Here is a 55666-nt window from a genome sequence, read left to right on the forward strand (position 1 = left end):
ACCCACAAGCTGGCTGGTGAATCGTACGTCGACAAGATCCTGATTCTCGATACCGCAAAAGGGGGAGTCGCTACTGCCTGGATGCTTCACGAGATGAAGGCACGGAATATGGCGCCCATGGCCATCGTTCTTAACACCGTGAATACGATTTTGGCCCAAGGTGCAGCCATGGCAGGAATGACCATGCTCGCCGGTTTCGATGTCGACGTAACCAAGGCCGTCGAAAATGAGTCGATGGTTGAATTGGATCCGGAAACAGGGAGTCTGCGAGTACTGGGCTAATTAATCTGCGGAAAGTCAGCTAACGGTTTTACTGCTGACCGAGTAATACTGCATCGCGAAAGGCGAGATTGGCCGATTATGTAGATCGCTCGATTATGTGGACTGTCGCAGGTTGCATGTTTCGGAAGCCAAGCGTAGCGTGGCTTTTCGGCGATTGAGGTTGGCAAGCTCGACATAATTTCTGCGGCGATCTGAAGTAGTGGTTCCACATCAGGAGACCGCTATGAAACCCACCGCTTTTCACCGGGCCATGCCAAAGACTCAGTCATCTGCATTGCTCCCGGCACACATTTCTGGCGAGCGAGTTGTGCCGCTACGACGCACATCTGCGCGAGGTACGAGGGCTGGCGGCGACCACGCGGTAAGCGCCCGGGGAAGTCATCTATGCCCGGGCGCTTACGTACGACTGCTCCGCACCAGGGACCCGCCACTTGGCCACTAAGAGGATGGGCGTCTCTTTTGGGCACGAAGCGGGTATTGATCTGGAATTGATGATCGTCCGCAAAGGCCGAAGGGGACGTATCCGCTGAATGAATCCCACCGGCAGCAATACTCCACGTATCTGACCAACACAGCAACGAAGCCTGAGCGGCAGCAGTGGATCGAGTGCCAACTACCAGAGGCTCGGCTTAGTTCGCCCCTATCTGAAATCCAGCACAAGAAATCGACGCCGAATAGTGGCTATTGCTGTTACGGCTTCAGGAGGAACACTCATTGGAAGGTCTTCGTCGGCTTGGCGGTTATCACCCGACAATCGAACGAAACAATCCATCCCCCGGCGGACTTCACTACTTCTTGCTTAGCCCCTTCCGGACATTCTCCAGATCCTGATCACTGATATTGCCAGCGTCGTAAAGCCACATCAGCGTCTTGAGCGGTTTGGGAATATTCCGTCCGCTTTCATACCTCGATCCACCCGACTGGGTTACGCCAAATCGAGACCAGAATTCAGATTGATTTAGACCGGACGTGCGGCGAGCAGCCGCCACGTCAGCGAGAAGTTTGGATTTCTTCATACACGCCCCTGTATTGATCCCAACATTTATTGAGGCGGCACCGGTACAAGTTGCACCAGCACCGCATCGCTCAAGAAGGCAGCAACAAACTACTTTTTCTTCGCCGCTTTCTTTCCAGCCACGGCAGCTTTGAAACCGGCACCCGCTGTGAAACGAGGCACCGTGGTAGCTGCAATCTTGAGTTCATTGCCGGTCTGAGGATTGCGCCCTGTGCGGGCTGCACGCTTTGAGGGCTTGAATGTGCCGAATCCGATCAAGGTGGCGGTATCGCCCTTGGATACCGCTGTAACAATGGCAGCAATGACTGCATCCAGCGCACTCGCGGCAGCCGCCTTGGACAGGTCCGCTTCCTTGGCAACGATTTCGACAAGTTCAGTCTTATTCATAGAGTCTCCGTAATCAGGTTTTAGAAAAAAGGATGGTACCGCCGAACAATCCCCATCGATGCAAGGAACATGAATGCCGGCTGCAAATCCAGGGAATTCCTTGTTCAGCATCAGAAGGACTACTACTTTGATATGCGCGCATTGAGCAGTGCCTTGATTCGGAAAAGCTCCCAGAAGGCCGGATGCATCTTTCTATCCCCAGCCTCCCATTGCTGCCATGCTCGGCACGCAGAATGCACCATTAACGCCGCTTGTGATTGAGATATTCCAAGTAGCATGCGGGCCGCTCGAATCTCAGTGGGTGTGGGATAACCAGTAGCAGCCATCGTAGTAATCAGGAATGATATCGCTTTTACTATACGCGCATTGCGCGTATAGTAAAAGTTAGATGAATGGCGTATTGGAGTACCCAATGGAAAGAATGGTTCTTGTATCTGTGCTGCTGGTCGTACCAGGGATGACCCTGATCTATCTGGCTGCCCGATTGATGGCTGTCGCCGTGAAGCTGTTTCGAACGGGGCATGTCGTCGAGTCGCTTCTGCTCCTCGTTGCAGCGCTTGTGGCCGCCACTTTGGTAGCGATGTTTGGCAACGAAAAATCCATCCTGGTCGCCGCCCTGCTCTCCTGGGTTTTTCTGGCAGTCGCATTTATTCGCTTTGTACTGCGTAATGGCGAGAATGATCCCAGGCAGCAATCGTATTTCTCCGATCCACCACATGATCAGGATCCGAACTCACTGAACTTCTCTGGCGTGGGCCCCGGCTTCCAGGGCTTTGGGATGTACGCAGGCGGCGTCCGTATCGCTCAGGACCCCCTCGACGACGACTGATTCCCTCCTGCCTCTTTGCAATCATTTTCTTGGTGATGGTGAGCTAGTCTGCGAAAACAGATCCAGTGCTTTTTCTGCTTGATCGGCAACCCAGCCCGCTCCCTCAGAAGCACTTCCTTCCGCCTGGCGTACAGACTGTTTAGCCTTTCCTTCCAGCCACGCCATGTCAGCGTGCGAGGGTTGGACGCCGGCCCGATTATTGCTGCCTATGGTCGCTAAGCCTTGGGCTAGTTCGGGATCCTTTTGCGAAGCCTCTCTCAACTTGCCCGCGTAATCCTGAACACTGGCTGACCCGGCACCAGATCCGTAGGTATTCAAGAGCACGGTTCCCGTCCCTCGTTGGCGCTCCTGATACAACTGATTCGCCATGACAGTAATCCCGCTTTCAAGCGACACCTGCGATTCCTTCCGCTTGACTTGTTCAGACGCAGCGTTAAACGATTCGGCGTATGTCTTCGCTGCTGGTGACAGATCCGGCATGGATCGTGGATTCTGATATTGCTGTCGTTCTACGTGCCTGCTGTTTGCCCGCCCCTGTGATGCAACCGCATCGTTTCCTTTGCTATCCAGTGCAGCGAGCGCCGTTTGGCCTTCGGCTCGAACAGTGTCCTGGGATATAGGTGGCTCAACCCCTTCCGCAGCCAGACGAGACTTGGCAAGACGGTCCCTGGTCTCCAAGGCAACATCTTCGCGAAAGCCCTGATTCGAATTCCACTCGCGCTGAAACGCAGCCAGGCGCTCCGGCGTGACTTCAGAGCCCTTCCCAAAGAGCATTTCATAGCCAGACTTCGCCATGATCAGGGATTCATCCACGGAAACATTGGAGCGGTTCTCATTTCCCGCCTGGCGACGACTGCCAGCCTCTTGCTGCTCCGTCAGTGAGGCGAGCTCCTTACTGTCGAATGACTTGGCTTTGTCGAGGGTAGCGGCTGCACGTTCCGCTGCTTGTCTTACGCCTTGATCAGAGGTTGATCCAGCAACACGAAGCAGACCACGCTTGGCTACCTCGGCGGCCTGCCTTAACTCGTCCTGTGTTGCAGTCTTGAGCGTTTGATCGGCCGACTCGTCATAGCGCTGCCCGGTCTTGACGCCTCCTGCCACACGGGCCGATACTCCGGAGGCCTTTTCCGCAAGTGCCATTGCCAGCTGCCCCGCTCTTCCAGGATCCTTTGAGGCCTGTCCCTCTCCAGGCTTGCTTTGACCACTACCACCTGCGGTCAGGACGGAATCCATGGACGCGCCTTCGTGATTGGTCAGACCTTTTTTGGCTGAAAAGTCTCGCCCCGTGGAAACCGCGTTGCCGGCACCTGAAGTCACGCCAGCACTGGTGTCTCCGCCAATCTCCGAATTCAATGCCTTCGATAACTGCCGTTGAAACACGGCACTTTGATCCTGGGTGAGTTTCGCAGTTTTCGAATCCCCTATTGTGCTGGCTTTGCCCGTAGAGGCTTGCGTACCCTCACCGGAGTATTGGACATCCGACGCTGAGCGTCCTAACCCAGATTGTGCGATGGCGCCCATCAGCGACGATCCTGCTGCGGAGACATTCGTTACTTCGTCGATCGTAAATCGGCCATCACGATTCCTGTCGAATCCGGTCATCGTCATGTTGCCGCTTTTTACGGTCACGGCATCCCCCGTGCGCTCCATCGAGCCAAAGCTGTCCGCCGAGGCCATTTTGCCCGCGCCTGCTGCAAGTGAGGGCTGCGTGGAATGCTGCAAGGCGGAGTAATTGCCGTGCTGAACATTGCCAAGTGACGCATTCCCCATGTTCATGTTGCCTTGCGCCAGGGCGGCGGCGGCCTTTTCTGCGTCACGTGGCGCGAAGGACGCGCCGACCGATCTCAGCCCGGCATCGCCCCACTTGATGAGCGCCGCGGCAATCGCCGGAATCGACAACACCAGCATTCCGGCAATGGCCTGATCGCTGACCACGGAGTTGTTGAGATAGCTGTAGGACTCCAGAGACATCCCCCCGCCATTGGTCGCGCTGGTCAGTGCCTTTTGCGCCTGTACATTCATGAGGAAATTCATGATCGCGTAGAGCGGTGGCCACAACTGGATCCAGAGCAGGCTGCCGGCGTACATCTTGAGCACCGATCCACCATGGTGACCGGCAACGAGCGTCAGCAACAGAATGATCGGGAAGACCGCGTACTGCACCAGCTCGATGGCGTTTCGGGCTTTTGGCATGGTGCCCTCGGCCAGCTTTGCCATCGCCTTGTAGGCGTCACCGGTCTGGCGCACGGCCTGTGCCTGTGCCAGATTGGTCGCGGCGCTGGCGGCATCACCGATCTGTGCCGGAATGGTGTATTGGGCGTCAATCACGGCGTTTGAGACGATGGACTGCTTGATGGTATCGGTCGCCGTCGCCGATAGCCCGAGAAGATAATTGGTGCTCGTCGCAAGCGACCCCGAGATCGCCGTATTGGCCAGGGCGGAGGGCATTCCCGGATACATCCGATTGCCCAGCAGGCCCAGTTGATTGGCGGCCTCGGCGTTCAGCTGGATGGTGAGCGTCGTATAGGCGGCAGTGCACCCCACCGTTTGCATGATGGTCGGATCCGCCGTGTCCCGTAGGGTCACCAGCCGGGAGGGATTGGTCAATCCGTTGAGCGTGCCCCAGATGTCGTTCGTCTTCATGAGGTCGTTCATGCGGGTATACCCCGAGGCAAGCTCGGGCGTGATGCACTCGCGGTAAAACTCGTAGAAATTGCTGGTCAGAATCGGCTGGCCACTCTTGATGGCCAGTCGCTCCTGAAGAACCCGGTGCCCGAACAGTGTTCCGCTGGTACGAAACTGCAGGTCACCGGGAAGCGCAAAGACGGTCTCGAATGACCCGGTCAGCCAGTCGCCAATCTTGCTGGTCGAATGCGCGAATGCGGCCAGACCAATCGGGACATTGGCCACCACCTGGGCGGGCGTGGTTCCCGTGCGATCGACGACGATGACGTTGGTCTTCGGGACCAGCAGCATGCCGTTGAAGAGGGCCAACATGATGACCCACTTCCAGAAGTCCTCCATGCGCCCCTTGCCGGCGAGGACGACCAGCGCCAGCGAGAGAATGCCGACCAGCGCCACGGTGCGCAGAAGGCCCAGGTAGTCGCCGCTCCCCATGAGGGCGGCGACGGCGTTGAACGTGGCCGTCAGTTCCTCGATATTCCAGTAGGCATAGACCTCGAAATTCATCGGTGTGAGTGCGTCGTTCTATCGGCCTATCGATTGAACGCCATCATCGACTGAAAGACGTTGGTCGGCAGCCCGGCTTTCAGCGACTGATCGAGCCACTGGATGCTGCGTTGCATCTGGGCCACCTGCACCCCCTTCTGATATTCGGCGACCAGCATTTCGCGACCTTCCTGCTCGATCTCGGTGACCCGCATCAGAATCGACTTCGCGGCTTCCGCCACGTCCGCGTTTCCCTTGCCCATCTCGTTCTGGATGGCTTCCCTCAGCGTCTTGGCCAGGTTGGTGAAATAGGAGTGGGCAATATCGACGGCCACGAGCTGGGTATGGTTTTCCACAACGAAGTCACCGCCGGGCATGTTGGCGGCCAGCGACAGCATCTTCCATACCGGCAGGCTGGACGCCCCGATCAGGGCGACATCCAGGGTGCCTTGCCCGCCCGCGCTGCGCGACTCCACCTTCTGTTTCATCGCGACGATCTTGTCGCGAACGAACTTCGCAAATGAACTTGCCGTGATGCCGTCCTCGACGTACGCAGGATTCCTGCATTCCGCGTAGTCATCGCAGATCAGTCCGGATAGCGTTGCCGTCGCCGCGGATCCATCGCCCACAAATTGCCTGAAGGTGATCTTTGCGCCGGGCTTGTACAACCACTTGGCTTTCTGGTCCGTGCTCGAACCCGATTCGTCGTCACCGGGCGGAACAATGATGATCGTTCCCGTCATGCTCATCATCAGTTGCCGGGTTTCGTCATCGACACCATTAACCCGAAGCAGCGCCCGCCACACGACATTCCCGGGATCAAAGGTTTCCCTGTTGCGCGAGTCGGCACTGATGGCGGCCTGGCGCGTCTGTCTGGCCTTTGAGCGGTCCTTCCAGGCATCCCAGGACTCGAACACATCGGAATAGAGATTCAATGACGCACCGACGACCTTGCCCTCTTTCTCCTGCGTCTTGTCGGTCAGCGTGCTGCCAATCGCGGCGACCACCCCTTCGGCGGCCTGGCAGGAATTGATGTTGAGGTTGTTCACCTTGGAGATCTGATCCTGGAGGTACTGGATCAGATCGGCCAGATCGGGCGAGATCGACTTGACGGCCATCATGAAGGCATAGCCGACGGCATTGTTGGCGATGTTGCGCATCAGGGCCGTCAGTTGCTCCTTGTTGATGAAGGAGAAGGAGCCGGCAAACAGGTCGATCCCGCCACACCCCGCCTTGAAGGCTGGAGGGGCTACGGTGGCAAGCTGATAATTCTTGACGGGGGTGCGCATGTACAGGCTGCCTCCCGAGTACAGATTCATGGTCTGTCCCTGGTAGGCCGCCACACCGGTCACGTTGCCGTAGGCGCCGATGTCGTTGAACCATGTCTGCATGCTGGATTGCACGCTGGCCTGTACCGTCAAAGGTATCGTCAGTGCCAAGGTTGCGGCGATTATGCGTTTTCTGAGCATGGCACCCCCTCAATACAACTCGCCTGGCCGGGTCTGGGTCAGGATATAAATTCGCTCGACAATGTCCTGCACGGACAGCACGCCGGAACCCAGCGGAATCAGGCGGTGATCCTTGATGTTGCCGAGCGCAACGTAGGGAACCTGTTTGACATCGAGCACCCTGGCCATGCCGTTATCCCGCGCCGGACTCGGGAAGTCAGGCAAGACGCCTCCATCCAGACTGATTGGAAATACGGTGATGCCGTAGGTATCCGCCAGCAACTTGAGGGCCGGCGCCATCCGGTGGCAGTACGGACAATCCGACCGGAATACGAAGAACACGCCCCATTCCCTGGCGATCTCCTTCATGGAGGCGCGTTCCTTTTGCGTCCGCTCCACGTCTCTGACCTGGATGGCCGCGTTATTGACCGGATTGCGCAGCTGGTAATTGAGGTCCGGGTTCGCCCAGATGACGCGCCGCCAGACATCCGAGAACACCGAGGCCCGATCCATCAGGGCTTCCTGCGCCGTAATGTAGGCCTTGAGGTTTTCCGGAGAAGGCTGCATCAGGGCCAGCGCCCGTTTGGCTTCCAGCGCCTTGCGCAGGCGCTCAAGCTCCTCAAGCGCGGCTTCTTCGCTGGTTTTGGCCTTTGCACCGGGTTTTGTCGGGTCGGGTGTTACCTCAGGCTCAATATCGCAATACCAGTGGAACTTGGCCTCCTCACAGGCCCAGATCGACGGATAGTCCATGCCACCACTGATCACGGTTGCCGACGAAGAACTCGCCAGAAGGGATCCAGTCATCATGATGGCCAGCCATTCCTTGCGCATCTGCACGGACCTAGTTCTGGCCCAGAATCTGTCGAACCCGGTCCGTGGCATCGGGAATTCCCGATTCACCGGAATCTGGCAGGCGGACAATGGCTGCCGTGTTCAGGACCGCACATTGGCATTCCCGTGCCGCGCTGCTCAAAGCCTCATCAACACGCTTTCCGTAGTCTGTCGCCGCCTTGAAAATCGCCTTTTGTTCTTCCTCGGTCATGCCCGGCTTGAGCCGCGCACTGAGCGTCTTCTTCTGTTCCTCGTAGAGACTGCCGACATCGACCCGCACCATGCGTGGAGCGGGATGCGAACGAACCCACATCAGTCCGATGGCACATGACACCAGGACGGACAGGAGGCCCGTGACAAGCAATCGGACAAGGTTGAGATTCATGCGGCCCCCCTGCGCTCGATGATGGTCTCAATCGCCTCCGTGACGGGGATGCCCTGATCGGTGAGCGTCTTGATGGCCTGATAGTCCTCGGCTTGCGTCGAGTACAACAGCATGGAGAAAGGATCGAGAATCAGGCGTCCAACGCCGGAGCCCATCGGGCCATGCACGAAGATCTCCGAATAGTGGCCATGCTCCGTGCTGACCGAAGACAATTGCCGTTTCATCCACTCGTCCACATGGAGCTTTCCTTCCTTGCCGAGCCGATCGATGCTTTCAGGTTTTTGCCTGAGAAGGAACAGCCAGTCGGCATTGGTGATGGCCGCACGCGTCGCCTCGTTCTTGTAATAGTCATCCACGGATTGCGTGATGGTGCCGAACGCACCGCCATATTTGCGTGCTCGCCGGTAGCCAGCCTCGATGAAGTTGGCACTGGATCCGCTGCCCATCAGATCCCAGGCCTCGTCGATGATGACCAGCTTGCGTTTTGAGCGATCGAGATACATCTCCTGGGTGATCCGGTACATCATCAACTGCATGACGACCGCCTGGAGATCCTTCTTTGCCTTGAGTTCCTCCAGCTCAAGCACGACCAGGTTCTTGCGAAACTGGATGTTGGCCTCTCCCTCGAAGTAGCTCGCGTAGATGCCGTACTTTGTATAGGGCTCCAGTGCAGTTGCCAGTCGGGACAGGTCACGCTCGACCTCGCCTTCGTCACTCAGCCGTCCCGTGCGCAGCAGGTCATAGACATCCGTGATCGTCGCGGATTTTTCCTTCTGATCCCATACACGCTTGATCGCGGCGGCCAGGGCGGAGTAGCTGTAGTTATCCAGCGGGCCACGGGGACTGGCCATCTGGGCCACCAGGGGCAGCAGCATTTCCATGTCGTTGTTGATATCGACGACCATGGAAAACGGATTGAGACAGATCGTGTTGGTTCGCTCATCGGAGAACTCGATGAACTCCCCGTCCAGAAGCTCGGACAGATTGCGGTAAGAGCGGCCGACGTCAATGATCCAGACCTTGGTCCCGGTACCCAGATAGCGAAAGGCCATTTCGTTCACGAAGACCGACTTGCCGGACCCGGACAACGCGGCGACGGCGAAGTTGTAGTTACCGCCCGTGTTGTCGAAGAGGTCGAAGCTCATGATTTGCCCGCGACGACCGAACAGGGTCATGACCGGGGTCGCGGTGCCCTTCCATTCCGCCATCAGGGGCGAGGTCATCACCGCGTTGTCGGCGGTCTTGGTGCCGGCACGGCCGAACAACTGGAGATCCTTTTGCAATGCCGGGGTCAGGGTGCACGGCATCGACGCCACGAAGGCCTGATGCTGCAGATAGACATCCTTGGCCAGATCGAAACCGCGCGCCCGCCAGACGGCACGGACGGCATGTTCGGTCCGGGATACGTCCTCGATTCGCGAGAGCAGGACGATCTGGTGGTACATCTGGACCACGTTGCGGCCGTTGTCGAAGGCGCGCAGCACCATGTCCCAGTCGCGCTTGCGATCCTGAAGGTCCGGCTGGAAATGGGCCATGTAGGAGCCGGCGGCCTGCGTCGCTCGCGCTGCCTTCATCAGTGCCTTGCTTCTGGCCGACTCGTAATCCAGGGTGATGGCCCCCATGGTGATGAGGAACGGACACGGTATCGCGAGGGCCATCTGGTAGTAGTCCCCAATCATCGAGCCCATGTTGCCCATCCGGAAATACTTCGGGTACTGCCGCACGGAAAAGCATTGCATCGCCGTCTCGGCACCCCCCGCCTTGCGATACTTGATGAAGGAATCGGCGACGGCGGAGGCAATTTCAGGATTCGACACTTGACTGCGAAGGGAGCGCGAACTGTCGTACTCGATGTGTCTCTCTTCAGGCTGGCCAAGCACCCGCTCGTGGTCAAAGAAATCCGCGACAAAGTTCAGCAGGCTTTCCGGCCCCCAGTCCCAGCCCGGCATGTGGGCTGAGCGCAAGGTGGCGTGGGTACTCTCCTTGATCCGGATCGCCTCCTCCACATCGGCGGGACTCTCCGGATCCAGCGGTGTGCTGATGGCAATGAGGCAGCGGTAGTCGCGAAGCAGATAGACGTGATGCGAGAAGAGCGATTTGGCCACGCCCTTCAAATAGTGATCGATCCGGCGCCGGCCAAGGACTCGATATATGTTCCGGTTGCGACGGGTCTCCCATTCTGATCCGGCGGGCTCCTCATCCACCGGGAGCATGTTGGCCTGCTCTCGCAGCGACGGCAGAATATGCGGACTGGCGTACAGCGAGATCTGGATGCCCGTACCCGGTGGACAGGACATGAACAGACTGGCCAGCACCCGTTCCATTTCTTCATTGGATCCGGTTTGCGGGACAGTCTCGATGCAAAAGCCCATGGAATGTGTGGACCTGGCGCCGAATGTGCCCTGATCGAGCACAAACATCCCCTCGTCTGCCATCCACCCCAGGTAAGGCAGGATGCCGGTGAGTCTTGGGAGCGTGGCGATGCGATCCAGCAGGCTTCGCTGAACCGCATCGGCGGGCTCGAAGCGCTCACCATAGAAGACCGATTTGAGGGCTTGCAGCACGCTCACTCGCGGTCCTCCGCCGGTGTGCCCGTACCGCCCGTGCCGCCCGGACCGATGGCCTGATTTCCCAGAAGGGAGGGTCCGCCCAACGACCGGGACGGCTTTTGCGATGGGGTGAGCGGCTTTTGCAGGGCTTGCCCGCCGGGACCGGCCTTGATGAATGTGGGCCGATAGCGGTCAACGATGTGTCGCTGACTGTGCTCGATCACCCACCGGCCTGCGTTGGCGACGACGTAAATGTAGGACTGATCGTGCAGGTCGCCTTCGGTGTCCTCCCAGGGGGCGATCCAGATGCGCAAGACCTTGGCTTGCGTCCGAAGCGGGTCGCCGGATGACGCCACCTGGCCAGTTATCGTGCCGTCTGGACTTTCTGTTGACGGCGACCGAACCGCCGGGTCACCCTTCCCGTCCTTGCGCAGCCCCGGAAGATTGTTGGCAACCGCATTGGCATAAACCCCGGACAGCGAGGAACAGGTAACGCCATCGGGCGCCTTGCATGAAAACTTGCTCTCGCCATCCATTCCCGTCAGGGATCCGGCACAGCCGCCCAGCGCCAGGGCGAGAACGGATACGATCAGGCAGACCGAACGCATGATCAATCCCCCTTGAGTCTGGGCGTCACAGCGGCTTTTATCGGTGCCACCTTGCCCGCCAGTCGCCGCTCGATTTCTGCGGCGGAGGCCGCACCCGGTATCAGACTTCCGTCCTGCAGGATGAGGGTGGGAGTGCCGTTGATGCCGAGACTGCCCGCCAGCTGGTTGATGCGCTCGATCGGCGTGGCGCACTTGGGGCCATTGGGCAGCTTGCCCATGGTCATGAACTCCGACCACGCCTTCGCGCGGTTGGATGCGCACCAGATGCGTTCAGACTTCCCCTTGGCTTCTGGATGCAGACTCTCAAGGGGATACAGGAAGGTATAGACCGTGACGTTGTCGAGTTTGGCGAGTTCGCCTTCAAACCCCTTGCAATAGGGACAGTCCGGATCAGAGAACACCGCCAGCTTGCGGCTGCCATCCCCGCGTACGGTCTTGATCGCATCCTGCACCGGCAACTGAGAAAAATCGATGCGATTGATATCGCTCAGTCGCTGCGCGGTCAGATCCTTTTGCTCCTTCATGTCGAACAGGTGACCGAAGACAAAGTAGCGCCCCGTCGGGTCCGTGAAGGCCACGTTTCTTCCCATGGTGACTTCATAGAGGCCCGAGACCTCCGAGGGACGAACGGCGGTGATCCGGGTCGAGGGGTAAAGCTCTTTCAGGCGCGCTTCCATTTCAGCCTCGCTGGCGGGGGTGGCAGCACTGACCACACGCGCCGCGGAAAGGAGAACCAGGGCCATGACCAGGGGGACATACATCGATTTACGCATTTGCTTTTACTCCGAGGGATTCAGGGACTTTTTCATGATCTGGCGCCCTCGCTTCCAGAGTTCCGTGTAGGTGTCTTCATCGGCGCTCGCGGCCATGCCCAGCGCCACGCCCTTGGTCAGGACCACGTCGACGACCCGGCCGGCATCGACTTCGATGATCGGGAACATCTTCTCGGCGAGCGTGATGTAATACTGGGAGAGCCGATCCAGTGCCTTGCCAACGCCGGTGCCGATACCCGCCTGGATCTGCTTTCCGGGCTCGACAGTCCCCACGGAGCCCAGGGCGCTGGTGCTGTAGCTGGTTGCGCCTTGCTGGAATCCCTGGCCGATGCCGGCGATGATTCCGGTCATCAAGGCATTGGCCAGCACCTGTCCCTGCTTGCTGACCAGCCTCCCCCGCAGTCCGGCTTTCCCGTCCTCGCCGACGACGTAGCCCTTGATCGTGGCGTCCACCACTTCGCCGTTATTGAGCACACAGGAGAGCGATTCAAGCCGCAGATACGCCCGTTCGGAACTGATGTCGCCGTATCCCGAACCGAGCATGAAACACTCCCTGACTTTGGCCCGATAGCGATTGGGAAGAAAGGCGTTGTCCTGCACCCGCAGCAGGATCGGCCAGGGATTGTTTTGCGCCTGCCCTCCCGTGGGCGCATCCAGTCCACCCATCAGCGCCACCCGCATGAAGGAGCCCGAGGGGATGTAGGTCTTGCCCTGTCTTGCATCGGCCGGCCCTTGCGGTGCTACCGGAATCGCGTCACTGACTTCGAACGACGCAATTCCAGGCTCTCGTGGAATGGTGGGAGGCGGCAACGGCGGGAGGGGTGCTACCGGTGTCCCGGACGGCAATGGTGCCGGGCCCTGGACTGGCCCCTGGGGAGCGCCGGAAGGGCCGGGGCCCGGGAGCATTGGCGGCAAGGGCGGCAGCACGCTGGCCTGACGGGTCGAGGGTTGCGGTGCAGACTGCTTTTGCTCAACCTCACCCATCTTCTGCTTCAAGCCCTGAATGACGTTATCCATCTCCTTCATCTGCTGCGACGATTGCGCCATCCAGACATCGCGTGGATCCACCTGCGCGCCCGGCGTGACAATGTTTCTGCTGGCCTTGTCGAGTCGGGTCGATTGAGGCATCGGGGCGGGCTGGTTGTCCCATATCGCGATGCTGCCAAAGACCAGGCCGATGAATCCTGCGCCTAGGCCGCCGAGTACCAGATACTGTCGGACCTTGGGCGACAAGCCCTTCAGATAGGACGTGAGGCCGCCGCTGGCGGCAGCCGGATCACTCACCGGGGTTCTCCGAGATCACGAAAACCTCAGTGGTTTCACCGGGAGACAGCTGGGGTTTGGCAATCGAAATGGCGATGACCTGGCGCCGGTAGAGTTCCCGCTCGTCGAGCACCATCGCGTTGGCGGACGTGTTGGTGAGAAGGTACTTCTCGCCTTTGACCGGACCGTCGATGACCCTGGTCAGGACGAACAGGGCTTCTGTCCAGAGAGGCACGATCTCGTTCGCCACCCTCGCCTCCATCTCCGCTTCGGTGTCCGATTGAAGGGAAAGCAGGACACGCTTGATCAGCTGATTTCTGGCGACATCCTTGCCCGACGTAAGAGCGCTGCCGGGGACTGATCGCCCCTTGAGGATGATGGAATCTGACGGGCCATCCGTCACCGCCAACAGCAGCTTCCAGGTTCGGCCGTTCTCATCGGACACGAAGATGCTGAGGGTCGGCTTGTCCGTGGTCGGCTTGAGATAGGCGGTACCGGCTTCCTTGTCAGCCGTGACCGCGAACTCACCTTCCGCCCCGAAGATCCGGCGAACGCGATGTCCCTCGATCCGAATCAGGGTCGGTTCGGATCGAGATACTCTGGCGCTCAAGGTGTCGTCCGGTTTTCCGACGAGCACCTGAGCCGCACTGGCCGGCAGGCTAGCGGCCAGCAGCGCTGTCAAAAGGATTTTGTTCACTGGTTTCCTTGAACTCGGATACATAGAGCCTTCCATTCATGTGCTTGAAACCGACGAGATAGGTGGCCTGGCGCTCCCCGGCCTTTTTGTCCGACGCCCAGGTAAACAGAGTCCCCGACAGGGCAACCCGAAGCGTTTTATCGTCCAGCGTGATGTTGCGAACCGAGAATTGCGTGGCGGTGTTGTTCTTCTTCAGGAAATCCGCGCGAGCACCCATTTCCATTTGCAGTCGTCCAAACTCGGACGGCGCCGCATACTTCAGGAACAGGCTGTTCTGGTAAGTTGAAACGGCCGGGGTAATGTTGAGGGCAAGTCCGGCATACCAGTAGGCCATGTCTTCGAGGTACTCCCGGGAGACGGCGTTGCCGGATACCCAGAAGCTGCGCTTGATCTCGGGCGGAACGAGGACGGTTTTTTCATTGCCGACCAGTTTCAGCACGACGCCGGCGACGACCAGAATCACCAGGAGCAATCCCGCCAGAAGAATCCGCATGAACCGGATTTCCTGTGTGGCATTCGCCTGCTCGGACAGGTAATTTCGAAATAGCATCGTGATTCGTCGCCTAGCCCAGGAAGTAGCGTTGGTCAGACGGTGGAGTGGCTCGCAACTTTAGGAACAGCCCGCTGGGAAACCACCAGTAGAGGGCGTGAGCGGCGAACTTCGGGTGCTTGCCTGCCTTCATGCGACCGTACTGCCAGGCCGCCAGTGCGCCCAGGGCGATGCCCATGAGCATCGAGCCGGAGATCACCCCCATGCTGATCAGCATGATGGCGATCACCGCCTGATCCATTTCCCACCACAGGAAGCGCTCCTGCGCATCCAGGGACTTCGGGATGTAGCCGTTTTCGTCGTTACCCACGCAGGATGCCCAGACTCAGACCGTTGCCGTCAGGATGCCGGTGATGATCGTCGGCGTGTATTGCAGGAATATCGCAAAGCCAGCGCCCGACAGGATTGGAACCGGATTGACGCGGGCAATCGAAAGGATCGCGCCAAGACCGACGGCCGCGACCGCTACCGCCCGCCCGAAATAGCCGGTGACCACGTCGTTGACCCACGTATAGAGGGCCTGGAATTCAGTTCCGGTAGTGCCGGCGACGGCACCTCCGGCCAGCAGAGAGAGGGCAATGGCGACTACTGCATAACGCTGATTACGATTCACTTTTAACTCCTTTGGTATGGTCGATGACAGATTTGATAAGCCAGCCCAGCCCGATGCCGAGCGCGATACCGCCGATATGGGCCTCGAATCCCTTATCGAGCAGCGAGCCAGGCAGGAAGGAACCGAGGGCCATGAAGGCACTGGCAATGAGGTAATCTCGGATGGATTCTTTGGATCGGGGAATCACTTTCTTACTCCTTTTGGGTAGATGAAAAATGTAGATCGACGCGCCGGTTGATCGCTCGCGACTCGTCCGTTTGGTTGGTGATGGCGTAGCAACACTTTCCCTGGGACCGAATCTCAATCGGGCTCTTGACGCCCAGTCGCTTGAGATACGCGGCGACAACCTCTGCGCGCCTCTTGGCCAGGCGATCGTTGAATGCTTGCGACCCGATGTCGTCCGTTCGTCCCTCAACGAGGATCGAGTCACCCGGTTGAATCAGGGCGACCGCTTTCTTGATCTCCATTTCGGCCAGTTCAGACAAGGTCGCACTGGCGAATTGAAACGTCACCGAAATCGGATTGAGCGTTCTCGCCACCTGGACGGGTTTTGGTGGTTCTCTGAATACCGGCTCGGCGGTGGGAGGTGCCGCGACAAGAAGGACTGTCTTCGACGTTGGCTTGGGACACTTCCCCTGGTCGCAGATGCGCCAATCCGAGCGATCCCAGGTCAGCGACAGTCGCCTTGGAACTTCCGTGCTGATGGATTTCTCGTTTGCGCAACCAGACAGGAGCGACAGGACAATCAAGGAAGCGACGGGAAGCAGGGTCAAAGTGCGCTCTCCCGTTTCATGGCTTCTGAAACCTTCCTTGCATACCTGTCGCGCTTCTCCGCTGATGTCGCGTTGTAGGCGCCGATGGCGCTCCAGGAGTAACCAATGCGATGGACGTTCTGCGCCAGGATCCACGCCCCGACAAAGGTGTTGGTGCAGGGTTCCCACAGGCGCTCGCGCGAAATTCCGAAATGCGACAGTTTTGGCAGCCAACGGCTGTTGATCTGCATGTGCCCCATGTCGAAACTGCCATCCCTGTTCCGATTCAGGGCGTTTGGATTGCCTCCTGACTCCACCCTGGAAATTGCCTTGAGCAAGGCCGATGGCATCTGATAACGCGAGGCTGCCTCCTCAAAGCAGGCGGCATGACCCGGTGTTGGGAGGGATGCGAAAACGGAAAGGAGAGGAAGCCACGCAAGTTTGTGCATGGCATGGATACTATGAATTCAGATGTGGGAAACCGGTGTCAAAAGCAAACAGAAGTGCACCGTTTCAATATTCCGTGACCAAGAACTGCCCTTCGGACGACGTGCTGCCGATGAATTCATCGGCATCCGAAGTCCAGAGTCCGCCACATGGATGTGGGCTTGCGCTATTCTTCGATCCTCACAATTACCTTGATGCGCAATGTCCGGATCTGATTCCAAACCGCGTGACCCGCACCATGCCGTTCTGATTTCACTGAGATCGATGTTTCCAGTATTTCAGGAGTGCCATCCCCTGGCGATAGGCATTCACAAGGCCGTATTGGAACGGCTTCCCTGCATCAATCCTCAGCAACTTCGTTTGACGATGAGGATGCATACCTCATCGGCGCGCTACTTGAAGGCGCTCACGAATGGCGAAACCCGGTTCGACCTCGATGGAAATGTGGCCGGTCCGGTGACCCCGGAGCAAAAGCAGCAAGCGCTGGACACCCTGCGTGAGCGCTTCAGAAAGGGTGCCGAGCAACATAAAGCACGGCTGTTGGCGCGGCAGCAGGAGCAGCAACGACGGGAAAAACTCGTCAAGCTTGCGGAAAAGTTCAATGTTCGATAAGTCATGGCGTGTTGAATGCCCAATGGACTCAGAGACTATTAGGGACGTTTCCGATGGCAGTTGAACGCGATAGCAGCTAATCGACCGGTTACCTCCGGCTTCATGGTCAGGTTACGCTTATGCCTTTGCTTGCTCAACCAAAGGGGCGTGGAACAGACATCACTTGAATCTGCGATACCGTAACCGTGACCTGCCTGATTTTTATCATCCATAATAAAAGCATGGACATCCGCACTGACCCACCACTCCGCCACAAATTCACCGTTGAAGTTGATGGCAAGACTCACAAGGGCACCTACTGGGTAGCAGGGAAGATACACACTGTCTCTACTGGCTTGGGTGGCAAGAGCAAGCAGGTTGGCACGATGGAGCCTGAAGCCCTGGCAAAGCAACTGCTGCTTGAGATGGTGAAGGCTGGTAAGGTGTGATTCGCTGCCACCAAATCGAGTCATGACAGAGCAAAAGATCTCCTTCTATGCTAGCAGCTCACTGATAGCGGCGGAAGTAGCTCTCATCAGTTTCCTGAACTATGCAGCAGGAAAATATCTTCCTGGCGAGATAGGGAGGTACATCTCATTGGATGTGCTGTTCTGCCTGCCCATCATCCAAACGGCCCGTATGGCAGCAATTCATCTCGCTGCACGCAATTCCGATACACAGACCTCCACCTTTGTCGGGATAGCATTGGCACTTGCATGGAGCGGGACCGAGGCGGCTGTCATCTGGCCAGAGTTCCCATTGCATGCACTCCTATTGAACTCATTTACCCGCAGCGTCGTCTTTACGGTGTTGGGCCGGGTAATGCTCAAGTTGTGGCGCGAGAGTGAATACGCCCATAAGGATGTGCTGACTGGTTTAGCGAATCGCCTGGAGCTTTTAGAACGGCTGGAAATCGAACAGGTCCGCAGTGAGCGTTCCGGCAGTCCCTATTCGTTGTTGTACATTGATATCGACCAGTTCAAGTGTCTGAATGACAGCCATGGACATCACGTCGGTGACGAGGCCCTTAAGCTCATAGCGGACATACTGAGGGCGAGCTCCAGAGCAGTTGACGTTGCTGCCCGTATTGGAGGGGATGAGTTTCTGTTGTTGCTCCCCGATACAGACAAGCAGTCTTGCGATGTTCTGATCAAGCGGATCGAGGACTTGTCCAAGCAAGCTTTTGAGGAACGAGCCTGGCAGATATCGGTATCAATCGGCCAAGCCACCAAGATTGGCAAGAATCAAACGGCGGATGGAATGATCCAAATGGCCGATGCGAACATGTACGAAGCCAAAAGGATGAAGCAGCCGATGATGAATGGCACATAAGCCAGTGATTCGCTTACCCGAGGCCGTATCTTCTATGCGAGAGATGGAGGAGACCTCACGATTGACGCACCAGACAAGATGTACTCAACATACCCGGCAGATCGGCGATCAGACGTCCCTTCTGCTTGCCGAAGGACATGACGCGTGTGACCAGCAACTCAAGGTCTTCAGGACGCATCCGGATCAGTTGTCCCTGGTCCTTACTTCACCGCCTCGGCCAGATCCTTGTCCGTCACCTTCCCCGAACGATGAAGCCATAGCAGAATAGCCAACGGCTTCGGAATATTGCGACCGGATTCGTAGCGGGATCCGCCTGACTGGGTGACGCCGTACCGCGTCCAGAAATCCTTCTGATTGAGGTTCTCTTTCTTGCGGGTAATCGAGATGTCGGAAAAATCGAGCTTTTTCTTGCGGGCCATGATGAACTCCTTTGATGGTGTTGGTGAAGTCGCTATGCTAACCCAATACTATTGGGGACGGAATTATTGGCGCTTGTCGATCACGAAATCGGAATACTCTACCCATCGGCGGCTGCCAGCCTACGGCAGCGTTCATGGCAGAGTATTGTCTTCCTGAGCAACGCGCAGCTCGCAGGCCGGAACGAAGCAACGACTCCAACACAGGCAAGACCACATTTCCATTCAATCCCGCTTCACAGACCCTGCCGACCGTCGGCCCAGTCGCGAAATCATTCAGAGCCTCTTTTGCAGGTTGCTCGCCCACAGCCAGAGCGAGAACGCCATGAAGCCAATCACCGCCGGTGCCACAAAGATCGGCGCCGGAACCGGAAGACACAACCAGACGACCATCGCCACGGTGATCAGGCGAAAGAAGTGAATGCCGATCTTGTGTCGAATCGGGCTTTGGGAGACGAAAGAGTGCTTGCGAATCTCCCGAATCAAGAGTCCGTCGGCCGCTGCCGCCAGGATCAACGGAATCCCGATCAGTCCCCACATCAGAAGCGCATAGGCCCGATACACAATCAGACTGGCCCATAACAAGGTGACATAGATCCTGCCCGTCAGCCAACTATCGATCTGGCTGTTCCCGAGACCACCGGCTGCACGTTCCCCTTGCCTGGCGACCTGGTTGAGTACGTCCACCGCCTCAGTTCCAATCCAGCGATGGGTGCTGTCTCCTGCCCACAGGGCCATTTTCTCCTGCTCGGTCCGCCAGGACGACTCAAGCACCTTTTCCGGAATCAGTGCCCAGAAGACGAGAACGCCCACCATCAGGATGATGGTCACAAAGGCGCCCCACTCTCCCTGTTTTCTAACCGGTCTCACGTATCACCTCAAGATCGGGATACGTCCCTTGATCGTCCGCCCCCCGGACAATCGAGCAAAGAAATGAAGTGGAGGTAACTCACTCAGGATGGCCGGCGGAATGAGGTCCGCTTCCTCCTCGGTAGCCTGTTCCTGATAGGACGCGGTGTATTCATCATGGATTCTGGAATCGACGTTATGGCCATAGCGAATCATCATCACTCTGGCCTTGATCTTTGGTATCCCATCGGCGATGTACTTCTGTGTTTCGGCATCGAGGACGCGCAGGGCAATCTTGTTGTTGGTGTTGGCAAGTACCTGCCGGGCCTTGTTCTCGTCGCCCAAGCGACTGGCAAAGTCAGCAAACGTCTGGGTGGCGATCGTCACGCGAAACAAAGCACCGCCACCCTTGTTCATCAACTGAATGGTCGGCTGATTGATGACCTCCGCTGCCTCGTCAATAAACAGGTTCACGGGCTTGAGGGTGTTGATGCCGTAGTTGTAGCGGTCGCCTGCCACGGCGGCGAGATCCGCCAAGAGAACGGAGCCTATGGCGCTGCCGACTGTCGCATCGGCCAGCGAATCCAGGCCGACGTAGAGCACCTTTTCGGTCCGAATGGCACGCGCCATGTCCGTAACGTGCCGCTCGTGCCCGGAATCAAGATTGGGTGATAGAAGCTCCGTGAGCGGGTCGCTAGTCAGCATGGAGAGGATCGGGATCAGCGAGGCCACCATCTTCTGAAAGTGCTCGCGGTTGTGCTCGTAGGTCGAGATCAAGCCATCCAGATCGACTGACTGCGTGTCATGGATGACGACTTGCTTGTAGAAACTGATGTAGGCGAGCAGCTGGTTCCCTCTGTATTGCTTGATGAAGCTACTGATCCGGGACTCCCAGTCCGGGACGTGATGCTTGAAATGGAGCCGCAGCGCCTTGAGCAGAAGATCGTCCGGCCCGCCCTCGATATACCGACGCAACTGGACGAGGTTCGGCCGAATCCCCGTGGCAATCAGCCCATTCACGATATCGTTGAGAACCTTCCAGCCGAATGCCGTGAAGGGATCTGCCCCGGTTTCGGAAGGAATCAGGGCAGCGATACGGCTGGCCAGTTCAGTCTTCCGGTTCCAGTTGCGAAGAGGATCGATGCAGACAGACTTCTCTGGATGCGCCGGATGAAAATAAATGAAACGATCCGCCTGACCAAGGGCCTCACACACCCTGCGGGCATTCTCGGCAAGGCCGTGGTCGCCTTTGGGGTCAATGATGATGACCGGCTCACCGCGGGCAATAGCTTGCGCGATCAGCAGATCGAGCAAGCGGGTTTTGCCGACACGGGTGGTGCCCACGATCAAGGTATGCCCGACCAGGCTATCCAGATCGACATGGATACCCCCTTCCCTGGCCAGACCATGGAGCCAGTACGCGCCATCCTTGTGGAGCAGTTCCTTCCCCATCTGTGCCGCGATGCCACGACCAATCAGGGAATGCATGCGACAGGCTTCAATGTCCGTCCAGTGGAACCCACATCCCAGCCAGATGGACTCCCGCCGGGCAGCGGCGTGCGCAATGCCGATCACTTCCGGTATCCCGATGAACTGCTTGTCCGTGAGGCGAATTCGCGCGCCGTCCTGACTTCGCCGCCACGCCTGAAGCGCTCGCAGCCCACCGATTCCGACGCAGAATAGTGACGCAGCGACCCCCATGCGAGAGGGCACCGGCAGGGTTCTCGTCACCACGAGCATCAGACTGGCCGCTCCAAGCCAGACGCCCGTCATGCGCCATTCGTAGATCGGCCGCCAGGGATAGTCAAAATCGTAGGTGTTGCGCATGAGCTGGCTGAATGAATCGACTATTTCAGGGAGCGTCTTCAGGCCCGATTACTGACCTGCCAGCGCCTCGATGACCGCCGCCGCTTTTTCCGCCATGGCCTCCACAGGGACGCGATAGGCATCCAGGTCCTCGTCCCGATGATCGGCCAATGCCTTTGCAATGCCACGCTTGATGGCCTCGTAACGCAGATGCGGTTGCGAGATGATCATCCTGGCGATCTCCGGCAGGCCGTAGCGCTTGACGAATTGGTGCCAGGAGGTGGCATATTTGGCCGGATGCCGTGTCGCAGCAAGCCGGGTCAAGCCGTTGGCAAGTTCGATCACGATGACATAACCGCCCTCGGTCAGAGTGGTGGCCGCCACCGTCAGATCCGCCAGGTCCGGGCTTCCGTCATAGATCCAAAGCGGCTTGAGACCTTTCTTTCTCTTCATGCTTTTACGGGTGTGGCTCATCGGTTTCGGGATACGCCAAACTTAGCATTCGAGATCCATGGAACGCGCGTGAAAAGCGCACGAAAGTGTTCCATTTCAAAATCGTCAAGAGGCCTTACCTCGGCGGAATGGTGAATTTGCGCGACCGTCATGAAATGATTTCTGACCGCATCATTGGCTCACGACAGCGGCTTCCATCTGCGCCTGCCAGCGGTGGGCCAGCGCAATTGTTCCGGGTTGAATTCGAATCTTGTCCAACCGCTCGCTTGCCAGCGCCATGAGTTCGCTCACCGGCTTGCCATCCCTTACGGCCGTCCAGGCGGAGTTCATCGGTATCTCCGCCAAAGCCTGCTCGACCCAGTAGCTGAGGCTCCACTCCAAGTTGTCGGAATCTGACTCCAGGTTTTGGCGAAGATGGGTTTCCATGAGGTTGGCAACACACAGCGCCACCTTGTCCGAGATGCTGACGACCGGCCAGCCTGCCATCAGTTGCTTCGCTTCCTGGGTCGCCTTGGCAATGGCCTTTTCTCTGGCTTCCTCAGTGCGCCTGGTCTGCGTTACCTGAGTTGCAACCTGTCGACCACTGCTTAAAAGCACCGAAGCAGCTTTCAGTAACGACGCTTTGTCGGCCTCATTCAGGTCGAGCCGCGCGGCAAGATGCCGAAGCGCGGTATCGGTGCGCCGCACTTGGGTAACAAGCTTTTTCAGTTCGCTGGCAGTCACGAGTTCTCCGATCCGGGTGCGACGGTTTACTGATTAAGAAAGGATTAAAAGAAGATTAGGGGCATTTGTGAATAACCCTTGAATGCCTCTATTGGCAAGGCTTGCAGAGCTTTTTCCGGCATCGTCTTCATAGGCGCTATCCCCCGATGTCCCTAGGCGCTATCCCCTCAGTCGCATAGGCGCTATCCCGTTACCCTCTAGGCGCTATCCCCTCACCGTGACCGCGAAACATAGGCGCTGTCCCCCTACCCCATAGGTGCTATCCCCTCACGTTTTCCGAGTTATCCACAACCGGCTTCTGGCCTGCTTGCTTGGCGACATGCACCAGGTCGGCCTCGGCAATCCGCCATGCCCAGCCGGTGACCTCAGCCATCTTCGACATCGCAGCCCGCAGTTCCTGTCGAAAACTGAAGAGATGCTCGTTCTCGCTGCCGGCCAGGCGACGCAGGGTTTCAACCTTGTACGGATAGGGCTCGGCATGCGTTGAATAGAAGCCATGCAGCCACTGCGCAAGGGGTTGCCGTCGCAAGGCCCAGCGCTGCGCCCACTCGATCTGAGTCCAGCCATCAGCGCCGTAAAGAATCGCTACACGAGGATTGACCTCGATCACAAACTCCATGGTGACTTCATCACGAACCCCATGGTGGATCAGGGGGCCGAAGTAAGCTCGCTTACCATCGCTGATTTCGACGACCGAGGACGCAAGATCGAGCAGTACCCCTTTAAGCCATTCTCGATCACTCTTGCCCGTATTGCGGCCGATGGCCTTCAGAAAGGAATACCCGGTGAAGCGAATCTGGCAGCCGGTTCCGTTGATCCTGGCCAGATGCAGGCAGTGTTCCCAGACGTCGAGGTCAGATTGACTCAGTCGCGGGCCATTGAAGACGATAGTCAGCCCATTCACGGACTGGAGCTGTGCGCGTTTAAGGAACTTGCGCGGGCCTTTGCGAATCGCCCCGAACAGTGATGACCGCAGGGCACCGTTCGGGATGCCACGGGCCTTTTCCGGCCATTCCGGGAGGCCTGCCGCGATGGTCTCCTGCTCGCGACGCTGCTTTGCTTGATCTGCCGCTTTTGCAATCCATCCGGGCGCGGGCGACTTGCTCTTTTCGCCGAACTGAAAGGGCACTTGGCCATCGTGGATTTCCATTCCACAGTTGTATCAGGGCGGACTGCAAAATCGCTAGTGAAAAGCGCACCGGTTGGGCGCTTTTCGGTTCGCGCCGGGAATCATCGTCGTGGCCAAACTCGAAATCCCGTTCTGGTCCATTCCTGGCGATGCGTAGTACCAAATTTACTTGTTTCTGCAAGTACGTGACACCACATCAAGAGCGTAATCTGTTCCCTGCACTGTCGGCGCGCGTTTCAAGCTACCCAGCTGTGCGCGTTGAATTTTACCCAGAGGCTAAAGCCGAAACACGTCGAGGGATTGGTCGAGCGCGGGAAGATGGCGGGTCTGGCCGTCGGCACGATCAGGAATAGGATAGCAGAGCTTCGCTGGTGGGCCGAGAAGATCGGCAAGCAAAACGTCGTCGCCAGAGACAACGATCACTATGGCATCGGTCACCAACAGTACGTCACCAATGTTAGCAAGGCCCGTGAGCTAACAGCCGGCGATCTGGCGAAGATCACCGACCCGTACACGTGGATGTCGCTGCAGCTACAGGCGACGTTCGGATTGCGACGCGGGGAATCGATCAAGATCCGGCCCGAGTTGGGCGGATCGCGGCGACAAGCTAGTTCTGAAGGATACCTGAACCATCCTTGCAAAATGGATAAACTGGTGGCGAAAGAATATTGTTGCTGCGGAGGAACGGATGGCCAAGAAAAAGTCGTCTGGGGAAGCATTGTTGGTCGGCGTGGCAATCGTGATCGGCCTTCTGGCTTCGATACCCAAGGAGTTATGGATCGGGATAGGTGTGCTCGTCGTTGTTGCTTTCGTCGCCCGAGCTTTCCTCAAGAAGTCCGAACCGGATGTTCCGCAAGCCTCCTACCGAGTCACCGTCGAAGCGACATCACCCCCATCAGCAGATGCGGCGCGATCCAAAGGCCGCGAAGAGCGCTTCACCACGATCGTCATCGGCAGCGGCGATCAAGAGTACGGAATTCCTCAACCTTTTCAGGATGCGGGCGGCAAAGTCCGCTGGGTGCCGCCCGGTGAATCCGTCGAGGTTGCCGGAATATCTCTGCCGGGCGGCATGCTCTATGTCGGCTCGGGTCTTCGCGGCGGCTACGGGCAGGCGGAGCCTGCGTTGATCAATCCCGCGCTCAAGGTCGCCCAGAGAAATATCGACCCGAGCCTGCGCCTGACGGACTACTGGCCAAGTTATTCGGAGTGCACGCCTGAGGCACGTCGCGCCTATCTCCAATGGCAGACTGGCGGGCGTCAGGCACCTGATGCCAACATCGGCTACGTGTTTCTGTTCTTCTACGGGCTGGAGCGCCGCATTCTTGTCGATGCCGTCGCGAATGCCACAGCCAAAACAGATATCCCGGCGATCAAGCAAGAAGTGCGGCGTCTGCTCGCCATCTACTCGGACAACGGATCCTTCCGGCACTATGCTTCGCAGTTTCTGGCCTACGTCGAGGCAGAGTCCGTCGAACCGGCGATCTACAAGCAGCCGCCGCCAGCCGCTGGTGGTTCATACGAGCTGCCGATGGGCTTGCGCATCGGACTTGGGCAAGCTGCAGTCGATCAACAGCCTGTCCCTGTGTCATGGGCACTTGCCTGGGCACTGGCTGATCCGAACATCGCCCGCCGCACGGCTGTTGGACGATGTCCGGAAATATTCCAAGCGCTGTTCGAGGCGAAATACGCAGAAGCACATGGCGATGGACTCCGACTACCCGTCAACCGGACCAAACTCAAGCTCGCCTACCATCCCGCGTCGGCATCCCTGCGCGGGCGGGAACTCACACGTAGCCTGGGTGATTTGCCTGACGTCTCCGCACTTTCGGCACCGGTCAAGAAGCTCCAGGAACTGGTGAATGCCTGCACCGATCTGCTTGACCCCTATAGTCGATTCATCGGGCGTAACCCGGACAAGAAGGACGCGCTGGAGAGCGTGCTACTTCTTCCGCCCACGTACTGGCCAGTGCCCCTCAGAACCGAACTGAACGACATCAAGGCCCAGGTTCGTGACGGGATGCTGGTCATGAGCTTCGGCGAACTCACTGGTCGTTTGAAAAGCGCCGGAACCTTGTCCCGCGACAAGGTTCTTGGTTTGGCCCGGGCGCTCGAATTTCTACATCTGGGCATGGAGCCTGATGTACTTGCTGGTCAGAAGCTGCCGAAGGCGGAAGACAGTGTGGCGCTCTTCGTCGCTGATCCCGCCGAAGGGGCTGCGCGTAGCACACCGGCCTATCAGGCGGCAGCCGTAACGCTGGACCTGGCGTGCTCGGTTGCACTAGCCGACGGCGATGCGAGCGGTGCGGAACTCATTCATCTCACGCGCCATATCGAATCATGGACGCACTTGAACGTCGCCCATCGGAAACGCCTCAAAGCACACCTGCGACTGCGCATCATGCAGCCGACGACACTTGCCGGCCTGAAGAAAAAGCTCGAGCCATTGGCGGCAGAGGCCAAGCGCACGATCGCGAAGTTCCTGGCGCATCTTGCCGAGGCCGACGGCACCGTAAGTCCCGACGAGGTGAAATTTCTCGAACGGGTCTACAAGACGCTCCAAGTCGACGCCAAGCTCGTCTACTCTGATCTTCACTCCGCAAGCGTACCGGTCAAAGGTACTGCGGTGTCCGAGGTACCGAAAGTGGCGGCAGCGGCCGGATTCGTACTTGATCCAGAGCGGATTGCCCAACTCCAAAAGGAGACCGAAGCGGTTACGGCTTTGCTTGCAAACGTCTTCGCCGAGGAAACGGCAGAGTCGCAGACTGTTCCCGTCGACGAGGACGAGCCTGCTCCCAAACCCGGGATACTGGGGCTGGATCCGAGTTATGTCGCGTTTCTGCGGATGCTGGTTTCACGTCCAATCTGGACCCGGCAAGAACTTGCCGATGTTGCTGCCGACATGGAACTGATGCTCGACGGTGCCTTGGAGCACATCAATGAAGCCGCACTCGACAATTTCGACGCTCCCTTGGTCGATGGCGATGACCCCGTAGAAATCAATCAAGAAATCCTGGAGAAACTGCCGGCATGAGCACTATTCGTACCAAGGACCGCGATGCGGTCATTCAATCGCTTCGCGCCGGAGTCGTACCGCGTACCGGTCAGCACCTTATCCAGGTCGGTCGCGTCAAGGAGTTGGAAGCCCTGATCAAAGACATCGAGCGGATCTGCGATGGGGGCTCGAGTTTTCGGGTCGTGGTCGGCGAATACGGCTCAGGCAAGACTTTCTTCCTCAACCTTGTCCGGGCCATTGCACTAGAAAAGAAACTCGTGACGGTCCACGCTGACCTCAACCCCGATCGCAGGCTTCACGCCAGCGGCGGCCAGGCGCGCTCCCTTTACGCGGAACTGACAAAGAACATGGCGACGCGCACCAAGCCAGACGGTGGTGCACTCGCCGGCGTGGTCGAGAAATTCGTGGCCCAGGCGAAGGCTGACGCCAAGACGACGGGCCGGACTGCGGAGGAAGTGATTCGCTCGCGCCTCGAGCAACTGACCGAGATGGTCAATGGCTACGACTTTGCCGATGTCATCGCGGCCTACTGCAAGGGTTTCGATGATGGCAACGAGCAATTGAAGGCTGACGCCATTCGATGGCTGCGCGGGGAGTTCAGTACCCGCACCGATGCCCGTGCTGCGCTGGGCGTGCGAACCATCGTCGACGATGCCTCGGTCTACGACCAGATCAAGCTGCTTGCCCGCTTCGTCCGGCTCGCGGGGTTCAACGGGCTAATGGTCTGCCTCGACGAAATGGTGAACCTCTACAAATTGGCGAACACCCAAGCCCGAAATGGAAATTATGAGCAGATCCTGCGCATCCTGAACGATTCGTTGCAGGGTACGGCCGATGGACTTGGCTTCGTGCTTGGTGGCACGCCGGAGTTCCTGTTCGATACCCGCCGAGGGCTCTACAGCTACTCCGCGCTCCAGTCCCGGCTGGCCGAAAACACCTTTGCGAAGACCGGCTTCGTCGACTTCTCCGGACCCGTAATGCGGCTTGCGAGTCTGTCACACGAAGACTTCTATGTCTTGTTGCAGAAGTTGCGTCATGTCTATTCGTCCGGGCAGCCTGAAAAGTATCTGCTGCCCGATGCGGCGCTGCCTGCGTTCATGAATCACTGTGCAACCCGCCTCGGCGATGCGTACTTCCGCACGCCGCGCACGACGATCACGGCCTTCATCAATTTGCTTGCAGTGCTGGAGCAGAACCCGGGGGTGGAGTGGGCATCGTTGCTCGACGGCATCGAGGTGGCGAAAGATGCCGGCGGTGATGCGGAAAAACTAGTCGCCGAAGACGATGAACTCGCCAGTTTCAAGCTCTAGTTCATCGTTCGCGCTCCTCGACGAGCGGATCCAGCGCTGGATCTGGCAGGAGGGCTGGACAGCACTCCACGACGCGCAGGAAAAGGCGATCCCGGCGCTGATCGAAGCGGACGGAGACGTCATCATCGCCGCTGCAACGGCCGCCGGAAAAACCGAGGCGGCGTTCTTTCCGATCCTGACGCACCTATTGCGATCTGAACCGGACATCGGCTCGGTTCTCTATGTGAGCCCCCTAAAGGCGCTGATAAATGATCAGTGGGGACGTCTCTCGCAGCTATGCGAATCGCTTGATATCCCAGTCGTCCCCTGGCACGGCGACATTGCCGCCGGCCGCAAACACAAGTTCATCAAGAACCCCCGCGGCATCCTGCTAATCACTCCGGAATCGCTGGAGGCACTGTTCGTCACACGGGGCAGCGGAATCCCGGGCCTGATGGCGGCGGTGAAATACCTGGTGGTCGATGAACTGCACGCGTTCATTGGTACGGAACGCGGCAAGCAATTGCAGTCGCTGATGGGGCGCGTCGAAAGGGCAGCCGGGAGGAAGATGCCCCGCGTCGGGCTGTCGGCGACCTTGGGCGATATGAACCTCGCCGCTGGCTTCCTGAGGCCGGGTGCTCCGGAAAGCGTTCGGCAGATCATCTCCGGCGCTAGCGGTCAGGAGTTGAAGGTACTGGTCAAGGGCTGCGTTGATCAGCCGCCTCGCATCAAGACGGAAGATGACATCGAGAATCCGGAACTGGAGGACCTGGTTACCGGGAGTACGCTGGCGATTGGCGCGCATCTCTACAAGGCATTGCGCGGTTCCAACAACCTGGTGTTTCCGAACAGTCGAAGCCGTGTCGAGGTTTTTGCGGACCTATTGCGTCGGCGCTGTGAGCGGGAAGGTGTGCCGAATGAGTTCTGGCCTCATCACGGCAGTCTGGCAAAGGATATCCGAGAGGAAACGGAGGCGGCGCTAAAGAGCGGTGAACGGCCGGCGACAGCGATCTGTACGACCACTCTCGAATTGGGCATCGACATCGGCGCCGTGAAGAGCATTGCGCAGATCGGCCCGCCGCCTTCTGTGGCAAGCCTTCGGCAACGCTTGGGGCGCTCCGGACGACGGAAAGGCGAGCCAGCGATTCTGCGCTGTTACGCCGTAGAGTCGGAACTCAACGACACGTCGGACATATCGGATCTGCTCCGCGAGGGCTTGGTGCAGACCATTGCCATGGTTCGCCTCCTCATCGCCGGCTGGTTCGAGCCGCCGCGGGTCGGTGGCCTGCATGCGTCAACTCTTGTACAGCAAATTCTTTCGGTGATTGCCGAGCGCGGCGGGGCGACGGCGGCAGATCTATGGACAACCCTGGTTCAGGGTGGACCGTTCGGTAATCTCACGCGCAATGATTTCGTCGCGCTACTACGTTACCTCGGCGAAAGAGAACTTCTCGTTCAGGAGTCATCCGGCTTGCTGCTACATGGTGTCCTGGGGGAAAAACTGGTCAATCACTATGAGTTCTACAGCGCGTTTCTGTCGGAAGAAGAATTTCGGCTGATGTGCGATGGAAGGGCATTAGGTTCGCTGCCAGTCAGTCGGCCCCTGATAATCGATCAGCGCATCATCTTCGCCGGCCGGCGTTGGCGTGTGCTCGATGTCGACGAGGAAAAGAAGCTGGTCGTCGTGGCCCCGGACAAGGGGGGCGCACCGCCCATGTTCGATGGGGCGGCCGGCAAGGTGCATGACAGGGTACGGCAGGAGATGCGCCAGGTGCTGGCCGAAAGTACTGTTGTTCCATTTGTCGACGCTGAAGGCGCCCGCTTACTGGAGCAGGCCCGACAGCAGTATGTAACGGCGAGTCTCGCGACTCGAATTCTGCTCCCCGCAGGGGCGTCGGTACTTCTCCTGACATGGCGGGGGGACTGGACAAACGATGCGCTGGCGCTGCTGTTGGGTCGGCACGAACTCAATGCAACAAATGAAGGTCTCGCCGTCCGGGTATACGTACCAGATGCCGATCGGGTATTCGATGCGTTGGGCGAAATCGCTGACGAGGATGATACTGATCCAGACACCCTGCTGTCCGGAGTGAAGAACCTGATTCGCGAGAAATGGGATTGGGCGTTGCCCGAACAGTTGTTGCGAAAGTCGTTTGCTTCGTCATTACTCGACCTACGCGGTGCCCGGGAAGTGGCGGCTTCGCTATCTGCCGATATAGAGGCAGGTAGTCGTTACTGACGTTCAAGTCTGGCAACTCAGAGATTACGACTCATCCCACCATTTCTGGCGTTTCTAAACTTGCATATAGCCAGTCTCATTCAAGTCGTCATAAAAGACTAATTGACATACGGTTAATCGTATGATACGCTTTTCCGTATGATTAAATCAAGCAATGAGGGGCGTCTTGAGAAAATGCATCTCCTGCTGCTATGGGAGGGTCGACTCAACCGCGGACGGCTGATCGTACTTTTCGAACTCAGCCCTACCCGTGCCAGTGAATGGATTCGAGAATTTGGGGAGCGCTTTCCCGAATCCATGAAGTGGAATTCGAAAACAAGAAGCTACGAGGTACTGCCGGGATTCTTCGTGTCGACATCAAAGTCTCGTCATGATCTTTCGGAATCGATGGCCAAGTACCTGGCGATCGTTGGACTCCGAAATCAGGAAATTGAAGGAGTCCCTCACGTTGCCTTACAGGCAGGTTTCCACGATCTCTCCACACCTTCCCCCTTGGTGTTCTCCCGGTTGATGGAAGGAATCCGAACATGCCAGGCGGTGCGAATCGAATACCGCTCCATGCAGGACCCGAAACCCCATAGCCGCGACATCGCGCCACATTCCCTGGTCCGATCTGGCCGTCGGTGGCATGTTCGCGCCTACAGCGAAACACATCATGCGTTCCGGGACTACGCTTTGGGGCGCATCTCCCGCATCCAACTCCTTGAGCGTGGTGACCTTCCCGGTGTGGAGGACGACGATGCATGGAATACGCCGGTACCGGTGCGACTGCTGCCGCACCCGGGACTGACGCGTGACCAGCAGGCTGTGATCCGGTTCGAGTATTTCACCGATGCGGCCAGCCGGGTAGAAATATGCCGCGGCCCAATGGTCCCCTATTTCATTCAAGATGTGCGAGCCGCCTTGCTGGACAGCGAGCAGCCCCCACAGTATCAGATCATTGTCGCGAACCTTGCCGAGGTGAAACCCTGGCTATGGATGCCCAGCAAACGCTAAGCGAATTCCTTCGCGCGCCACCGGTGAAGACGGCGGCTCACCTGCTCTTCGAACGGCTGCCTGACCGACTGTTCTCCGTACTGGCTTCGCCCAACCGTTATCGGTACTGGGGATTACTGTTTACTCTCTACGAAAAGCGATTTGGGCCGGAGGCTCCGCTACCGCCCAGTGCAGGCTTTCTTTCCCGGGAAATCATCCACGATATCGAGATCGAGCTCCAATATCAGGACACTTGGGAGGATGACGAGGGCAACAGTCCGGATACCCCCTTGGGTATCCGTGCGGTCGGCGTCTTCAACAAACTCGTCAGCACGGAGTGGATCTATCTGGAAAAACGAGGCTACGAACGGCGTGTCCTGATGCGCCCGATAGTGAGCCAGTTTCTGGATCTACTGGTCCAGTTTGCCGAAAAGCCACCCGTCTTCGTTGCCGGGAAAATCCTGTCCATTTACGCTAACCTGCAGCTGATCATTGAGAGCGCCGCCGACGCACCTACCCTGATGGAAGCCGCAGCGCAGTCCAGAGGATTGCTTGAGCATATTCGGAACACCGGCACGAACGTACGCGACCTGATGGCTTCACTCGGTCCCGAGACATCAACAAAAGACTACGTCCAGCGTTTCTTCAACGACTATATCGAGCAGGTCTTCATTGGCGATTATCGAGAGCTGCGGACCAAGAATCACCCGCTGGCTCGTCGTGGGGCAATTCTCGATATGGTCACGCGCATTCATGCCACTGAGCCATATCGAAACAAACTTCTCGATTCCTATCGCGCCAAATCCGGTGCCGTGACGGACGAGAGGGCGCTTCGCCTGTTCGAGCGGGATATCCAGCGGCTTCGCGATCTCGCGAAGATCGATGAGTATCTGGACCGGCTCGATACCGAGGTACGCACTGCTAACCGTCGGGCCTTGGCGGCCCTGAACTACCGGATGCGTACCGCGCGTTCCTTCGATCGCCTGATCGACGGTGCCATCGCCAACGTCCTGGCCAAACCCAATGTCGGCAGTCCTTTCAGCGCCGGGGAATTGATGTCCGAGGACAGGATTGCGGAGCCGAAGCATTTCATCGATCGAAAGCCACCGGCGGCCATCCGCCGAAAGATACCCTCTGATGAAGAGATCGCGCGTTCCAACTTGTCCCGCCGGGCAAGGGATGCCCGGACCATGACGCCACGAAAGGCGCTGGCCTACATCAATGACTTGGTAGCGGCATATCCGCAACTGGCCAGCCATCAAATTCCGCTCAACACCATTACCGAGGTACGGGCGTACCAGGCCCTTCAGGTCGCTGTCATGGCTGTGACCATGCGAGGAAGGGATCCCTTGGCCGAGCTATTGAAGCGCACCGGGATCGTTCTGAAGCGACACGGGAATGAAGAGGTGACCGAAAGCCTCATTTCCGGGATTCCATTCGAGATTGAACGGCGGGCCGGTCGCGAACCCAAGGAGAACACTCGATGAGTTACAACTGGGAAGCGCTGGCGGCACATACCAACGGGGAATTCGATGCCTCGCAGTTCGAGGCAGCGGCCTATCGGTTGGTAACAGATCAGGTCATCTATCAGGGGGATCGCCCAAAAGTCCTCTATGCATTGATCGAGCAATTCGAAAAGCACTTTTCCGAAGCTTTGTCCGTACTTGGTGTCCGGGTAACAGTCAATCGTGTTCTTCGATACGCGTGCGCAATTCCTGCCCACACCAAGGTCACCCCTGCATCGCAATCTCATACGCTGATGGCCCTGGTATTGCGCAAGATTTACGATGAGGGGGTTCCGGCCGGCCGCCTGACCGACGACGGTGAGGTGATCCTTGACGCCGTTGAATTTGAGGAGCGCTACAAGCACGAAACACAGCGCGAGCTGCCGGGCAAGGGCGACCTCGATGCCGCTATAAAGCAGATGAAGCGCTGGGGAATCGCACGCAAGGCGGATGAAATCATTGCGGATGACATTGTCGACTCCGGATCGGATGCGTACTTCATCGCTATACGTCCGGCCATTGTGGATGTGCTGGGGGAAACTGCCCTACGACGGTTGATTGAATGGAAACAGGAAGGCACTCCCGACAAGGTCGCCGGGACGGAGATCGTGGAGGACGCCGAATGATTCAGCTGGAACGGATTCACCTTGTTCAATTCTTCCTGTTCGAGAAAGAAAGCATCCGCTTGGGCCGAATCAGCGCAGTATTTGGACCCAATGGCAGCGGTAAGAGTGCGCTCATCGATGCCATCCAGATCGCATTATTTGGCGGCAACAGCCGGTTGTGCGTGTTCAATGCTCAAGCTGACGACAGCAAGAAGACCACCCGAACCATTCGAGACTATTGCCTGGGACAGTTTGGACAGGGACCAGAGCAGAGAGCTCGGGACAACGCCCTCACCTACGTCACCCTGGTCTGGCGCGACACCGAGACTGGCCGACCGACTACAACGGGAGTGTGTATTCGAGCGACCAGCGACCGTCCCGGGCATGAGGTCGAAGGACGTTATCTTTTGCGCGACGTCGAGCTCTCTCTCAGTGAGCATATCGAGGTCATAGAGAACGAAGAGCATCCGCTAGCCTGGCCGACATTTCGCCGGCAGCTTGCAGAGAAGTCCAGGATAACGGGCGATGAATACCTTTATCAGGACTCCGAGCGTTTTATCCAGGCAGCGATGCTGGCGCTGCGAGGATCATCGGGTCATGCGCCGGATGCCAGTGCTTTCAAGGGAGCCTTTCGCTTTGGCTTGCGCATGCGTTTCGACAAGACCATCGACGAAATTGTTCGCACGGAAGTCCTCGAAGCCAATCCGACTAACGTGAACAAGTTCAAGGAAGTTGTCGAGTCCTTCCGGCATCTGGCGGACCTGGTGACCAGGGTCGAAAAGAAGTTGGCCGAAGGCGAAGCCATCCATGCCGAATACCTCAAGGCCGACACTGCCGGCCGGCATGCGATGACCTGGCAGGGGCTAGGCGTTGAAGTCGATCATGAAATCGCTAGCGATGAAGTAACGGATGCCGGTAGTGCAGTCACTCAGGCCGAAAATGCGTTGAAATCTTCGAGGAACGCTCTTGCAGGGAAGGAAACCGAACTGGAGTCCGCCGAGACCCGGGCGACCTCCTTCCAGAATCTTCGGGAGCAGCATCCGCAACACGCCGAGCATGGTGCCCTGCAGTCCGCCATGAATGAAAAGAAAGCAGCGGCTGGAAAGAAGTCAGGGGATCTGCGCGCCAGTCTGGCCTATACCCGACGTCTGCTGGACCAGGCCACCAAAGTTCCGGAACTCAAGAAAATGGCCAGCCGGATCCGGGAAGGCATGACCGCGCTCGACACACTGGATGTTCAGAAGGTGTCGAGGGGCGACCTCGGACGGGCCTTAGAACCACCCCTGGATGTTGTGGGGGAGGTCATCGATGAGATCAAGCTGGTCTCCAGCAACCTGCAATCGGATATCGAAACGACAGAAGGTTTGATCAAGGATGCCGACACCGCATTGCAACGAGTCGGCGCGGGTAAGCCACCCCTTGATGACGATGTTCAGCGATTGATGACGGAATTCACCGATCACGGACTCAATCCGACACCGGTATGTGACGTCGTGAAGATCACTCAATCCGAGTGGCAGCCCGTCATCGAATCCTATCTGGGCAAGCGCCTGCAGACCCTGCTGGTTCCGCCCAGTCAAAAACAGGACGCCTTTTCGATCTACCGTGCCTTGTCTGGTCGTCGGGCAATCTACGGCGTCAAGGTGGCCGCCGAAAGCACTGGCAAGTTGAATATCTCGCCTCCCGATGGTTCGATTGCAGAGCTAATCGAGGGCACGCATGACCGCGCCGTCGAATACCTGCAATCTATTTTCGGCAACATGAAGCGCGCCGAAACCGATAAGGAAGCGGCCAGCGGACGACACACCCTCACAAGAGACGGAATGATTGTGAAGGGAGATGATTTCGAACGAATCCCGTTGCGGCGTGAACATGAACTCCGCCTGGGCATCGACACCGGCAGCCGGCGACCACAGATTCTCAAGGAGCTGGAGACGCTAAGCACCCGCCTGATCGAATTGAACAAACACAAGCAGTTGGTCGACGGGATCTTGGAAGGCTTGATGCGGGTCGGGCGTCGGACCGACTCCCTCCCATTCCTGCTCCGGGTATTCGATGAGATGAGCATTTTGTCGCACGAAGCGGAACACCTATCCGAGCGCATCCACGGCGACGCCGCGAAGGAATACTTGTCATTGGGAAAACAGCAGGAAAAGTGCAGCAATGAAGCCCTCGTGCTTCAGGCTCTCTGCAATGAACTGCGCCTGAACGTGGGGGCCGCAGAAAATCACCTATTGGAATGCCAAAAAAAGGAGGAAGTGGCCAACCAGAAATGGAACGAAATCAAGACTCAGCTATTTGAGGCCAAGGCCAACCCACTGTATGACACCGAGTATGCTCAAGCACAATGGGAGGGAATGATCCGGCTAAAGATCGATTACCTGGCGCGCAAGAGCCATTGCGAGGACAAGATGCGCAATGCCATACGCCTTCGAGATCTAGCCATCCAGGCCGCGACACGGTTATTGACGACCTACTCCATCACACATGCGGAACTGCCTCCTGGTGACGAAGACTGGAAGGCCTCGTGGGTATGGATTACGGACATGAACATCCGATTGCGAGACACTGAACTGCACGAGTACAGGGAGCAAATGGACGACGCCTATCGTGCTTCTCAGGAGACCTTCAGCAACGACGTAGCCACTGCCTTGAGCGAGCGACTCGATCTGCTCGACAGCACGCTTCATCGTCTGAATGCGGCTCTCAAGTCCTGCCCTCTATTCACCAACAGCGAGCGGTACCAGTTCAGAAAAATCATCCGTCCTCATCTGAAGCCCCTTCTCGATTTTGTCAAAGATGTAGCCACCCATGGGCCGTCCGGCGATCTTTTCGGAAGACCCGGCCAACTACCCGAACAGTTTCGAGAACTCCTGGATGACAAGGTGGCCTTGGGTGCCGGTGGAGTCAGTAGCCCACTGGACGATTACCGAGAGTTCTTTGAGTTCGATATCGAAATTCTTCGCGAAGACAAGCTGACCAAACAATTGCAGAGCATCGGCCAGCTCTCCAAGCGCCTCGGTCCGGGGTCTGGGGGCGAGCACCGGTCACCGCTCTATGTCATTGCAGGAGCCGCCCTGGCCTCCGCCTACCGGATGGATGCCGGCAACCAAGACGGCATGCGGTTCATCATGCTCGACGAAGCCTTCAACAAGATGGATATGAACAACATCGTCAGCACGATGCAGTATCTGATCGATCTAGGCTTTCAGGTGTTCATGGGTAGTCCGGGCGAAAATGAGGGCATCCTGATGGCGTTCATCGATCGCTATTACGACATTCTCAAGGACCCTGTGCTCAATGCTGTGGCCTTAGAAGGGCACAACGTGGCGACCGACATCAATGAAATGCATCGCGAGGACCTGATCGAGTTCCATCCCGAGCTTCTGGCGACTGAAACGGCTCGGATTCGCGCTACGCCAGTGTTGCAACAATGACGGTTTCGGCACGAGCATTCCTCGAAGAACTTTTCAGGGCTGCTGACAAAAAGTCGGCCGGCGTCCGGAAGAAGGATGCCGTTCTGACGGAATTTCGGCTGAATGACTACCGTAACCTATCCTCGCTGCAGATCAAGGAAGGTATCGAGCACGAATTCCGAATGGCGCGCGATGCCGGGGCTATTGCTCTGGAATGGGATCGACCAGGAGAAAATGGCTTCATCCGCCGCATTACCTTGGTGGATGCCGACCGCCTTGCCAATTACCTGGGCATCGAACGGTCCGCCCATATCGTGGCCCAGGCCCGGGAACATCTGGTACCGTTCCTGCCACGCTTCCCGGTATTGAATGACGTGATCGCGCGCTGGGGAACATTGAAGAAGGTTCGGATGACGGATGCCACCCAGGTCGACGAGTGGCTCGATGCAATTCGGGCCGTAGGCGCTCTGACGGAGCGCTTCACAGGAGAAGACACACCCATTCGAGAGGCTAGTGCCCGCCTGTTCAACGACAGCAAGCGCCTGGAGAAACTCACCGGACCGTTGGATACGATCTTGACCGGCAGCATCGAGATGGAAGCACGGTTGCCAGCTGAGGTCTGGAAGGAGCTGGGGCTCTTCCGGGAGGAACAGCCGGTCCTGTTAGCCGGAAGGATTGAGCTTGCTCGTTCACGACTGTCCGCCTTAATCGACCAGCCCTATGGTGGCTTCGCTTCTCATGCCGTGTTAGGTGTGAGCGGGCATATGCCATCCCGGATCCTGACCATCGAAAATCTAACCACATTCCATTCCGAGGCTCGTCGGGGGCAGGACGCCGATACGCTGCTGATCTACACAGCCGGGATGCCCTCCCCGGCCTGGCGCGCCATGTACCGGCGGATATTGACGAGTACGCCCGCAACCGCACTCCTTTTCCACTGGGGTGACGTGGACGAAGGCGGATTCAGAATTGCGTCGGTAATCGCCAGCGATGCCCGGTTGGAGCAACGTACCCTCTTGCCGTTCCGTATGGCACCCGAGGACATCCCCATAGATGTACGGCGCACTGCCTCACCGGCGGTGCTGGCACGCATGCGGACGTTTGCCAGCCGAGCTGGATGGCAGGAACTGGGGGATCGAATACAGGAAGCCGGATTCACGGTGGAGCAGGAATCGCTTTCGTGAGCGCTTGTTCCAAAACTCGACCCATCGAAACGCACGGATGCGATGTTTCGATAACAAGTAAGACTCGCTGCCGCCAAAATCTGATTGCCTGCAGGCTAGCGATGCCGTGAGATCGAGATACATAACGACGGCGATTGAAGCACGTCTGCACAAGTCGGTCTTGGTTTCAAATAGCCGACCAGTATCTGGCGGAAGCGCTGAAATAATGGATGCGAATGACGCCTATCGGGTCCGAATGGCGCAAGCGAAGTATCTTTCTGATGGCTCATCTGGTGAGCCACCTGTGGATTACACTTAACAGGTCGCATTCTGGAGCAACGAATCATGCCCGGTGCCTACGCTCATATCACCCTTGTCAATCTCGCCAAGGAGCCCCATCGTCTCGAAGCAGGTCCGGGCATGGCGGGAAGCGCCATTTCGGTATTGATGGATTGGTTCAAGTATTGCGAACTGGGCGCGGTAAGCCCCGACTATCCCTATCTCGCTCCGCCACTGACAAATCAGGCACGCTGGGCGGATCTTATGCATTACGAGCGCACGGGAGACATGATCAAGGTCGGGATTGCTGCCGTTCGAAAGCTCGCGGGCGAGGAGAAACGAAGGGCATTTGCTTGGCTGCTTGGCTACACTGCGCACGTGATCACGGATGTCACCATCCATCCCGTGGTCGAACTGAAAGTCGGCCCGTATGCCGAAAACAAGAAAGCCCATCGAATCTGCGAGATGAATCAGGACGCCTATATTTTCCAACGGCTGAAGCTTGGGGATATCGGGTTGTCGGAGCATCTGGACTCTGGAATACGCAAATGCACGTTGCCGGGCAGCAACGACCTGGACCCGATCATTGTCGCAGTCTGGCAAGACATGCTCACCGCATGCCATCCGGACGCCTTTACCGCAGGAGAAGCGAAAATCAGCTTATGGCACGCCGGGTTCGGCAACACGGTCGATCTCGCCGAAGAGGGCAACCGTTTGTTCCCCTTGGCGCGACATGTTGCCATCGACCAAGGACTGACCTACCCCACAGTGAATGAGATCAATCGGGATGCTTACATCAACGATCTGGCCGTCCCTGGAGGCCGCTTGAGCTATGACCAAGTGTTCGACAAGGCGATTCGACACGTTATTGAAGGATGGCATTTGGTTGCCAAGGGGGTCTTCGAGGACGATGCGTTATACCAAACCACCTTTGCCCAGTGGAATCTCGATACCGGCAAGGATCCGACCGGCCGCGTCGTACTTTGGAGCTGACTCCATGAGAGCACATTTGTTCGCGCTGATCTGCCTGACCTGCCTGACCGCCTGCTCGTCGTTGGCCACCGCTCAAGCAGTGACCGAGGAGGAGATGTTGGTCAAGGCATCCGCGTTGACCAAGGTCGCCGCGGCGGCAGAATCGGCTGCTCGCTACAAAGACCCATCTCCAGACTTTTCGGAACGTGATTTCCTGGAGTTCTCGACCCGGCATGATCCCTCCTTGTTGGAGCCCTTCGCCGGCTTCACGCTTCGTGCGTTATGGCGGGATCGCCGAGGTGTCGTGCTGGTCTGTAGCGCCGATGGCACGATCCGGCTTCTTGAGGACGCCGGATGCACGGCCGAATTGGACAAGCATCATTGGCGCGAGCCGGAATTGCCATGTGAGTTTTCGATAGACGTCGCCGGAATATGTCCGTAACTCGACACCCCTGAAGCAGGCAGTCAGTGTATCGAAATGCGCATTGTGCCAGCGCGTTGCTCCATGGAGAAACGCCGCAGCACGGTAAGCGCTCGGCCGAACCACCTTGCTGAGGTCAGGTTTTGGTGACCGCGCCGGTAACGGTTGTTGAGGAGTCCTGATTCAGGACCCTGTGGAGAAGGGCGTAGGCAACACGCCACTTTTGTCCGTCGCAGTGGAGGGTGACGGTCTTGTCGTTGAGTCGTATGACCTTGCCGCTGTGTTGATGGTGCTCTTGGTCCAGGAATCCGACGGTATCGCCGATCGCCACTTCATTGCGACTCAAGCCCTGCTGCGATGTTTCGCGCATGCTGACATCGATTCGATTGACGTTGATGGCAGGATAGGCGAGCCACCATAGCTGATTTGTATCGGTCTGGCGCACCAGGACTTCCTTGGTGCGGAACTCCAGAATCTGTCCGGGACACAAGCGATTGGCGCGGGGATCGAAATACTCGACCTCCTGACCGATATGCAGCTGCGCGCGAATGGCTACCGTCCATTTGGGATCCGTCAGGACACGATCAATCGCTACCCTCAGCCGGTACAGCTCGAAGGCCGACGCCTGATTCAACGCCTCCAACAGCGCCGAGAAATTCATGCGGCCCCGCTTGGGAGCGGCAGAAGGTCATCAATCTGGCTGTTGAGGCAGGTCGGCAGTTTCTCCAAGGTAGTGCGCAGCCAAGCCGCTGGATCGAGTCCGTTGAGGGCAGCGGTCGCCAGCAAGCTCTGGATCGCTGCGGCACGCTTGCCGGCCCGTTCGGAACCCGTGAAGAGCCAGTTCTTCTTGCCCAGGCAAATCGGCCGGATGGCGTTCTCGACCGGGTAATGCCGACTCCCGGATTATGCCGATTCATGGTTGCATGCTGTCCTCCTTTCGGGCGGGTCCGTGCTTCTGGCCATCCAAATTGTCGGCATAATCAAAGGCGTTCAAGAAAGGCGAGCAAGGGGTCCGGCGGCTTATAACGGGTTGGCACGAGGCCGCTTTCATTGGCATGTGCGAGAGCGCGTTCCTTCAGTCGCATGTCGGCATGCAAGTAGATTTGGGTTGTTTCGGACGACTCGTGACCGAGCCAGAGTGCGATCACGGTCAGGTCCACTCCACGTCGCAGCAAATCCATGGCGGCCGCGTGCCTCAGCGTATGCGGCGTAACGTTTTTCGCCCTGAGTGATGGACAAGTAGTACAGGCGGTTGCGGTGTGACGCGCTACGAGCAGTTGAAGTGCGTCGGCGCTAAGATGCCCGCCGCGCGAACTCGGGAATACGGGGGCGCTGGGTTCACCAGGCTGTCGTGACAGCCACTGCTTCAGGATCGCCACAACGTCCGGACGGAGTGGCGTGCATCGCATCTTTCGCCCTTTGCCGAAGCAGCGGACGTGCGCTCCGGTACCGAGCGCAACGTCCTGGCGCTTGAGTGAGGTGAGCTCGTGATTGCGAAGTCCGGTTTGAGTGGCGACAAGAAGCAGCGTGCGATCTCGGCTCCCAATCCATGTTCCCGGATCAGGGGCCGCCACGAGGGCCGCGACCTCGTCCTCCGTGAGAAACTCGACCGGACCATGCTCGCAGCGTTTGGTTGGGATCGCAAGAATGCGCTGGCACTGAAGACCGAGCGCGGGCTCACTAATTGCGACGAATCGAAAGAACGCGTGGATTGCTGCGAGACGGGTGTTCCGTGTCCGCACGGAGTTGCCCCTGTCCCGTTCAAGATGTCGAAGAAATTTCTCGATGAAAATCCCATCGAGCTCGTCCAGCAACAATTTGGAAGGGGCCCGACCAAGATGTTGCGTAGCGAATCTCAGCAGCAATCGAAAGGTGTCGCGGTAGCTCGCCACCGTATCCGAGCTGACGCCTTGCTGCTCCAGCAGGCGCTGCGTAAAGAAGCGCTGTAGCAGTGACGCGAGGCCAGCGGAGTTCATGGTCTTTCTCCCGCCGGCTTCTCACCAAGATAGTTGGCCGCAAGCTGGAGAAGCTCGGGAACAGCCTCGATATACCAATAGGTGAGCGCGACATCAACATGGCCGAGATACGTGGCCAGCTTTGGCAGTTCGCGCGCGACGTCCAGTCCGGCACGATACCATTCGACAAGTCGCCCAGTCGCAAAGCTGTGTCTAAAATCCTGCAGACGCGGTCCATGGCCATTGCGGCGGTGCTCAGTTGCCTCCCGCAGGCCGATCGAACGGGATATATTGGCAAACACGTGGCGGGCGGAACAACCCAACAATCTCTTGCCGTGCTCGCCAATGAGGAACGCCTCGGTCAGCCGAAACGAACAGAGTTCGTCGCGACGATTTGCATAGCGCTCAAGCGCCCTACGAGTCGACTCTTCAATCGGAACGAAGCGCGACTTCCCGAACTTCGTTTCTCGGATTGAAAGAATCCCGCTTACAAGATCGACGTCGGACCGGTCAAGTGCGAAAGCCTCTCCGGGCCTCAGGCCGGTCGAGACCAGAAGCCCGATGAGCGTTGAATAGGTCAAAGCCCGCAGCCCAGTGCGCGAATGCAGGCGGCGGGCCTCGGCCATGAGCAGGCCGATCTCCTGCTCGGTATAGATGTGCGGGGTATTGCGTCGCCGCCGCGCATCCAGCAGGTGTTTCGGCGGAATCTCGGTCCTGACATCAATAGCACTGAGCCACGCGGCGAATCCCCGTACCTGGCTAAACCGCCGCCCCCATGTCGCCCGTTGGGCGAACTTCGGTGCCATCGCCCAGCGCAGGGCGAGATCGGTGGTGATGAACTCGGCTCCCTCGTGTTCGAGGAAGTCGACAAAGTGATCAAGCGCCAGTGCCGGTTCATAAAACTTCATTCCAAGGGCGCGGCGAACCGCCACATACTGAACCAGGGCATCACGAATCGCGCTCATCATGCACCTCCCGTCGTTGGCCAGGCCCGCGCGACGCCACGCAGGGATTCAAACGAGACCTTCGCGTAGATTGCGGTACTGTCTTGCGAGCGATGCCGCAAAACTTCGGCGATCTCCGCCATGGATGCGCCGTGGCGAATCATCGTCGTCGCCAGTCCGTGACGGAACAGGTGCGCGGCGCCGCGGCATGATCGACGAAACCCAGCACGCACAAAGGCTAGGCGGACGATGTGGCCAATGGCCGCGGGTCCTGTCAAGCCAACGTGCGGTGCCCACATTCGCAAGAAAACACGGCGAGATGCACTGGCGCCGCGGTCCTCATGAAGATACCGGGCAAGTGCCTCGCCAATGTCGGACAGCAGTGGCACGTGCTCGACCATTTGCCCCTTACCGTGGATTACGAGTTCCCCTGAACGCCAGCGGATATCGCCGAGTTCGAGAGCGACGATCTCTCCAGCGCGCAGGCCAAGCCGCGCCAGCAACAGCAGAATCGCGTAGTCACGGCGCCCAGTCGCCGTCGATCGATCCGTGGCCGCGAGAATAGATTCTTCCTGCTCAGGCGAGAGGAATGCCGGCACGGACGATTGGCGCCACCTTTTAACTGTCGGCACGAAATGCGAGTGATCGCGAACCGTATCCCCATGAAGAAAGAGGAAGCGGCAAAACGAACGGAGCGATACGGACAGAAGCCGCACATACTCGCCTGATCGACCCTTGCTGCGAATCAGGAGATAGTTACGGAGCGTCGCGGCGTCGAATGCGCGACACGATATACGGCCGTTCTCATCGTTCTGGCTCGCGAGAAAATCACGGATGAAGGGCGCGTAGACATGCACTGAATTCTCCGCCAGGCCTCGATCCTGACGCAGGTACTCCACGTATTGGCGATGGATGCAATCAACTTCTGGCTCGGCATTCGGCGCCGGCGCTCGCACCAGAGTCTCGACACGCAGATAGGCAAGGTGGAGCCGCAGTACAGAAAGTTTGAATTGAACGTAAGACACTCGCGCACCCTGCGGGTTCTTGGCGAACTCGGCGAGATCGGATTCATCCAAATGTTCCAGAACGATCGACTTACTCCGCATCCATCGCGAAAAGGCGTTCAGTACCCGTCGCTTTTTACCCAGAGTTACTTCGGAGTAGCCGGCGTGGCGCAGATGCGCAAGAAATGCGTCAATATGATGTTTGCGCAGCCCGGGGGACGCGCCATCTTCGACTGTGTCGTTCGTGGTCATTAGATTTCTCCTTAGCCGGCATGAGCGCCAGCCCGAAGAAATCATATGAATTATGCCGAGCCCTAAGTCATCTAACGCTAGTCGCCATCAGGGTCTTCAACCCGTGAATCGGCATAATCCAGGAGTCGGCATTACCCGGTTCATGCCGATAACGGCATGAACCGGGTTGTTGTCGATCGGCAGATCGCCACTCATCGCGTAGCGGGAGAGCGCCGGCCAGCGCTTCAGGCTGTAGTCGATTGCCTTCGCGGTGCCGCCACCGTTGGCCACCGTCATGCGCATCGCCTTCAGCCAGTCGTGCATCGCCGCCAGCAATGGCTGTGCTTCCCGTTGCCGCAACTCGGCACGCTGCGCAATCGACATGTCCCGTCCCCGCGCCTCGATCGCATACAGCGCCGCAATCCTGAGCAGCGCCTCCTGGGCGATCGGATTGGCCTGTGCCTCGTTCAGTTCGAAATACTTCCGCCGCGCATGGGCAAAGCAACCCAACTCGGTCACCACCTGACCAAAGAGCGCCTTGTAGCCGCCGAAGTCATCGACCATCAACGCACCTTCCCACTCCCCCAGGAAGTTTCGCGCATGTGCCCCCGATCGACTGGTCTGGTAATCGAACACCACGATCGGCGGTCCGGTTTCCAGCACATTACTCATGTAGGCCCACAGATAGGCGCGTTTGGTCTTGCCGGTGCCCGGATCCAACTGCTGCACCGGGGTTTCATCCGCATGCAGGACCGGTCGTTCCAGCAGGCGTGCCGTCAAGCGATCCGCCAGCGGCTGCAGGGCCACGCCGATACGCCCCACCCATTCGGCCAGGGTCGAACGGGCCAGCGTCACACCGTCCCTGGCGGCCACGCGCTCCAGGCGGTACAAGGGAAGGTGATCCAGGTATTTGCCAATGATCACCCAGGCCAAGAGGCCCGTGGCGGCCATGCCGCCGTCGATCACCGCCGGTGGAATCGGCGCCGCCGTGACCGTCTCGCAGGCACGGCAGGCGTACTGCGGGCGGATGTGACGATGGACGAAGAACTTTGCCGGTTCGACGTCGAGTTGCTCGCTGACGTCTTCGCCGATCAGCACCAGATCCTTGCCACATAGGCCGCAGGTGCAAGATTCCGGCTCATGGCGGTGTTCAATCCGCGTCAGATGCTCAGGCAGGGGTTGGCGGCCGGCCCGATCACGCTTTGGCCGCGGGATGGCCGGCGTCTCTTCGGCTTCCGCCTGGCGCCTGGCGAGTTCCGCCTCGGCCGCCGCGACGTCGCTGGCCAGGGTCTCCTGAAACAAATCCCGCGTTTCGGCATCCAGGGCTTCGCTCTTGACGCCAAAGCGCATCCGCCGCAGATGCGCCAGTTCCAGCGTCAGGGCTTGGATCTTGGTCTGGGCAGCGAAGAGTTCGGTATCGCGGCGGGCGATTTGCTCGGCCGCGCTCTTCTGCGCGTCGTCGATCAGTTTGCGAATCGTCTGCGCCGCCGTGTCCGCTACCGCGGAATCGGCCATGACGCGTTCAAGTTCAGCGTGTAAATCCATGCCGCGATTGTATCGGCCAACCGCCCGCCAGGCCCGATGAACAGGTCGTTCCGGCGATGATTGTTCTGTCGTTCATCCACTGATTTTGCGTACGGCTTTTGCATGACGGCGCCGCGTCATCACACGCGCCAATGGACCGGTGCCGGTGCGTCGAGCCGCTGCCAGTCGACGCCGGTGACGAGCCAGCTCCATTGCCGCGCCGAGAGCGTCACGCTACTCGTGTCCGCCGTCGGCCAGATGAAGTGGCCGCGATGCAGTCGCCGGTGACACAGCCACACGCCGGTACCATCCCAGATCAAGAGCTTCAGGCGCGTTCCCCGCCGATTGCGAAAGGCGTAGGCGGCACCGTCACACGGGGTGCGTCCCAGCAGGTTCTGCACCCGCAGCGACAGGCCATCGATGCCGCCGCGCATGTCCACCGGTTCGACCATCACCCAGATCTCGTTGGGCCGAATCATCCGAGCAGCTCGCGCAGGCAATGCCCCAGGCTGGCCACCGCGTCCACCGGCCACGCCATCTGGACCGTCGTACCACCACGGCGCACGTCCAGACGGATTTCTGCCGGCGGCACACTCGGCGCCACGGTCAACTGCACCATCGCCGACGGTGCAGCCGCCAATTCAGCCTTCGCCTGATCCGGCCCGGATTCCGCCCGATGGTCCCTGACCCATTTGCGCAGCATGTTCGTGTTCAGCCCGTTGGCCAGCGCGATGGCCGCCACCGATACGCCCGGATGCAGGCAGGCAGCAATCACCTGCTCCTTGAATTCGGGATCGTGCCGCCGCCTCGTTCTCCTCGGCGCCGCTTTCACCACCATAGTGTCCATGTGTCCGCCAAAAATACGCGGACACTATCCGTCTATCCCCAGCCTCTCAAGGTGGCGCGGCCGGACGCATACGCAGCACGTTCATGTTCAGTAACGCTTCTCCCCCTGCTACTCTTGGAAGAATAATGACGTCTACGTTCGTCATCCGGAAGTTGCCAAAAGACAGTTCAGGCAATTTAGCCAGACAGGTATTCGTTACGCCGTTTGCGGTATTTGTGGTGGTCGGCTGGCTCGATGGTAATTGGGCCCTCGGGGCGAAGCCGCTGATGGTTCATTGGGCAACCGTCGGTCGATCGGCCAACCAGCCAGTTCCATTCTGACGAAATTGGCCTATTCGAAAGCTGCAGAGTGTCCGCTTTCAAGAGTGGCAGTACTGCTGTCGGGCGCCTATATTGGCAGCGATAGAGATGCCGTATAAGTCGATCCACTCTGCCTTTCAAAATCATACTCATATATTGTAACCAGGCCAAGGCTGGGTTGCCGTTGTCCTACGAAAAAGGTGAAAGCATTTGGGGCCGAGATGAATAGGTGCAATGGTGTTTTGCCTTCCCCGCGTATCGCATTCATCTGCAATGCCAGTGCTTCGGCGAGGTCAAAGGCGTGTTGCCCACTCGCTACGGAGCGAGCTCCAGGCCCGCAGGTTGGGCGTGCGACCAGCAGCTTGCCGATCCGGGGTGCCGAATTTGCAATATAGGTTCTGACGGCTGGAGCCACATCATGTGTAAGCGACACGGCCACAGCCATATCGCCACCCTGTCCGGGTAAGGTTTCGACGTCAAAAGTCCATGTTGGCCAGTTGGGGTCGCGCTCAGTATCGTTCGAATGCCAAATTTGCCGATGAAGTGTCCGTTGTTCCAACTCGACGTTTCTACCAGATTTGATATTCAGCACCGACCCTGCGGCAAAGGCTAAGGTAATGTGGGTATCAAGGATTAAGCGCAGGAACTGGTTGTCACGTGCGGCACCCAGCAAAAAGCTCTTGAGTTGTGGATAAAGGATCGTTTCCCACTCTGATTGCACCCGAATGGCACGTGCGTCGAAATGAGGAATCAAATCTAAGACGACGGTGCAGCGGTCTTCCAGGCGATCGAACGCATGCTCAAAGGACTTCACTCCAAAGACTTGCGAGCTCTTGCCTTCCTTGGATAACAATCCCTCTCGCAAACACGCCTCTCGAAATGACTGACGATCAAATTCCAGACGCCCCTGTCCCAACCACTGAAAAGTCAAATCATCATAGATGAAGCTACTCTCGCTAACCGGAATTCGACGCAGCCCTCGGTTCTCGAAAAGGACATCAAGGTTGTCGCGGTGATCGTCGAGTGAGGTGGAGTCAGTATCCAAGGCAAGAGTCCGTGCCAAACAGCGCAGCTCACTATCATCAATACCCAGATGGTCACGCCAAAGCTTCCTGATCCGTCCTGCAGCACTCGCGTCGGTCTTGGTAGCAAATAGGTCATCTAACCGCAACGTCTTCGATCGCTGATAGATCAACACTCTAAGTGGATCGTCTTGTGCAATTCTCCAATTGGTGAGTAGCTTGAATCGTGTGCCTACACCGTATTTTGCGTGAGTGAGCTGGGCATTGCGCGCACGCTGAAGAAGAGAATGCGATGTCGCGTTGATCCAGTCCGGATTGACCAAGTCAACGTATCCGTAGTCATTGATCGAGACGTGCCACTTGCATTGAATATGCTCGCGCAAGATTGGCTGCCCCTCCTGATCATTGGGGCCACGACCTGCAATGTACTCGACCCACACATCATCGAAACCCTTCGGCCCAGACTCGAATCCGACCCGGATGATAGGGCTAGCTGGATCGAGCAAACACGCGGCCTTCCTCCAGAATATTCTGGATTGGAATGCATCGCCTTCCCTTCTTACCGCTATCGCCTTTGTCATGACTGGCTCACCTCAGAATGCAGCGGCTTAGACTCACTTGACTCGATCGGCCTAAGCATCTTTAAACGGCGGTGTTGGCTCGATCGAGTTAGCAAGTTCAACGGCTCGCGCCGGTTTGATCGGGCCTGTGGGGTAGGCGTCAAGAACAATGGTCGGAAGAAGCCTTTGTGTGAGATCAGAATAGGTATAGCCATAATCACGATTGCTCCGTACGCCCGTCGCAGCTACCAATGCCCTAATGTCGGTGCGCCCAAAACCAATCGGCCCAAGCCGTTGGACCAATACTTGCTCTCGCTGGGCGTCGTCGGGTCGGTTGAAGACGAGAATATCAGCAGCACGACGACGCACGGCTGGATCTAGGGCTCCCAGACGATTGGTGCACATCACCACCGCGACGGGAAGATTTGCGCTGGCCAGCCGATCAATGCCTCGAATAAATGCATTCACGCCCGCTCGATCTTCATGATGCATCTGATCCGATTCACGCGACTGCGCCAGTGCGTCAGCTTCGTCGACTAGCAGGATTACACCACCGCGCGCTATGCCCTTGTTAGGCTTGCATTTGGTGGCTTCGGCAAACGCAATTTCGAACGCCTGGGTGATGAGTTGCGTCATCTCACCTACCCGTCCCTGGCCACGTGACGACAGGCTTAGCGGCAGTAGCGTAATGTCGATCTTCTCTTGGCGCGCCACTTGGTCGCCAATTGTCTCTGCAAGCTCGGTTTTGCCTGATCCCACATCGCCGCACAGCACCACCAGTGGCGGACGCCGCAGTACTGCGTCCAATAAATGGGCACCATCAGCGTGGTGCTTTCCCAACCAACTTTTCAGGCCAGCAGGGTTGATCAACACACTCAGCACATTGGACAAGCGCTTGATCTTGTCGTCCATTCCAACCAGTCGACCAAGACGTTCGCGCGCGTCAGTGTCAGGTAACGTCAGCGTACGGTCGAAAAGTCCATGCATATTTTGTTGAGCAGTCATGAAAAGCTCCTGACGCTAGCGCGGCCGAGTGCGCGACCACCGGATGAATAGGTTCTGTCTTCTGCGAAATATCCTCCTTCGACTTGAGGCTCGTCCGCGCCCGTGCGCTGAACAGGCAGCTGTTGTTTGATCGCTTCGCGCTGATACGCCGGAAGTTCGTGCCAAGCTGGCGTGTAGATCAAATAGCTATAGAACGACGCACTTTCAACATTCGCCCCAGGGCGGACACGCCCTGGATCATCATCAATGCCACCGTCGGCTAGCTCTCTAGCGGTATAGCGCAACGTCGGCTCGATCCAGTTCCCATTGCGCTGAAACCCATAGGTCACACTTTGAAGATACCCCTGTCGCAATAGTTCGGTCGCCTCGCCCTCGAACTGTTCGATTCGCGCATCCGACAATTCGCCATACAGTCGCTGCAACCGTTTCAGGTCGGTGGCGACTTTCGCCGCCAGGTGGCGGGCATGGGTCAAAGTGAAGGTTCTGGTTTCGGTAGCGGTAATGCTGTAGCTCATGGCGATCATCCTTGGAAGGCAGGGCCAAAGACCTTCTGCCAGTAGCGCAGGGTCAGCTCCTTATTTGGCGCAGCAAGTGCCGCGTCGATAGCGTCGCCTGCATCAAGCGCTGCATCAACTATGGCATCTGCATTGGTTGCCGTGTAAAGGCGCGCCACGTTGTTCGTGGAATTGATTGGGTCGATGATTTGGATATGGTCATTTAGCTTTCCTACGTCGGAAGCTTTATAGTGATCTTCGAACACAATCCGTTCGCGAAGAGCGCTTCGTGCCACATAGGTGAAGAACGCCTGCAACGCTTCCGGATAATCCGAAAAATCTACACCTTGGTCGCAGAGCTTGGCGAGGATCATTTCGATCATGAAGGACTTGAATCGAAATCCGTCCCGCTCTTGCTTCATTCTACGGGCCCAAAACTTCACTAATCTCACGACTTGAGCAAAGTGTGTCTGCTGAACCTGTTTGCGCTTTCGCGAGAATTCCAGGTGAAGTGGAATGCTGGTTTCTAGAAATGATCCATCGTCCTGGCTGATCAGGTTACCGCGCCAATCAGGCAGGCCGCTATACAACACTGGTACAACGTCCACATCCAGGCCCGATCCTCGAAACGACACGGTGACTGAATAGGTCTGCGGCTTCACCTGGTCGGCTGTGAAGTTTGGAAATGCCTTTCGAAGTCGTTCAGCAAGGTAGTCCAGAAGCGCACGAATATCGTGCGGCGCCTCGGAGCCACTGATGTAGATGGCCACGTCGATGTCGTTTATTGATCGCAACGCCGTACCCTTAGCGAGGCTGCCTGATAGCTGCATCCGCTTGAGCGAAAAATCCGGATGCTCGGCTAAGTAACTTTCCAGTTTCTCGCGCAAGCGTCGCGCTTGGGCCCGATACTCGTCCGCCGTGTCCTTTGGAAGGTTAACCTTATCCGCGGCAAAACGGACAATGTCTCTGTGGTCGATGTGTAGTCTGGACATCTTGTCTCCTTTAAATGCAGTTGCACTCGCGGGCTGACAGATCCAGACGGAAAAGAGGTCGTATCAACAAGCCCTGACTAAAAGTTCGGAATAGCGAACTTTTGAGCATCTTACACCGAGTACGCCTTTTGTCAATTAAATAGTTCGGTATCGTGGTATTCTGGTCCGAATGAATTAACTGAAGGGAGGCGACGATGGCGACCCGTCTCGGCGAAAAGCTAAGGGAACTACGCAAGGAGAGGCTGTTAACGCTCGAAAAGTTAGCTGACCTTGCTGGTCTAAGTAAGAGCTATCTATGGGAATTAGAAAATCGTGAATCTCAGCGGCCATCAGCAGAGAAGCTTACTGCTCTTGCCGATGTGCTAGGTGTAGCCGCCGCCTACTTTATCGAAGAAGATGTACGTGCTCCGGAAGAGCGCCATATTGATGAAGCCTTTTTCCGCGGCTATCAGAAACTTGATCCTGAGGCGAAAGAGCAACTTCGAAAGATACTAAGTACCTTCAAGAAGCTCTCGTAATGAGCGAGACCTGGACACCCCAGCGAGCCGCAAATCGGCTAGTGAAAGTGGTCGAGATGTTTAGTATCGCGCACGGTATTGACCGTTTTCCAGTTGAGGTAAAACCACTCGCCCTGGAGGCTGCGCATATTTTTGGTTGGTCCGATCCGATTACCCAAGTGCACGCGGCGGACATCAAGAGCTTCGATGGCGCCCTGCTCCCGGGCGAAGGAAAGAAGGACTGGCTGCTCCTTTACAACAAAGCGGTATCTTCCGCAGGTCGGGTGCGATTCACGCAGGCGCATGAGCTGGGCCACTACATCCTGCATCGCCAGCTAAAGGAATTATTTCAGTGCAGTGATGACGACATGCTCAACTGGTCAAAGGACGAGCGCGACATCGAGGCACAGGCTGACCTGTTCGCATCATATTTGCTGATGCCGCTTGACGACTATCGCAGGCAGGTAACCTCAACCGTCAATTTGGAACTGTTGGGACACTGTGCGGATCGCTACGGCGTTTCTTTGACTGCCGCCATCTTGAAATGGCTTCAATACACCGACGAAAAAGCAGTGTTAGTGATGTCGATCGATGGCTTCATGAACTGGGCATGGTCGAGCGAACCGGCGGCTAAGTCAGGCGCCTTTTTCCGGACACGTAAAGATGTGATCCCTGTTCCAAAAGGATCGTTGGCGCTGAATCCCGCGATCGAGCATGACCGTCTTGGAACCACAATTCCGGCGGCGATCTGGTTCCCGCATGCCGACCCGATCACACCGGTGCGTGAAATGAAAATTCACGCTCAACAGTACGATGCAGTGTTGAGTTTGCTTTGCTTACCACCGTCCGCAACTGTATGGCCTCGGTGGCAAGAAGATGAGCTTGAATAATGGCTCCCTGACCGTGCCCATAAACAGAGAGTATCACGATCAACCTGGGCCGGCTTGGCAACGCCCTTACAAGGAACGAGGAGAGATCAGTGCTTCAACTCGACGGTAACGATGTTGCACACTGGGCCCCAAAGGCGTCTAAAGAGGATTTGGCGCTGCTTGAGAATGCTGAATACTCCGATGCCGACGATATCTTCGTCGTTCGCAGTGCTGGCCAGACCGGTCTTTCGATCGCCAAGGACGGCCAATCTCAACCGGTGCTGCGCCCCTATAGTTTCTTTTACTCAGGAACATTCTTTCTGAGCGACGAACTCGGGACACCAATCGCCGAACTCATCAAAGGTTCAATGTCCGCAATTGAAAAGCGGATCGCAGACGCCAACGAATATCTTAACATTCATGGTTTTTCTGTCTCAGAACTCGGCGGGGATACCGTCGCAATCTTTATATCCGACACGATCAGAAACTTCGAAGAACAGGGCATTCCTCCCAATGATGCGCAATGGAGCAGGATTCACGACATCCTAACGAATGGTTCCACGTCCGTGATGAGATGCGGAGCCAAATATGTCGCAAAATGGATTGATCATTCGGAAAAGGACAATGGAGGCCGCTTTGGCTTTTATCGCCGCGTGCTCCTTGCGGTCTTGTATCGGCACACAGGCCAACTAGACAAAGCCTTGCAAGTGATCTCGGTTGTTGACAGTCCTCAAAATATCAACGCTGCAGGCGGAAAATCGAGCATGTCGGTGCTTTGTACGATTCGGGCGGCCACACTGATGGATTTGGCGCAGTTGCAGCCGGCCAATAGAACAGATCTGCTGATCAAGGCACGCCATTCCCTGAACAAGGCGAATGCCCTGAGCGGCTCAGACTCGGATGAAATACGCGAAACGTATTGCCGTCTTAAAAGGCTGGAGCAATAAGAACAGATGGCGAAGTCTTGAGAGCAAGCATTCAGTCGCGCTCCCCGTAAAGCACGCAAAACGATCAAGACAGGGCCCTCGTCGCGCACCATGACCGCATCATCGGACGTCCACGCCCTCCCGCATCTCTTTTCCAGCCTTGAAATAAGGAACGTGCTTTCCCGGAACCTGAACCGCTTCACCCGACTTCGGATTGCGCCCCACCCGTGGTTGCCGGTAGCTCAGGCTGAAGCTGCCGAAACCGCGGATCTCAACGCGGCTGTCGGCAACCACACTGCGTGTAATGGCCTCAAGAATCACGTCGACCACGGACTTGGCGTCGTCGTGAGTAAGCGTTGGAACGCGGGAATGCAGCCGGTCAACCAGTTCGGATCGGGTCATGAGTTGAGAAACAGTCAGATGATCTTGCTTACCGCCAAGCCGCTCGCTTTCGCGTTCTTCGCCAGCGTCTCGTCTGCCGTTGCCATCCCGCTGGCGCCTGCTTCCAACGCCATCGCCAGATGCAAGGCATCGCCGGAGCGCAAGCCGCTTGCCGCATGCCGCGCCATCCCGGCGGCCTCCGCAAACGCCTTCCGACTCACCGGCAACAAACGCAAGCCAGACTTGCAGAAAGCGTCGAAGTCCTTCCAGGCCGCCTGCGCCTGCCTGGCACTGATCTCGTCTTTCCGAACCTTGATGGACAAAGCGCTCGAAAACTCCGTCACTATCCAGTCAGACGATACCAAGGGCTCCGTGCAGGACTCAAACCAGGCTTCTATTGCAGGGCTCGCCGGCTCCGGAACAAACATCGGAACCGCCGCGCTGGTGTCCAGATAGATCATTAATAACGATCCTCCTGGCGCATCATCTGAACGGTCGTCGTCGTCATCGGCATGGTCGCCCGCAGCTTGCGCAGACGCTTGATGAATGCCGCCTTGTCGAACGGTTGCGCCGGCGTCAGCTTGATCTCGCCGACTGGCGTCACTTCCGCCTCGACGGTATCGCCCTCGCGCAGCCCGGCAGCGCGCGTGCACTCCACCGGCAGGCGAACTGCCAGACTGTTGCCCCATTTCGCCAGTTGCAGTCTCATAACTACCTCGCTTGTTGATACGTGTAGATACATCGTAGCACAATGACTGCCATTGACCAAGTAGCGTTACCATTTTTACCGACATCTGGGCAGTGATATGCATCGATACAGGAATATTCGAATACCCCGTACTCGCCACCGTCACCGCGCTTGGTATCGACAATCATCTTCAATTCGCCGCCCTCGTCGGTATGGCATTGCAGGAGCGACGAGGGCACGATCAGATCCCGCTTCGTCGCGAGTTGGCGCTCGAGTTCCAGCGCCAGACTCACCATGGAACATCCGCTTTCCATATCGATCACTCCAAAAAGAAAAGCGGGGACGGCAGACCCCGGGCAGGGGCTGCAACATCCGCTGGGTTCACTCGACATTTCTTAAGGACCGGCTGCTACCGCAAGAGCGTGTCATGGATGAATAGCGCTTGACTTTTTTGTTATCTGGCCGACAATGACATATATGTCAACACGTCAAAAGAAGTAGCCGGATTGTCCGAAGAAATGCGAACAGAAGACATCTACCCGCTCCAGGAAGCGGTGCTCGTCAGATTGCAGTCCATGAACGACCCGCAGTTGTCCGTGGCCAAACTATGCGGAGGGACTGCCCTTTCCCGTTGCTGGCTCAGCCATCGGGTTTCATTCGACCTCGACTTCTTCCTGCCGGAGGGTTTCAAGGCAGGGGAACTGGCCGTTGCCATGAAAAAGGCAGACATCGACTTTCGAACGAAAGACATCGTGGACGACCTGAAAAAGGCGAACCAGCTCCACGGCTACATTTCACACGAGGGAAGGCTTCTCAAAGTGTCGTTTGTGGAAGATGCCTATTTCACGCTGTTCCCTGCTGTCGAGAAGTCTTTCGGGGGTGGGGTGGTTCAAACGGAAGAGATCCCCGGTCTGTATCACAGGAAACTCAGGACGGTCGCCGGACATGGTTCGGAAGGTGATTCGTTTGAAGGCGGTCGGCAGACGGCTCGCGATGTCTTTGACCTCTACGTCCTCTCCCAGGCCTTCAAGCCTCTGGTGGAGTTCATCGAGTCACTGCCGTATGCCTTTCCCTCGGCGGCCTTCAGCAACGGGCTTGCCAGCATGCCCTGGTACGATCTTGCAGACGAACTTGGGGAGATCATTTGCGCTGATGAATGGGCGCGCGCCAGGGATGTCGCATTCCTGCAGAGCGCTCTCTATGAGCAAATAGGAGCCGTTCTCGTCGAGGATGAGTGGGCAGAAGAATCCAGACCCGCACCGAGCGCAACGCCGAAGAAATCCCGACCCGGAAAGAAGCAGCTTAAGCCAAGAGGGCTCAAGCCATGAGCGTCGATAGCTGGGAAACGCTCAGCAAGAAGGTCTATTGGGATCGGGACGTTCCTCTGGAACGTTGGCGGGAAAGGATTTCCGTCGGACACCGCTCCTATCTTCCTGATGCCGTCTCGACCATGACTCCGGCCGAGTTCGTCCGGTTTTATGGCATCTCGAAATTCAAGCGCGACTGGCCGGCCCTGCGGGCGAAGCTCCCGAAAGAAACCGTCAGATACGCTGCGATTTTCGACCTCGCGTGGAGCCAGGCCGTCGGCGGAAGTTGGAATCTTCGACCGACGGAGGATTTTTTCTCCATGCCGGAAAGGCGTCGAGATTTTCTCA

General features: G+C 57.7%; 58 protein-coding genes and 3 pseudogenes (2 of these 61 only partly in view). 20 read left to right on the forward strand and 41 right to left on the reverse strand.

What is annotated here, in order from left to right; genetic code table 11:
• Window positions 1-282 carry the 3' portion of a DUF126 domain-containing protein gene (locus J0M27_RS00320; RefSeq protein ID WP_294986333.1) on the forward strand. 123 nt of this gene lie to the left of the window's left edge, so only the last 282 of its 405 coding nucleotides appear in the window; the start codon falls outside the window, past its left edge; its stop codon occupies window positions 280-282.
• Window positions 283-1070: 788 nt separating this feature from the next.
• Here the strand turns inward: J0M27_RS00320 and J0M27_RS00325 are convergent.
• On the reverse strand, window positions 1071-1298 hold the full coding sequence (locus tag J0M27_RS00325) for a transcriptional regulator (RefSeq protein ID WP_294986335.1): 228 nt from the start codon (window positions 1296-1298) through the stop codon (window positions 1071-1073).
• Window positions 1299-1387: 89 nt separating this feature from the next.
• Window positions 1388-1795, reverse strand: coding sequence for an HU family DNA-binding protein (locus J0M27_RS00330; protein WP_294986337.1), 408 nt, complete (start codon window positions 1793-1795; stop codon window positions 1388-1390).
• 301 nt (window positions 1796-2096) lie between these two features.
• On the opposite strand from J0M27_RS00330, the gene J0M27_RS00335 reads away from it, so the two are divergent.
• Window positions 2097-2513, forward strand: coding sequence for a hypothetical protein (locus J0M27_RS00335; RefSeq protein WP_294986339.1), 417 nt, complete (start codon window positions 2097-2099; stop codon window positions 2511-2513).
• Between the two features lie 21 nt (window positions 2514-2534).
• Here the strand turns inward: J0M27_RS00335 and J0M27_RS00340 are convergent, their stop codons facing one another.
• The 15 genes from J0M27_RS00340 to J0M27_RS00410 are packed head-to-tail and all read right to left on the reverse strand — an operon-like array spanning window position 2535 to window position 16599.
• Window positions 2535-5702 carry a conjugal transfer protein TraG N-terminal domain-containing protein gene (locus J0M27_RS00340; RefSeq protein ID WP_294986341.1) on the reverse strand — a complete coding sequence of 1056 codons (3168 nt, stop codon included), beginning with the start codon at window positions 5700-5702 and terminating at the stop codon, window positions 2535-2537.
• Between the two features lie 26 nt (window positions 5703-5728).
• Entirely contained in the window at window positions 5729-7150 is a 1422-nt protein-coding gene (locus J0M27_RS00345; RefSeq protein WP_294986343.1) for a conjugal transfer protein TraH, read from the reverse strand.
• Between the two features lie 9 nt (window positions 7151-7159).
• On the reverse strand, window positions 7160-7960 hold the full coding sequence (locus J0M27_RS00350) for a conjugal transfer protein TraF (protein WP_294986345.1): 801 nt from the start codon (window positions 7958-7960) through the stop codon (window positions 7160-7162).
• Window positions 7961-7970: 10 nt separating this feature from the next.
• Complete coding sequence (locus tag J0M27_RS00355) at window positions 7971-8345, reverse strand: hypothetical protein (protein ID WP_294986347.1); 375 nt, start codon at window positions 8343-8345, stop codon at window positions 7971-7973.
• Window positions 8342-10915: a type IV secretion system protein TraC gene (gene traC, locus J0M27_RS00360; RefSeq protein WP_294986349.1), complete on the reverse strand. Its 2574-nt coding sequence runs from the start codon at window positions 10913-10915 to the stop codon at window positions 8342-8344. Before traC ends, J0M27_RS00355 begins: the two co-directional genes overlap by 4 nt.
• On the reverse strand, window positions 10912-11502 hold the full coding sequence (traV, locus tag J0M27_RS00365) for a type IV conjugative transfer system lipoprotein TraV (RefSeq protein ID WP_294986351.1): 591 nt from the start codon (window positions 11500-11502) through the stop codon (window positions 10912-10914). The genes traC and traV overlap by 4 nt, the downstream gene beginning before the upstream one ends.
• A 2-nt stretch (window positions 11503-11504) precedes the next feature.
• Window positions 11505-12275 (reverse strand): DsbC family protein, encoded by a 771-nt coding sequence (locus J0M27_RS00370; RefSeq protein ID WP_294986352.1) that lies wholly within the window; start codon window positions 12273-12275, stop codon window positions 11505-11507.
• 6 nt (window positions 12276-12281) lie between these two features.
• A complete protein-coding gene (locus tag J0M27_RS00375; protein ID WP_294986354.1) occupies window positions 12282-13559 on the reverse strand; it encodes a TraB/VirB10 family protein in 1278 nt (425 codons plus the stop codon).
• Window positions 13552-14235 carry a type-F conjugative transfer system secretin TraK gene (locus J0M27_RS00380; protein WP_294986356.1) on the reverse strand — a complete coding sequence of 228 codons (684 nt, stop codon included), beginning with the start codon at window positions 14233-14235 and terminating at the stop codon, window positions 13552-13554. The genes J0M27_RS00375 and J0M27_RS00380 overlap by 8 nt, the downstream gene beginning before the upstream one ends.
• The gene (gene traE, locus J0M27_RS00385) at window positions 14198-14785 is read right to left on the reverse strand and encodes a type IV conjugative transfer system protein TraE (RefSeq protein ID WP_294986357.1); all 588 of its coding nucleotides are present in this window, start codon (window positions 14783-14785) and stop codon (window positions 14198-14200) included. The genes J0M27_RS00380 and traE overlap by 38 nt, the downstream gene beginning before the upstream one ends.
• A 13-nt stretch (window positions 14786-14798) precedes the next feature.
• Window positions 14799-15095, reverse strand: a complete 297-nt coding sequence (traL, locus tag J0M27_RS00390) for a type IV conjugative transfer system protein TraL (RefSeq protein ID WP_294986358.1) — start codon at window positions 15093-15095, stop codon at window positions 14799-14801.
• 15 nt (window positions 15096-15110) lie between these two features.
• On the reverse strand, window positions 15111-15398 hold the full coding sequence (gene traA, locus J0M27_RS00395) for a TraA family conjugative transfer protein (protein WP_294986360.1): 288 nt from the start codon (window positions 15396-15398) through the stop codon (window positions 15111-15113).
• A complete protein-coding gene (locus tag J0M27_RS00400) occupies window positions 15388-15585 on the reverse strand; it encodes a hypothetical protein (RefSeq protein ID WP_294986361.1) in 198 nt (65 codons plus the stop codon). The genes traA and J0M27_RS00400 overlap by 11 nt, the downstream gene beginning before the upstream one ends.
• A gap of 4 nt (window positions 15586-15589) precedes the next feature.
• The gene (locus J0M27_RS00405) at window positions 15590-16171 is read right to left on the reverse strand and encodes an OmpA family protein (RefSeq protein WP_294986363.1); all 582 of its coding nucleotides are present in this window, start codon (window positions 16169-16171) and stop codon (window positions 15590-15592) included.
• Window positions 16168-16599 carry a lytic transglycosylase domain-containing protein gene (locus J0M27_RS00410; protein WP_294986365.1) on the reverse strand — a complete coding sequence of 144 codons (432 nt, stop codon included), beginning with the start codon at window positions 16597-16599 and terminating at the stop codon, window positions 16168-16170. Before J0M27_RS00410 ends, J0M27_RS00405 begins: the two co-directional genes overlap by 4 nt.
• Window positions 16600-16798: 199 nt before the next feature.
• Here J0M27_RS00410 and J0M27_RS00415 point away from each other — a divergent pair, with 199 nt between their 5' ends.
• The 3 genes from J0M27_RS00415 (at window position 16799) to J0M27_RS00425 (ending at window position 18520) form a co-directional block, all read left to right on the forward strand.
• Window positions 16799-17209 (forward strand): ProQ/FINO family protein, encoded by a 411-nt coding sequence (locus J0M27_RS00415; protein WP_294986366.1) that lies wholly within the window; start codon window positions 16799-16801, stop codon window positions 17207-17209.
• 185 nt (window positions 17210-17394) lie between these two features.
• A complete protein-coding gene (locus J0M27_RS00420) occupies window positions 17395-17637 on the forward strand; it encodes a hypothetical protein (protein WP_294986367.1) in 243 nt (80 codons plus the stop codon).
• A 22-nt stretch (window positions 17638-17659) separates the two neighbouring features.
• Window positions 17660-18520: a GGDEF domain-containing protein gene (locus J0M27_RS00425; RefSeq protein WP_294986369.1), complete on the forward strand. Its 861-nt coding sequence runs from the start codon at window positions 17660-17662 to the stop codon at window positions 18518-18520.
• A 91-nt stretch (window positions 18521-18611) separates the two neighbouring features.
• On the opposite strand, the pseudogene J0M27_RS00430 reads toward J0M27_RS00425, so the two are convergent.
• The 7 genes and pseudogenes from J0M27_RS00430 to trfA all read right to left on the reverse strand — a co-directional run.
• Window positions 18612-18698: pseudogene (locus tag J0M27_RS00430) on the reverse strand (DUF3820 family protein); the annotation flags it as partial.
• A gap of 22 nt (window positions 18699-18720) precedes the next feature.
• Window positions 18721-18939, reverse strand: coding sequence for a hypothetical protein (locus J0M27_RS00435; RefSeq protein WP_294986371.1), 219 nt, complete (start codon window positions 18937-18939; stop codon window positions 18721-18723).
• Window positions 18940-19212: 273 nt separating this feature from the next.
• A complete protein-coding gene (locus J0M27_RS00440; protein WP_294986373.1) occupies window positions 19213-19767 on the reverse strand; it encodes a DUF4400 domain-containing protein in 555 nt (184 codons plus the stop codon).
• 42 nt (window positions 19768-19809) lie between these two features.
• On the reverse strand, window positions 19810-21612 hold the full coding sequence (gene traD, locus J0M27_RS00445; RefSeq protein ID WP_294986375.1) for a conjugative transfer system coupling protein TraD: 1803 nt from the start codon (window positions 21610-21612) through the stop codon (window positions 19810-19812).
• Between the two features lie 48 nt (window positions 21613-21660).
• A complete protein-coding gene (locus tag J0M27_RS00450) occupies window positions 21661-22065 on the reverse strand; it encodes a hypothetical protein (RefSeq protein ID WP_294986377.1) in 405 nt (134 codons plus the stop codon).
• A 150-nt stretch (window positions 22066-22215) separates the two neighbouring features.
• On the reverse strand, window positions 22216-22767 hold the full coding sequence (locus J0M27_RS00455) for a hypothetical protein (RefSeq protein ID WP_294986378.1): 552 nt from the start codon (window positions 22765-22767) through the stop codon (window positions 22216-22218).
• Between the two features lie 259 nt (window positions 22768-23026).
• Window positions 23027-23917 carry a plasmid replication initiator TrfA gene (gene trfA, locus J0M27_RS00460; protein ID WP_294986380.1) on the reverse strand — a complete coding sequence of 297 codons (891 nt, stop codon included), beginning with the start codon at window positions 23915-23917 and terminating at the stop codon, window positions 23027-23029.
• A 667-nt stretch (window positions 23918-24584) separates the two neighbouring features.
• Between trfA and J0M27_RS00470 the strand changes: the two genes are divergently transcribed.
• From J0M27_RS00470 to J0M27_RS00515, 10 genes are all read left to right on the forward strand, one after another.
• Entirely contained in the window at window positions 24585-26927 is a 2343-nt protein-coding gene (locus tag J0M27_RS00470) for a TerB N-terminal domain-containing protein (RefSeq protein ID WP_294986384.1), read from the forward strand.
• Entirely contained in the window at window positions 26924-28219 is a 1296-nt protein-coding gene (locus tag J0M27_RS00475; protein WP_294986386.1) for an ATP-binding protein, read from the forward strand. Before J0M27_RS00470 ends, J0M27_RS00475 begins: the two co-directional genes overlap by 4 nt.
• On the forward strand, window positions 28194-30437 hold the full coding sequence (locus J0M27_RS00480; protein ID WP_294986388.1) for a DEAD/DEAH box helicase: 2244 nt from the start codon (window positions 28194-28196) through the stop codon (window positions 30435-30437). The genes J0M27_RS00475 and J0M27_RS00480 overlap by 26 nt, the downstream gene beginning before the upstream one ends.
• Window positions 30438-30611: 174 nt before the next feature.
• Entirely contained in the window at window positions 30612-31433 is an 822-nt protein-coding gene (locus J0M27_RS00485; protein ID WP_294986390.1) for a WYL domain-containing protein, read from the forward strand.
• A complete protein-coding gene (locus J0M27_RS00490; protein WP_294986392.1) occupies window positions 31412-32899 on the forward strand; it encodes a Wadjet anti-phage system protein JetA family protein in 1488 nt (495 codons plus the stop codon). The genes J0M27_RS00485 and J0M27_RS00490 overlap by 22 nt, the downstream gene beginning before the upstream one ends.
• Complete coding sequence (locus J0M27_RS00495) at window positions 32896-33543, forward strand: DUF4194 domain-containing protein (protein WP_294986394.1); 648 nt, start codon at window positions 32896-32898, stop codon at window positions 33541-33543. The genes J0M27_RS00490 and J0M27_RS00495 overlap by 4 nt, the downstream gene beginning before the upstream one ends.
• The gene (locus J0M27_RS00500; protein WP_294986396.1) at window positions 33540-36959 is read left to right on the forward strand and encodes an SbcC/MukB-like Walker B domain-containing protein; all 3420 of its coding nucleotides are present in this window, start codon (window positions 33540-33542) and stop codon (window positions 36957-36959) included. The genes J0M27_RS00495 and J0M27_RS00500 overlap by 4 nt, the downstream gene beginning before the upstream one ends.
• On the forward strand, window positions 36956-38122 hold the full coding sequence (locus tag J0M27_RS00505) for a Wadjet anti-phage system protein JetD domain-containing protein (RefSeq protein ID WP_294986398.1): 1167 nt from the start codon (window positions 36956-36958) through the stop codon (window positions 38120-38122). The genes J0M27_RS00500 and J0M27_RS00505 overlap by 4 nt, the downstream gene beginning before the upstream one ends.
• 324 nt (window positions 38123-38446) lie before the next feature.
• Entirely contained in the window at window positions 38447-39373 is a 927-nt protein-coding gene (locus tag J0M27_RS00510; protein WP_294986399.1) for a zinc dependent phospholipase C family protein, read from the forward strand.
• Between the two features lie 4 nt (window positions 39374-39377).
• Window positions 39378-39794 (forward strand): hypothetical protein, encoded by a 417-nt coding sequence (locus tag J0M27_RS00515; protein ID WP_294986401.1) that lies wholly within the window; start codon window positions 39378-39380, stop codon window positions 39792-39794.
• Window positions 39795-39909: 115 nt separating this feature from the next.
• On the opposite strand, the gene J0M27_RS00520 is transcribed toward J0M27_RS00515, so the two are convergent.
• The 13 genes and pseudogenes from J0M27_RS00520 to J0M27_RS00575 all read right to left on the reverse strand — a co-directional run bounded on the left by J0M27_RS00520 (window position 39910) and on the right by J0M27_RS00575 (window position 50650).
• On the reverse strand, window positions 39910-40434 hold the full coding sequence (locus tag J0M27_RS00520) for a hypothetical protein (protein WP_294986403.1): 525 nt from the start codon (window positions 40432-40434) through the stop codon (window positions 39910-39912).
• Window positions 40431-40658 (reverse strand): annotated as a pseudogene (locus tag J0M27_RS00525) (transposase domain-containing protein); the annotation flags it as partial. The pseudogene J0M27_RS00525 and the gene J0M27_RS00520, both read right to left, overlap by 4 nt.
• A gap of 95 nt (window positions 40659-40753) precedes the next feature.
• Window positions 40754-41749: a tyrosine-type recombinase/integrase gene (locus J0M27_RS00530; RefSeq protein WP_294986404.1), complete on the reverse strand. Its 996-nt coding sequence runs from the start codon at window positions 41747-41749 to the stop codon at window positions 40754-40756.
• Window positions 41746-42693, reverse strand: coding sequence for a tyrosine-type recombinase/integrase (locus J0M27_RS00535; RefSeq protein ID WP_294986406.1), 948 nt, complete (start codon window positions 42691-42693; stop codon window positions 41746-41748). The genes J0M27_RS00530 and J0M27_RS00535 overlap by 4 nt, the downstream gene beginning before the upstream one ends.
• Complete coding sequence (locus tag J0M27_RS00540) at window positions 42693-43928, reverse strand: tyrosine-type recombinase/integrase (protein ID WP_294986408.1); 1236 nt, start codon at window positions 43926-43928, stop codon at window positions 42693-42695. The genes J0M27_RS00535 and J0M27_RS00540 overlap by 1 nt, the downstream gene beginning before the upstream one ends.
• Before the next feature lie 159 nt (window positions 43929-44087).
• Window positions 44088-45338 (reverse strand): annotated as a pseudogene (locus J0M27_RS00545) (IS66 family transposase); the annotation flags it as partial.
• A 233-nt stretch (window positions 45339-45571) separates the two neighbouring features.
• Complete coding sequence (gene tnpB, locus J0M27_RS00550; RefSeq protein ID WP_294986410.1) at window positions 45572-45910, reverse strand: IS66 family insertion sequence element accessory protein TnpB; 339 nt, start codon at window positions 45908-45910, stop codon at window positions 45572-45574.
• Window positions 45907-46278, reverse strand: a complete 372-nt coding sequence (locus tag J0M27_RS00555; RefSeq protein WP_294986412.1) for a transposase — start codon at window positions 46276-46278, stop codon at window positions 45907-45909. Before J0M27_RS00555 ends, tnpB begins: the two co-directional genes overlap by 4 nt.
• Before the next feature lie 46 nt (window positions 46279-46324).
• The gene (locus J0M27_RS21320) at window positions 46325-46546 is read right to left on the reverse strand and encodes a retropepsin-like aspartic protease (protein ID WP_365961907.1); all 222 of its coding nucleotides are present in this window, start codon (window positions 46544-46546) and stop codon (window positions 46325-46327) included.
• Window positions 46547-46665: 119 nt separating this feature from the next.
• Window positions 46666-48180, reverse strand: coding sequence for an SAVED domain-containing protein (locus tag J0M27_RS00560; RefSeq protein WP_294986414.1), 1515 nt, complete (start codon window positions 48178-48180; stop codon window positions 46666-46668).
• A gap of 51 nt (window positions 48181-48231) precedes the next feature.
• The gene (locus J0M27_RS00565) at window positions 48232-49164 is read right to left on the reverse strand and encodes an AAA family ATPase (RefSeq protein ID WP_294986416.1); all 933 of its coding nucleotides are present in this window, start codon (window positions 49162-49164) and stop codon (window positions 48232-48234) included.
• Window positions 49161-49679, reverse strand: coding sequence for a hypothetical protein (locus tag J0M27_RS00570; protein WP_294986418.1), 519 nt, complete (start codon window positions 49677-49679; stop codon window positions 49161-49163). The genes J0M27_RS00565 and J0M27_RS00570 overlap by 4 nt, the downstream gene beginning before the upstream one ends.
• 5 nt (window positions 49680-49684) lie before the next feature.
• The gene (locus J0M27_RS00575) at window positions 49685-50650 is read right to left on the reverse strand and encodes a CBASS oligonucleotide cyclase (RefSeq protein ID WP_294986420.1); all 966 of its coding nucleotides are present in this window, start codon (window positions 50648-50650) and stop codon (window positions 49685-49687) included.
• Window positions 50651-50844: 194 nt separating this feature from the next.
• Here J0M27_RS00575 and J0M27_RS00580 point away from each other — a divergent pair, with 194 nt between their 5' ends.
• From J0M27_RS00580 to J0M27_RS00590, 3 genes are all read left to right on the forward strand, one after another.
• Window positions 50845-51168, forward strand: a complete 324-nt coding sequence (locus J0M27_RS00580; protein WP_294986421.1) for a helix-turn-helix transcriptional regulator — start codon at window positions 50845-50847, stop codon at window positions 51166-51168.
• Window positions 51168-52037 carry an ImmA/IrrE family metallo-endopeptidase gene (locus J0M27_RS00585; RefSeq protein ID WP_294986423.1) on the forward strand — a complete coding sequence of 290 codons (870 nt, stop codon included), beginning with the start codon at window positions 51168-51170 and terminating at the stop codon, window positions 52035-52037. Before J0M27_RS00580 ends, J0M27_RS00585 begins: the two co-directional genes overlap by 1 nt.
• Window positions 52038-52126: 89 nt before the next feature.
• Entirely contained in the window at window positions 52127-52963 is an 837-nt protein-coding gene (locus J0M27_RS00590; RefSeq protein WP_294986425.1) for a hypothetical protein, read from the forward strand.
• Window positions 52964-53062: 99 nt separating this feature from the next.
• Here J0M27_RS00590 and J0M27_RS00595 read toward each other — a convergent pair whose 3' ends face one another.
• Genes J0M27_RS00595 through J0M27_RS00610 form a run of 4 tightly spaced genes read right to left on the reverse strand, consistent with a single transcriptional unit; the run spans window position 53063 to window position 54307 of the window.
• The gene (locus tag J0M27_RS00595; protein ID WP_294986426.1) at window positions 53063-53344 is read right to left on the reverse strand and encodes an integration host factor subunit beta; all 282 of its coding nucleotides are present in this window, start codon (window positions 53342-53344) and stop codon (window positions 53063-53065) included.
• 14 nt (window positions 53345-53358) lie between these two features.
• Window positions 53359-53784, reverse strand: a complete 426-nt coding sequence (locus tag J0M27_RS00600; RefSeq protein WP_294986428.1) for a type II toxin-antitoxin system VapC family toxin — start codon at window positions 53782-53784, stop codon at window positions 53359-53361.
• Window positions 53784-54032, reverse strand: a complete 249-nt coding sequence (locus J0M27_RS00605) for an AbrB/MazE/SpoVT family DNA-binding domain-containing protein (RefSeq protein WP_294986429.1) — start codon at window positions 54030-54032, stop codon at window positions 53784-53786. Before J0M27_RS00605 ends, J0M27_RS00600 begins: the two co-directional genes overlap by 1 nt.
• A gap of 2 nt (window positions 54033-54034) precedes the next feature.
• Complete coding sequence (locus J0M27_RS00610) at window positions 54035-54307, reverse strand: hypothetical protein (protein ID WP_294986431.1); 273 nt, start codon at window positions 54305-54307, stop codon at window positions 54035-54037.
• 210 nt (window positions 54308-54517) lie between these two features.
• Here J0M27_RS00610 and J0M27_RS00615 point away from each other — a divergent pair, with 210 nt between their 5' ends.
• Together J0M27_RS00615 and J0M27_RS00620 are read left to right on the forward strand one after the other, a co-directional pair.
• Entirely contained in the window at window positions 54518-55339 is an 822-nt protein-coding gene (locus J0M27_RS00615; protein WP_294986433.1) for a nucleotidyl transferase AbiEii/AbiGii toxin family protein, read from the forward strand.
• Window positions 55336-55666: the 5' portion of a hypothetical protein gene (locus J0M27_RS00620; RefSeq protein WP_294986435.1), read on the forward strand. The gene runs 260 nt beyond the window's last position; the window shows 331 of its 591 coding nt (coding positions 1-331); the start codon lies at window positions 55336-55338; the stop codon falls past the right edge of the window. Before J0M27_RS00615 ends, J0M27_RS00620 begins: the two co-directional genes overlap by 4 nt.

The organism is Sulfuritalea sp. (assembly GCF_017302275.1).
GTDB lineage: Bacteria > Pseudomonadota > Gammaproteobacteria > Burkholderiales > Rhodocyclaceae > Sulfuritalea.

What these genes read in the sequence shown, in the direction of transcription:
- J0M27_RS00325 (WP_294986335.1), bottom strand. Translation starts at nt 1,298, where the DNA reads ATGAAGAAATCCAAACTTCTCGCTGACGTGGCGGCTGCTCGCCGCACG.
- J0M27_RS00330 (WP_294986337.1), bottom strand. Translation starts at nt 1,795, where the DNA reads ATGCTGAACAAGGAATTCCCTGGATTTGCAGCCGGCATTCATGTTCCT.
- J0M27_RS00335 (WP_294986339.1), top strand. Translation starts at nt 2,097, where the DNA reads ATGGAAAGAATGGTTCTTGTATCTGTGCTGCTGGTCGTACCAGGGATG.
- J0M27_RS00340 (WP_294986341.1), bottom strand. Translation starts at nt 5,702, where the DNA reads ATGAATTTCGAGGTCTATGCCTACTGGAATATCGAGGAACTGACGGCC.
- J0M27_RS00345 (WP_294986343.1), bottom strand. Translation starts at nt 7,150, where the DNA reads ATGCTCAGAAAACGCATAATCGCCGCAACCTTGGCACTGACGATACCT.
- J0M27_RS00350 (WP_294986345.1), bottom strand. Translation starts at nt 7,960, where the DNA reads ATGCGCAAGGAATGGCTGGCCATCATGATGACTGGATCCCTTCTGGCG.
- J0M27_RS00355 (WP_294986347.1), bottom strand. Translation starts at nt 8,345, where the DNA reads ATGAATCTCAACCTTGTCCGATTGCTTGTCACGGGCCTCCTGTCCGTC.
- traV (WP_294986351.1), bottom strand. Translation starts at nt 11,502, where the DNA reads ATGCGTTCGGTCTGCCTGATCGTATCCGTTCTCGCCCTGGCGCTGGGC.
- J0M27_RS00370 (WP_294986352.1), bottom strand. Translation starts at nt 12,275, where the DNA reads ATGCGTAAATCGATGTATGTCCCCCTGGTCATGGCCCTGGTTCTCCTT.
- traE (WP_294986357.1), bottom strand. Translation starts at nt 14,785, where the DNA reads ATGCTATTTCGAAATTACCTGTCCGAGCAGGCGAATGCCACACAGGAA.
- J0M27_RS00410 (WP_294986365.1), bottom strand. Translation starts at nt 16,599, where the DNA reads ATGCACAAACTTGCGTGGCTTCCTCTCCTTTCCGTTTTCGCATCCCTC.
- J0M27_RS00415 (WP_294986366.1), top strand. Translation starts at nt 16,799, where the DNA reads ATGTCCGGATCTGATTCCAAACCGCGTGACCCGCACCATGCCGTTCTG.
- J0M27_RS00425 (WP_294986369.1), top strand. Translation starts at nt 17,660, where the DNA reads ATGACAGAGCAAAAGATCTCCTTCTATGCTAGCAGCTCACTGATAGCG.
- J0M27_RS00435 (WP_294986371.1), bottom strand. Translation starts at nt 18,939, where the DNA reads ATGGCCCGCAAGAAAAAGCTCGATTTTTCCGACATCTCGATTACCCGC.
- traD (WP_294986375.1), bottom strand. Translation starts at nt 21,612, where the DNA reads ATGCGCAACACCTACGATTTTGACTATCCCTGGCGGCCGATCTACGAA.
- J0M27_RS00450 (WP_294986377.1), bottom strand. Translation starts at nt 22,065, where the DNA reads ATGAGCCACACCCGTAAAAGCATGAAGAGAAAGAAAGGTCTCAAGCCG.
- trfA (WP_294986380.1), bottom strand. Translation starts at nt 23,917, where the DNA reads ATGGAAATCCACGATGGCCAAGTGCCCTTTCAGTTCGGCGAAAAGAGC.
- J0M27_RS00470 (WP_294986384.1), top strand. Translation starts at nt 24,585, where the DNA reads ATGGCCAAGAAAAAGTCGTCTGGGGAAGCATTGTTGGTCGGCGTGGCA.
- J0M27_RS00475 (WP_294986386.1), top strand. Translation starts at nt 26,924, where the DNA reads ATGAGCACTATTCGTACCAAGGACCGCGATGCGGTCATTCAATCGCTT.
- J0M27_RS00480 (WP_294986388.1), top strand. Translation starts at nt 28,194, where the DNA reads ATGAACTCGCCAGTTTCAAGCTCTAGTTCATCGTTCGCGCTCCTCGAC.
- J0M27_RS00485 (WP_294986390.1), top strand. Translation starts at nt 30,612, where the DNA reads ATGCATCTCCTGCTGCTATGGGAGGGTCGACTCAACCGCGGACGGCTG.
- J0M27_RS00490 (WP_294986392.1), top strand. Translation starts at nt 31,412, where the DNA reads ATGGATGCCCAGCAAACGCTAAGCGAATTCCTTCGCGCGCCACCGGTG.
- J0M27_RS00495 (WP_294986394.1), top strand. Translation starts at nt 32,896, where the DNA reads ATGAGTTACAACTGGGAAGCGCTGGCGGCACATACCAACGGGGAATTC.
- J0M27_RS00500 (WP_294986396.1), top strand. Translation starts at nt 33,540, where the DNA reads ATGATTCAGCTGGAACGGATTCACCTTGTTCAATTCTTCCTGTTCGAG.
- J0M27_RS00505 (WP_294986398.1), top strand. Translation starts at nt 36,956, where the DNA reads ATGACGGTTTCGGCACGAGCATTCCTCGAAGAACTTTTCAGGGCTGCT.
- J0M27_RS00510 (WP_294986399.1), top strand. Translation starts at nt 38,447, where the DNA reads ATGCCCGGTGCCTACGCTCATATCACCCTTGTCAATCTCGCCAAGGAG.
- J0M27_RS00515 (WP_294986401.1), top strand. Translation starts at nt 39,378, where the DNA reads ATGAGAGCACATTTGTTCGCGCTGATCTGCCTGACCTGCCTGACCGCC.
- J0M27_RS00520 (WP_294986403.1), bottom strand. Translation starts at nt 40,434, where the DNA reads ATGAATTTCTCGGCGCTGTTGGAGGCGTTGAATCAGGCGTCGGCCTTC.
- J0M27_RS00530 (WP_294986404.1), bottom strand. Translation starts at nt 41,749, where the DNA reads ATGAACTCCGCTGGCCTCGCGTCACTGCTACAGCGCTTCTTTACGCAG.
- J0M27_RS00535 (WP_294986406.1), bottom strand. Translation starts at nt 42,693, where the DNA reads ATGAGCGCGATTCGTGATGCCCTGGTTCAGTATGTGGCGGTTCGCCGC.
- J0M27_RS00540 (WP_294986408.1), bottom strand. Translation starts at nt 43,928, where the DNA reads ATGACCACGAACGACACAGTCGAAGATGGCGCGTCCCCCGGGCTGCGC.
- tnpB (WP_294986410.1), bottom strand. Translation starts at nt 45,910, where the DNA reads ATGATTCGGCCCAACGAGATCTGGGTGATGGTCGAACCGGTGGACATG.
- J0M27_RS00555 (WP_294986412.1), bottom strand. Translation starts at nt 46,278, where the DNA reads ATGGACACTATGGTGGTGAAAGCGGCGCCGAGGAGAACGAGGCGGCGG.
- J0M27_RS00560 (WP_294986414.1), bottom strand. Translation starts at nt 48,180, where the DNA reads ATGACAAAGGCGATAGCGGTAAGAAGGGAAGGCGATGCATTCCAATCC.
- J0M27_RS00565 (WP_294986416.1), bottom strand. Translation starts at nt 49,164, where the DNA reads ATGACTGCTCAACAAAATATGCATGGACTTTTCGACCGTACGCTGACG.
- J0M27_RS00570 (WP_294986418.1), bottom strand. Translation starts at nt 49,679, where the DNA reads ATGAGCTACAGCATTACCGCTACCGAAACCAGAACCTTCACTTTGACC.
- J0M27_RS00575 (WP_294986420.1), bottom strand. Translation starts at nt 50,650, where the DNA reads ATGTCCAGACTACACATCGACCACAGAGACATTGTCCGTTTTGCCGCG.
- J0M27_RS00580 (WP_294986421.1), top strand. Translation starts at nt 50,845, where the DNA reads ATGGCGACCCGTCTCGGCGAAAAGCTAAGGGAACTACGCAAGGAGAGG.
- J0M27_RS00585 (WP_294986423.1), top strand. Translation starts at nt 51,168, where the DNA reads ATGAGCGAGACCTGGACACCCCAGCGAGCCGCAAATCGGCTAGTGAAA.
- J0M27_RS00595 (WP_294986426.1), bottom strand. Translation starts at nt 53,344, where the DNA reads ATGACCCGATCCGAACTGGTTGACCGGCTGCATTCCCGCGTTCCAACG.
- J0M27_RS00600 (WP_294986428.1), bottom strand. Translation starts at nt 53,784, where the DNA reads ATGATCTATCTGGACACCAGCGCGGCGGTTCCGATGTTTGTTCCGGAG.
- J0M27_RS00605 (WP_294986429.1), bottom strand. Translation starts at nt 54,032, where the DNA reads ATGAGACTGCAACTGGCGAAATGGGGCAACAGTCTGGCAGTTCGCCTG.
- J0M27_RS00610 (WP_294986431.1), bottom strand. Translation starts at nt 54,307, where the DNA reads ATGGTGAGTCTGGCGCTGGAACTCGAGCGCCAACTCGCGACGAAGCGG.